The sequence below is a fragment of the Salipaludibacillus sp. CUR1 genome (assembly GCF_021028955.1).
GTDB lineage: Bacteria > Bacillota > Bacilli > Bacillales > Salisediminibacteriaceae > Salipaludibacillus.
Genome location: NZ_JAIWPE010000034.1, coordinates 1 through 42,222, shown reverse-complemented (window position 1 = coordinate 42,222; position 42,222 = coordinate 1). Strand labels below are relative to the sequence as shown.

38 protein-coding genes and 1 other RNA gene are annotated in these 42,222 nt (G+C 42.8%); 34 read left to right on the top strand and 5 right to left on the bottom strand.

The window, feature by feature from the left end; translation table 11 throughout:
- The first annotated feature begins 403 nt into the window (after positions 1–403).
- Entirely contained in the window at positions 404–535 is a 132-nt protein-coding gene (gene yhfH / locus K8O68_RS08040) for a protein YhfH (protein ID WP_230896393.1), read from the top strand.
- Between the two features lie 187 nt (positions 536–722).
- Positions 723–1,493, top strand: a complete 771-nt coding sequence (locus K8O68_RS08035; protein WP_230896392.1) for a DUF3891 family protein — start codon at positions 723–725, stop codon at positions 1,491–1,493.
- A gap of 54 nt (positions 1,494–1,547) precedes the next feature.
- Here the strand turns inward: K8O68_RS08035 and K8O68_RS08030 are convergent, their stop codons facing one another.
- Positions 1,548–3,842 carry a thiamine pyrophosphate-dependent enzyme gene (locus tag K8O68_RS08030; protein WP_230896391.1) on the bottom strand — a complete coding sequence of 765 codons (2,295 nt, stop codon included), beginning with the start codon at positions 3,840–3,842 and terminating at the stop codon, positions 1,548–1,550.
- On the bottom strand, positions 3,842–4,855 hold the full coding sequence (locus K8O68_RS08025; RefSeq protein ID WP_230896390.1) for a 2-oxoacid:acceptor oxidoreductase family protein: 1,014 nt from the start codon (positions 4,853–4,855) through the stop codon (positions 3,842–3,844). Before K8O68_RS08025 ends, K8O68_RS08030 begins: the two co-directional genes overlap by 1 nt.
- Positions 4,856–5,138: 283 nt before the next feature.
- Between K8O68_RS08025 and K8O68_RS08020 the strand changes: the two genes are divergently transcribed.
- The 3 genes from K8O68_RS08020 to K8O68_RS08010 all read left to right on the top strand — a co-directional run bounded on the left by K8O68_RS08020 (position 5,139) and on the right by K8O68_RS08010 (position 7,536).
- Entirely contained in the window at positions 5,139–5,780 is a 642-nt protein-coding gene (locus tag K8O68_RS08020) for an HD domain-containing protein (protein WP_230896389.1), read from the top strand.
- A 137-nt stretch (positions 5,781–5,917) separates the two neighbouring features.
- Positions 5,918–6,445: a type 1 glutamine amidotransferase domain-containing protein gene (locus K8O68_RS08015; protein ID WP_230896394.1), complete on the top strand. Its 528-nt coding sequence runs from the start codon at positions 5,918–5,920 to the stop codon at positions 6,443–6,445.
- Between the two features lie 152 nt (positions 6,446–6,597).
- Positions 6,598–7,536, top strand: a complete 939-nt coding sequence (locus K8O68_RS08010; RefSeq protein ID WP_230896388.1) for an alpha/beta hydrolase — start codon at positions 6,598–6,600, stop codon at positions 7,534–7,536.
- Here K8O68_RS08010 and K8O68_RS08005 read toward each other — a convergent pair.
- On the bottom strand, positions 7,522–8,673 hold the full coding sequence (locus K8O68_RS08005; RefSeq protein WP_230896387.1) for an MFS transporter: 1,152 nt from the start codon (positions 8,671–8,673) through the stop codon (positions 7,522–7,524). The two genes, K8O68_RS08010 and K8O68_RS08005, sit on opposite strands and share 15 nt — an antisense overlap.
- A 162-nt stretch (positions 8,674–8,835) precedes the next feature.
- Here K8O68_RS08005 and K8O68_RS08000 point away from each other — a divergent pair, with 162 nt between their 5' ends.
- From K8O68_RS08000 to moaA, 20 genes are all read left to right on the top strand, one after another.
- Complete coding sequence (locus K8O68_RS08000; protein ID WP_230896386.1) at positions 8,836–9,522, top strand: cobalamin B12-binding domain-containing protein; 687 nt, start codon at positions 8,836–8,838, stop codon at positions 9,520–9,522.
- Positions 9,491–10,246, top strand: coding sequence for an STAS domain-containing protein (locus K8O68_RS07995; protein ID WP_230896385.1), 756 nt, complete (start codon positions 9,491–9,493; stop codon positions 10,244–10,246). Before K8O68_RS08000 ends, K8O68_RS07995 begins: the two co-directional genes overlap by 32 nt.
- Before the next feature lie 455 nt (positions 10,247–10,701).
- Positions 10,702–10,884 carry a hypothetical protein gene (locus K8O68_RS07990; protein WP_230896384.1) on the top strand — a complete coding sequence of 61 codons (183 nt, stop codon included), beginning with the start codon at positions 10,702–10,704 and terminating at the stop codon, positions 10,882–10,884.
- A gap of 22 nt (positions 10,885–10,906) precedes the next feature.
- On the top strand, positions 10,907–11,191 hold the full coding sequence (locus K8O68_RS07985; protein WP_230896383.1) for a hypothetical protein: 285 nt from the start codon (positions 10,907–10,909) through the stop codon (positions 11,189–11,191).
- Between the two features lie 125 nt (positions 11,192–11,316).
- Positions 11,317–11,622, top strand: a complete 306-nt coding sequence (locus K8O68_RS07980; RefSeq protein WP_093054620.1) for a DUF4212 domain-containing protein — start codon at positions 11,317–11,319, stop codon at positions 11,620–11,622.
- A gap of 78 nt (positions 11,623–11,700) precedes the next feature.
- Positions 11,701–13,362, top strand: a complete 1,662-nt coding sequence (locus K8O68_RS07975; protein WP_230896382.1) for a sodium:solute symporter family protein — start codon at positions 11,701–11,703, stop codon at positions 13,360–13,362.
- Complete coding sequence (locus tag K8O68_RS07970) at positions 13,343–15,274, top strand: DUF294 nucleotidyltransferase-like domain-containing protein (RefSeq protein ID WP_230896381.1); 1,932 nt, start codon at positions 13,343–13,345, stop codon at positions 15,272–15,274. The genes K8O68_RS07975 and K8O68_RS07970 overlap by 20 nt, the downstream gene beginning before the upstream one ends.
- An 88-nt stretch (positions 15,275–15,362) precedes the next feature.
- Positions 15,363–16,022, top strand: a complete 660-nt coding sequence (locus K8O68_RS07965; protein ID WP_370640503.1) for a 3'-5' exonuclease — start codon at positions 15,363–15,365, stop codon at positions 16,020–16,022.
- A gap of 142 nt (positions 16,023–16,164) precedes the next feature.
- Positions 16,165–18,435, top strand: coding sequence for a DEAD/DEAH box helicase (locus K8O68_RS07960; protein ID WP_230896379.1), 2,271 nt, complete (start codon positions 16,165–16,167; stop codon positions 18,433–18,435).
- A gap of 221 nt (positions 18,436–18,656) precedes the next feature.
- Positions 18,657–19,922: a ribonuclease H-like domain-containing protein gene (locus K8O68_RS07955; protein WP_230896378.1), complete on the top strand. Its 1,266-nt coding sequence runs from the start codon at positions 18,657–18,659 to the stop codon at positions 19,920–19,922.
- Positions 19,923–19,935: 13 nt separating this feature from the next.
- Complete coding sequence (locus tag K8O68_RS07950; protein ID WP_230896377.1) at positions 19,936–21,846, top strand: DUF294 nucleotidyltransferase-like domain-containing protein; 1,911 nt, start codon at positions 19,936–19,938, stop codon at positions 21,844–21,846.
- Positions 21,847–21,967: 121 nt separating this feature from the next.
- Positions 21,968–22,582 carry a 3'-5' exonuclease gene (locus K8O68_RS07945; protein WP_230896376.1) on the top strand — a complete coding sequence of 205 codons (615 nt, stop codon included), beginning with the start codon at positions 21,968–21,970 and terminating at the stop codon, positions 22,580–22,582.
- Between the two features lie 423 nt (positions 22,583–23,005).
- Complete coding sequence (locus K8O68_RS07940; protein ID WP_230896375.1) at positions 23,006–23,344, top strand: CotD family spore coat protein; 339 nt, start codon at positions 23,006–23,008, stop codon at positions 23,342–23,344.
- A gap of 86 nt (positions 23,345–23,430) precedes the next feature.
- The gene (locus K8O68_RS07935; RefSeq protein ID WP_230896374.1) at positions 23,431–23,994 is read left to right on the top strand and encodes an SLOG family protein; all 564 of its coding nucleotides are present in this window, start codon (positions 23,431–23,433) and stop codon (positions 23,992–23,994) included.
- Positions 23,995–24,055: 61 nt separating this feature from the next.
- Positions 24,056–24,373 carry a cell division regulator GpsB gene (gene gpsB / locus K8O68_RS07930; RefSeq protein WP_093054638.1) on the top strand — a complete coding sequence of 106 codons (318 nt, stop codon included), beginning with the start codon at positions 24,056–24,058 and terminating at the stop codon, positions 24,371–24,373.
- Positions 24,374–24,396: 23 nt separating this feature from the next.
- Positions 24,397–24,804: a reverse transcriptase-like protein gene (locus K8O68_RS07925; RefSeq protein WP_230896373.1), complete on the top strand. Its 408-nt coding sequence runs from the start codon at positions 24,397–24,399 to the stop codon at positions 24,802–24,804.
- A gap of 55 nt (positions 24,805–24,859) precedes the next feature.
- Positions 24,860–25,245: RNase P RNA component class B (rnpB, locus tag K8O68_RS07920), an RNA gene on the top strand.
- Positions 25,246–25,387: 142 nt separating this feature from the next.
- Complete coding sequence (locus tag K8O68_RS07915) at positions 25,388–26,524, top strand: THUMP domain-containing class I SAM-dependent RNA methyltransferase (protein WP_230896372.1); 1,137 nt, start codon at positions 25,388–25,390, stop codon at positions 26,522–26,524.
- Positions 26,525–26,616: 92 nt separating this feature from the next.
- Positions 26,617–26,859 carry a DUF2564 family protein gene (locus K8O68_RS07910; protein WP_230896371.1) on the top strand — a complete coding sequence of 81 codons (243 nt, stop codon included), beginning with the start codon at positions 26,617–26,619 and terminating at the stop codon, positions 26,857–26,859.
- Positions 26,860–26,975: 116 nt separating this feature from the next.
- Entirely contained in the window at positions 26,976–27,995 is a 1,020-nt protein-coding gene (gene moaA / locus K8O68_RS07905) for a GTP 3',8-cyclase MoaA (RefSeq protein ID WP_230896370.1), read from the top strand.
- Between the two features lie 31 nt (positions 27,996–28,026).
- Here moaA and K8O68_RS07900 read toward each other — a convergent pair whose 3' ends face one another.
- On the bottom strand, positions 28,027–28,329 hold the full coding sequence (locus K8O68_RS07900; RefSeq protein ID WP_230896369.1) for an iron-sulfur cluster biosynthesis family protein: 303 nt from the start codon (positions 28,327–28,329) through the stop codon (positions 28,027–28,029).
- A gap of 180 nt (positions 28,330–28,509) precedes the next feature.
- Between K8O68_RS07900 and K8O68_RS07895 the strand changes: the two genes are divergently transcribed.
- From K8O68_RS07895 to parC, 7 genes are all read left to right on the top strand, one after another.
- Positions 28,510–30,033, top strand: a complete 1,524-nt coding sequence (locus K8O68_RS07895) for a carboxypeptidase M32 (protein WP_230896368.1) — start codon at positions 28,510–28,512, stop codon at positions 30,031–30,033.
- A 163-nt stretch (positions 30,034–30,196) separates the two neighbouring features.
- A complete protein-coding gene (locus K8O68_RS07890) occupies positions 30,197–31,168 on the top strand; it encodes an ABC transporter ATP-binding protein (protein ID WP_230896367.1) in 972 nt (323 codons plus the stop codon).
- The gene (locus tag K8O68_RS07885; protein WP_230896366.1) at positions 31,165–32,718 is read left to right on the top strand and encodes an ABC transporter permease/substrate-binding protein; all 1,554 of its coding nucleotides are present in this window, start codon (positions 31,165–31,167) and stop codon (positions 32,716–32,718) included. The genes K8O68_RS07890 and K8O68_RS07885 overlap by 4 nt, the downstream gene beginning before the upstream one ends.
- A gap of 105 nt (positions 32,719–32,823) precedes the next feature.
- Positions 32,824–33,246 (top strand): universal stress protein, encoded by a 423-nt coding sequence (locus K8O68_RS07880; protein WP_230896365.1) that lies wholly within the window; start codon positions 32,824–32,826, stop codon positions 33,244–33,246.
- Between the two features lie 18 nt (positions 33,247–33,264).
- Complete coding sequence (locus K8O68_RS07875) at positions 33,265–33,675, top strand: CoA-binding protein (protein WP_230896364.1); 411 nt, start codon at positions 33,265–33,267, stop codon at positions 33,673–33,675.
- A 344-nt stretch (positions 33,676–34,019) separates the two neighbouring features.
- Positions 34,020–35,996 (top strand): DNA topoisomerase IV subunit B, encoded by a 1,977-nt coding sequence (gene parE / locus K8O68_RS07870; RefSeq protein WP_230896363.1) that lies wholly within the window; start codon positions 34,020–34,022, stop codon positions 35,994–35,996.
- Positions 35,997–35,999: 3 nt separating this feature from the next.
- On the top strand, positions 36,000–38,441 hold the full coding sequence (gene parC / locus K8O68_RS07865) for a DNA topoisomerase IV subunit A (protein ID WP_230896362.1): 2,442 nt from the start codon (positions 36,000–36,002) through the stop codon (positions 38,439–38,441).
- A gap of 944 nt (positions 38,442–39,385) precedes the next feature.
- Here parC and K8O68_RS07860 read toward each other — a convergent pair.
- Positions 39,386–39,751, bottom strand: coding sequence for a replication termination protein (locus K8O68_RS07860; protein ID WP_230896361.1), 366 nt, complete (start codon positions 39,749–39,751; stop codon positions 39,386–39,388).
- Positions 39,752–40,280: 529 nt separating this feature from the next.
- On the opposite strand from K8O68_RS07860, the gene K8O68_RS07855 reads away from it, so the two are divergent.
- Both K8O68_RS07855 and K8O68_RS07850 read left to right on the top strand, forming a co-directional pair.
- On the top strand, positions 40,281–41,114 hold the full coding sequence (locus tag K8O68_RS07855; RefSeq protein ID WP_230896360.1) for an alpha/beta hydrolase: 834 nt from the start codon (positions 40,281–40,283) through the stop codon (positions 41,112–41,114).
- 250 nt (positions 41,115–41,364) lie between these two features.
- The gene (locus K8O68_RS07850) at positions 41,365–41,451 is read left to right on the top strand and encodes a YjcZ family sporulation protein (RefSeq protein ID WP_093054666.1); all 87 of its coding nucleotides are present in this window, start codon (positions 41,365–41,367) and stop codon (positions 41,449–41,451) included.
- Positions 41,452–42,222: the final 771 nt, after the last annotated feature.

Genomic DNA, 42,222 nt, shown 5'->3' with positions numbered 1-42,222 from the left:
GGGTGAAAGCTAAATAGGAAAAAAAAGGGAACAAGGTCGTTATATGCCTCGTCCGCCTTTTTTTAAAATTAACCCAAAATATTGTTTACATATATTAACATTAGTGTATTTATTTTACTTGCGTGCAATCGTTATGGGTCAGACCCCCCCATTTACTGGAAACGTCTGTTATATAATATAGAGCGTGAAATCTGCACGAATTGTAACACCTCTGAATAAAATAAAATAAAAATAGTAAATTAAAGCCTCTTCACAACAGTATATTCACCATTTTACAATAAAAAAATAAAATTGTTTTAAAACAGGGTATTGTATTATTATTATTGTTATAGTACAATGAATTTACTCAAATTTAATAAAAAGAATCGTTGTTTAATAATAATGTGAAAGGGAGGAACCTGTTATGTTAATGCAAAGTACTGAATTTTTTAGAAATCTGCCTCCGAAAGAGTGTGCAAAATGCGGGGATAAGATTGAAGAAATGCATGAAAGTTATTCAAATGAATGTACCCAATGTGAATCAAAAATTTACTAAAAATGATAACCGGCGGCCGCTTTCTTAAAAGAAAGCGGTTTTTTTGTGCCTGTATCCCTTCCGGATCCTGTTTGTCCAATAGTATGCTAAGTGCATGGGCATGGAACAGTGACATAAAATATGAGTAGAAGATAAGGTTTAATGACATTTTATTAAAGGTAAATTTAAAACGAAAGGAGCGAGGCTGATGATCATACGGGAAAATAATGATGAGGCTATATTAATCGAACAACACGAACACGCGCTGATTTCGGGTCAGTTTGTTTACCATTGGAACAGAAATGCTTTCCTGAGGCCTGATTTAAAGTCTTCCGTTGAATATGCTGTCACAAACCATGACCGAAGCTGGATTCCTTTAGACCGCAAACCGGTGTTTCTGAAAGAAAATGACCTTGCTTCATTCATCAATTATCCCCTGAGAAAAAAACTTAAGGCTTACAAAGATGGAGTCAGTCAATTAGTTGAAGAAGATATATATGCCGGTTACCTGATCAGCCGGCACTATGCCAGTTTTTTTAAAGGAAAAAAGGATATACTGGGTAATGAATTTATGGAAGAAGAGAAAGAGAGACAGGAAAAGTTAAAACAGGCAGCCGCCTTTCGTGAATTAAACTTGTCAGAGGAAGAAGAGGAGTTTCACTTTGATCTTTTGCAGCTATGTGATAATTTATCTCTTTATGTATGTATGAATGAGTGGGGAGCAGGTAAAGAGAAAGAGGTGCAGTGGTTCCGCGATGGTTTTCCGCAAAAACTTACTCCCTTTAATAGCAGACGATTTTATGCCCGGTGGGTCTCAGAAACAGAAGTTAAACTTGATCCTTATCCTTTCACCGCGGAACGGGTGTATATGTCTATCCCTTATAAACGGCTGAATATCAAAGACATCAGAAACGATAATCTTCAGCAGCTCTATAGAGAAACTCCTTATGCCTATCATCCTGTCTCATTTACATTATAACTAAAATCCGCACCCCGGTCTCAATGACGAACCGGAAGTGCGGATTTAAAAATATTATACATATGGGGTGTCGTGTTTCGCTTTGAGAGTCATCCACCGGCGTTCCACTTCATTCTCGAACTCCTGCAGCATCCCTTTGTTTTCTTCTTTAAGCATGTGTTTCGTCTTGCCCATATATCTGAGCCACTCAGAAAGTTCAATGCGCTTCTTTTTTGCTTCTGGGTTATACGTAATAGCGGTTTCACCGCGTTCCACTTCATAGAGAGGGAAGAAACATGATTCCACGGCTGCTTTCATTATTTTCTCGCCGTCACGGTCTGCAGATTTCCAGTTTAGCGGGCAGGTAATAAGAATTTTACCGTAGGCCATTCCTTCATTCTGTGCGTACCATTGAGCTTTCGCCGCCTTCTTAATAAGGTCTTGCGGGTAAGCTTCCGTTCCGGTAAACACATAAGGTATATTTGTCGAAGCCATAATCTGCGCGGTATCTTTGTGGTGGAAGGCTTTTCCCTGTTTTTCCTTGCCGACGGAAGTGGTACTGGTCATATGGCCTAAAGGCGTCGAATAGGACATTTGCGAACCGGTATTCATATAGCCTTCGTTATCATATTCTAAAATGATCATTTTATGGTTTCTAAGAGCCGTCCCGATGGCAGAGCCCATACCAATGTCCATGCCGCCGTCGCCGGTAACCATGACAAAGGTAAAATCATCGTCTATATCGATTTCTCCCCGTTCTTTCATTTCAAAGAACGCTTCTACTGTACCCGACAGAGTAGCAGGGCCGTTCTGGAACAAGTTATGAAGAAACGGCTGCTTATGGGAACTGTAAGGATAAGCGGTAGTTACGACGTATCCGCAACCGGTATGAAATAAAATGACAGCATCCCCTTCAATCCCTTTAAAGAAAAGTTCCAGACCAGGGAAGATGCCGCAGCCGGGACAGGCGCCGTGGCCTGATGCAAACCTCTTAGGCTTTGCTGTCAGCTGGCGGAGTGGAGGAATTCTGACTTTTAATTTATTCGTTTCTTCATCTTCAGTCACCTTAATTAAACCGGTTTTATACGTGTCACCTGTCATCGGTTCGATCACTTGTTCGAGCTTCTTTTCCGGCTCACCCGGCTGGATGCCGTAATAATCAAATGGTTCAGCAATTACTCCGGACTCTGCCGCCTCAATCGCCATATCAAACAATGCTTCCGCGTCATCCGCGTAAAAGTCTTTTCCGCCCAATCCGAATACTCTGCTCAATACCAGAGTACGATTATCAGGGTCTTCCTGAAGAGCGGATTTTAATTCGTGCGTGAGATTAGCACCTTTAGCGCCGTAGGAATCTGCCCGTTCACCAACAAGGACAGCTTTAACATTTTTTAATGATTTTCGTATCTCTTTTGCAGGGAACGGCCTGATAATATTAGGGCTGATCACGCCCGCTTTTATTCCTTTAGCCCGTAACCGGTCCACTACGTCTTTAGAGGATTCAGCAGCGGAGTTTAAAAGGAATAAGGCAACTTCAGCATCTTCCATTCCGTAATTATCAAGGATATCGTATTTTCTTCCGGAAAGTGCTTCATATTCTGCAGCAATATCTTTATAAACATCATAAGCTTTATAGAGTGCTTTAGACTGCTGGTAATGGTTATTCATTAAGTCGTCACCATTCATATGCGCTCCGATAGTGACAGGGTTTTCTTTGTCTATCGCATTCGGATAACCGGAAGGTACCTCTCCAATGAATTCCTGTACCGTTTCCCTGTCTCTGAACAGATCGACTTTCCGCTTCTGGTGTGACGTATAGAAGCCATCGTATGCTACAAGAACAGGCAGCCTGACGTCTTTATGCTCTGAAAGTTTAAGAGCCATAATATTCATATCGTAAACGGCCTGAGGCGTGCGGGCAGTCAGAATAACCCATCCAGTGTTTAAGCCGTAATATAAATCAGAGTGATCGCCGCGGATGTCGAGAGGTCCGCTTACCGCTCTGGTCACAAGATTCATAACCATTGGAAAACGGAGTCCGGACTGGACAGGCAATTGTTCAATCATGTATAAAAAGCCGTTGGCGCTTGTGGCATTAAACACCCGGGCCCCTGCAGCGGCAGCACCGAAACAGATTCCCGCAGAGCCGTGTTCTCCATCAGCGGCAATTAGCTCGATATCATGCATGCCTTTCGATTTCATCATATCTAAATACTGGGCAACTTCTGTTGAAGGTGTAATAGGGAAATAGCCCATTATGTGATAATTAATTTGCGCGGCAGCCATTGCAGCCATTTCATTGCCTGATTCAAACGTTGAAATTTGCACAGCGTCTGACTGTTTCTGAATATTTTTCTCTGTCATCGCCATTATTTAACCCCTCCTGTTACAAGCGGGAAGTTTTGACTGACCCGGTGAGCTTCGGCATATCCCTTTACTTCTTCCATATCAGCGAGAGCATCTGTCGGGCAGGCATCTACGCATTTCAGACATCCTTTACAGTATTGGTAGTCAATCCCTTTAAGGAACATTTGCGGACGGCCGCGTTTATCTTCTCCCTGCTCCCATACAAAACAATAGTCGGGGCAGACAGTATCGCAGGCTGCACAATGGATACAGCTGTCTGACTTATATTCTGGCAGGAATCCAATGCGTGAACCGCTTAAATCTTTCTGGATACTGTTGGCCTGAGCTGCAATCACACCGCCGATTTCCTGGGTTTCGTAACCGAGGCGGGGCTGGATTCTGGAAAATTCTTTACTTTTAGCATCGTCAGGCACCTCATATGTTTTAAACTGAACTTCCTCATAACCGCGGTTAAATGTCCGGATGTTCGGTTCCACAAGGTGAGGGTATTTTTTTTCAAATGTTTTTTTAATCACATTTCTCATATGGTCTGCATCTAAAAAATCAAGAATACGGAATAGAGCACCGAGCATGGCTGTGTTAACTTTTGTTTTTTCCTCATGGGCAATTTTTAAAGCATCCACAGCAGCCAGCGTACCATATTCCAGATTTAAATCGTTTTTAATAACGTCAAAATCACTTTTAGTATTTACGAGGACAACGCCGCCGGCATTCAAACCGCTTACAACATCAACCATTTTATAAAGGGCTTCATGAAAAACCCCAATGACATGCGGCTGTTCGATAGGTGAGTGGTCTCTGATTTCAACTTCAGGATCACAAAACCGGACAAACGATTTAACAGGAGACCCCTTTTTTTCAGAACCGTAAGATGAGAAGTTTGAGCCGTTAAGCCCTAACCCGTCTACCCCAGCTTCAGCTAACATCTTCCCCGCGAGGTTAGCACCAAGTCCGCCGATAGATTCCAGGCGAATTTCAAAAAAGCCAAGGTCATTCTTTTGCGGTAAAACAGACATAATTTATTCCCCTTTCAAAGATATTGACTAACTCCCTTAGTGACAGTATAGAAAACATACGCATATAAAGATATGATCTAAGTCACACTTTCACAGAATGTTTAAATTTATAAAATAGAACACTTTTAATATAATTAGAAAATCCCTTTATTGTTCTGTGTTTCACATAGGTTATTTTTGTATAACAGATAATTACCTTAATTAGTACAGATTGATACAGAGAATTTGGTAGAATAAATAATTATGGCAAATTATGAATATTCACTTTGCAGGGAGGCCGCGCATGAAAGAAGTCATTTTAAACGCAGAAGCATGGGTAAAACAATTATTCTCGGAAGATTCCACAGGGCACGACTGGTACCATACAGATCGTGTAAGGCATTTGGCAAAAGTGATTGCTGAGAAGGAAGGGGCCGACAGCCAGTTTTGTGAACTCGCTGCGCTGCTGCATGATGCAGGCGATGATAAATTCCACTCTGATGAAGAGTCGGGCAGGCTATTTGTAGAACAATGGCTAAAGGGCCAAAACGTGCAAAAAACGGATAGAGAAGAAATAATGGGTGTTATTGACACCGTGTCTTTTAAAGGAGGGAATAACAAAGCCCCGGAAACGCTTGAAGGGGAAGTGGTTCAGGATGCAGACCGCCTCGATGCATTAGGCGCTATAGGAATCGCGCGCTGCTTTATGTTTGCAGGCAACAGAGGGGATGCGATGCATATCCCTGGCGAACGGGCGCGTGATCAAATGACTAAAGAAGAATACCGGGACGAGCGCTCTACTGCCGTTAATCATTTTTATGAAAAGCTGTTAAAGCTTTCTTCTCAGATGAAAACTGACACAGGAAAAGAATTGGCTAAAGCCAGGCATCTGTATATGGAAGACTTTTTAAACCAGTTTTATTCTGAGTGGGAAGGAAAAAAATAACGTTCCTTTCAGATTTGTTTTTCATTGAATCAGGCTCCTGCAGGTGGGAACCGTAAGACTTATAAAAGAAAGATTGAAACAAAATAAAAAGGGGAACGTGACGAGTGTATCCAGACTTAAAGAAAGAAGGTGTCTTAATGAAATTAAAAGGGATGAAAGTACTGACAGTGGTGGAAGATGAATTCGAAGATTCTGAGTTGCTCTATCCTCATTACCGGCTGCAGGAAGAAGGAGTAATCGCTCATATAGCAGGTAAAGAAGGAGGAGCCACGTATACAGGAAAAAACGGGGTTCCTGTGACAGCCGATTACTCTTTTGAAAACATTACTATTGAGGAATACTCGGCTATTCTCGTTCCTGGCGGATGGGCCCCTGATAAATTAAGAAGATATGATGAAGTCCTAGATATGGTAACCTATATGAACCAGCATAAAAAAGTCATTGGCCAAATCTGCCATGCCGGCTGGGTGCTTATTTCAGCAGATATTCTCAAAGGAAAAAATGTAACAAGTACGCCGGGGATTAAGGATGATATGGTAAATGCAGGCGCTGAGTGGCATAATGAGGAAGTCGTGGTTGACGGCCATCTCGTTTCAAGCCGCCGTCCACCTGATCTGCCTGCTTACGGAAGAGCTCTTGTGGAAGCACTGGAGAAACAGGCTTAAAAGGAAAGTATCATCAATTATTATTTCGGCGTTTTGCAGAAAGAAGACAGGCGGATGGCTGTCTTCTTTTGTATTTATTTTTACATCCTGCTGTTAAAGGTTAAAATAAAAGGGATCAAAAGCTGTAATTTACTGAAAGGGGGATGTGGCATATGCAGGAAAACGTGTCTTGGGTAAAGGATATGGAAAAGGAAGAACTGGATTTTCAAGTTAATAACCCTCACCTGTCGAGCCCTGCTCTCCAGAAATATTTAGCCTATTACTCCTTTGATCTTCCTTCCTTTAATACATACCGATGCGGGACATTTAAAGCTGGGGATAAAAAAATATTTATTCAGGCTTTTTTAAAAAAAGAATCCAAAGGAACGGTCTATTTTGTACATGGCTACCTCGATCACACCGGAGGGATGAGCAGAACTGTTAATTATTTGCTGGCTCATGGTTATGAAGTGGTCACTTTGGATTTGCCGGGGCACGGATTTTCCCAGGGAGAATCAGGTACCGTGGCTTCCTTCGAAGAATACATACAAGCGGTAAGAGGCGGCTACGAGCTAATATCGACGACGCTTAAAAAGGAACGGATTATTGGACTTGGGCATAGTACCGGAGGAGCCATTTTATTTCACGCTGCCTCTGAAGAAAAGATCAGGCTTGAGAAACTGGTTTTAGTGGCTCCTCTGTATCACCCTTACCAGTGGAATCTGGTTAAAGGCTCACTCAAAATGATGGGGAGATTATTTCGTAAACAAAAGAGGCGTTTCAAGAAAAACTCTAATGACCATTTATATCAGTCTTTTATAAAGAATGATCCTCTCCAGGTTCAATGGCTGAAATCTGACTGGTTAACGGCAATGGAAAAATGGCAGCAAGAGATTGTAACCTGTCCTGTTCTTAACATCCCTGTGTATTTTCTCCAGGGGGAAAAAGATACGACCGTCGACTGGAAAGAGAATGTAGCGTTTTATTTTAAAAAATGTACCCGCATCCAGGTCGTTTACTTTCCTGGAGGCAGGCACCAGCTGTTAAATGAACGGGAGGGAATACGGAACCTTGTACACAAGAGAATCCTTTCCTTTTTAAGCAGGAGATGATTTCTTGGATTTTTTACTGGAAATAAAATATAAGACGGCTCCGGCTGAAAGCATTAAACCTGCACTTACAAGAAAAGGGAAACCTAATAGTTCAGCGACAGTTCCAGCGATAAACGACCCGGACACGACACCTAAAGAGAATGCAGCATAAAATATTCCATAAGCTTTTCCCCGGTCCTTCACAGTAGACATATCAGCTACCATACGGTTCATAGATGGGAAGGTGAATGAAAAACCTGCCCCGTAAACGACCATTGACAAAACTATAAGGCTTGTCAATTCAAGTAAACTTAACATTATAAGAGACACACTGATCAGTACAAGCCCGGTCAATATTAAATGAGCCGGCTCATAACGCTCGAATATTTTGTTTGCAGGAGTTAAAAAGACAAGGAGAGCCACCAGGCCAAAGGTGCTTAACAGCAAACCTGTAGCCGAGGCATCAAGATTTAATGACGCCACTTTTAAAGGAAGTGCAAAAGCAAGAGTACCATTGCTGACCATCAGGGCAAAAGCAGCTAAACTGGCTTGAATAAGTACAGGCTGCTTAATAAGCCGTATGAAATCGCTTATTAATATTTTTCCACGGTCCGGGCTTGAAAACGATTCGTTAACAAATTTAATGATAAGTAAAAACGTGATAATAAACAGGACAGATACAAGAATAAATACATATTCAACTGAGGCTCTGGCAGCTATAATACCCCCCAAAGCCGGACCGACAATCGCGGCGCTTCCTATACAGGCTCCCGTATAAGCCATTGTTTTTCCCCTGCGTCCTTCACTCGTCCGGTCTCCTATGTAAGCGAAAGCTGCAGGTATAAGAGCCCCGCCCGCTAAGCCGTGAAGCAGCCGTATGAAAAAGAGGTGGCTTCCTGTTTGGGCCAGGGGATAGAATAAAAGAATTAAGGCAGCTGAAGCCATCCCGGCCAGAAGGATTTTTTTACGGCCTACCCGGTCAATCCAATGGCCAGCGACTATGTTTCCAGCCATATTGGATAATGAATAAACTGCAATGATGGCGCCTGTCAGCATATGGGAAGCCCCGAGTTCCTGGGCGTATGGTGTAATGATAGGTAATTGAATAAAGGTATCCAGAAATGCTACAGCGATAATAATATATAAAAGTTTAGTCATGGTGCTCTCCTTCCTCACTTTCCCACCTTTACTATACAATGAGTGAAAAAGGTACGTAAAGTTTCCAGATAGGACAGAGGTTGGGAAGTGTGTTAAAATAAAGGTTATATTCCTCAGACCGGCAATTGTTAAACGGTCTTTTGCATAAAGGGTGAGCATAATTTGAAACTAACCATAAATAATTTTACAGATGCTTTGCTTCAAGGGGATCATGCAAAGTCGCTGAGCATTGTTAATAAGTGGCGGGATAATTACACAAGGTTCTATATATATAATAAACTGATCACCCCGGCGATGTACGAAATAGGTCGCAGATGGCAGGCGAATGAGATTTCAGTCGCCCAGGAGCATCTGGCAACGGCCGTCTGTGATTTCGTCCTCACGCAGACAGAACACGATCTGGTAAGGTATTCTCCTGCACCGGAAGCAACCCCGAAGGCCCTGTTCTTCACAGTGGAAGATGAACATCATTACCTTGGCATGAAAATGGTATCTATTTTATTCAGGGAAAAACAGTGGAACGTTAAATATTACCAGTCTAATTTGCCGGTTGACCATGTGATGAATGAAATAGTACAGTGGAAACCCGGCGTCATAGGGCTGTCGTTTTCTATCGTACACAGGGCAAACGGCCTGACTTCCTATTTAAAAAAATTCAGTGAACTGGACTACGAGCCTGAAATCCTGGTAGGCGGCCGATTAATGAACCAGTACGATTTTTCGTCGATCGGTCCCCCCAACACGACATTTATACAAAACCTGGAGGAACTGGATCACTGGTTTAATCAATATACTGAAAACAGGCGGGATGACTTGGATGGAGACAAAGATACCACTTCCATTATTTAAAATAGATAAAGAATTTAATATACTCGAGTTCACAGGAACAGCCGCTGACTTTTTTCCGGAAACTGAAAGCCTCTACCAGATTATTGACCGGGACAGCCATACTAAATTAAAAAACTGTCTTATAAACGGGGACGCAGCCCTCACCTTTGAAATTAACGCCAAAACAAAACAGGAGCCGTTGGAACTTTTTAAAGTGTTTGCCCAATGGAAGGGTTCGGAAGCGTTTTGCGTTTTTGTTCCGGCTAATCAGGACTACCATCTTGTCCATAAGCAGCTTGAAGACTTACAGAAGAGGCTCTCTGAAACAAATTTCGAACTCTATGAAAAGAAAGAACAGTTATCTTCTGCAATGGACCGAACAAACAGGCTTTCAGGGCCTTATATAGAATTGAGTGATACACTGGCTCTGTTGCCGATATTTGGAGATTTATCTGAAGAAAAGATTAAAGCCATACAGGATAATGCTATTCAAAAAGCTTACGATAATAAACCTGAAAGAGTGCTGGTGGATTTTACAGGAGTTGGAGTAGTGGAAGACAGCGGTGTCCTGCAATTAAAAGACATGGTGCTGGTATTTAAGCAGATGGGAATGGACGTTGTTGTAATTGGTCTTTCACCGGCTCAGGCAAGAGTACTCAAACCTTACCGTACTGAATTGGAACTTGATTTTGAGAGGAACGCTAAAGTGTCTATAAAAAAATGGCTTGTGAAGGAATACCTTTAAAAAAGGCTATCTAACAGATTTTGTATAAGACTCGGCTTAGTTAGTAAATAAATGAGGCTAAAGTGCTGAAAAAGACCCCGGCGGGTGCCGGGGTCTTTTTTACTGCCCTATAACAGCGGATTCCCGTTATGAAAATGAGCACATTTTCACTTAGGGTATATAGGGAAAAACTACAGGCTTACAAAAATATATTGACAATTTGTCTGAAAATTTGAAATAATGTGATAGCAAAACTTTCTGTTACATATGATTTCACACAGCTTAAACAGGCCATTTCGGTTGCTTAAAAGTTGAATGTCAGGGCGTTTTCAGATGGAGTTTACTGATTTTAAAAGTACTTCCTTGTGAAGGACCAAAAATATCAGTACTGTTCAATAACAGACAGCTATATAATATGTCAAAGTCCTTCCAGCACCGAAAGGGTAACAGGAAAAATGATACAAGGAGGAATTTGAATGGCCGCTCTCATTATTTTCTGGATATTTGCTGCAGCCACAATCGCGCTTACGATCAAATTTAGAAAACCGGCTTTACTAACCCTGCCTTTTCTTGCGATGGGGGTTTATTTAGTTATTCAGATAGCTATGGTTCCTATGCCTTTTATGGAAACCGTACGGTTCATTTTTGATTTAAGGTAGCTGTTTAAGGGAGGGATGTTAAATGTCTTCAGCTAAAGAAAAGAATCGCCGGACTCTCTTCTGTCCCTCCTGTAACAGCCCGAACATGATCGTTATTTCAAAAGCCAGGTATATGATTATGATGACAGTTCTGCCCGTTATCGTTTCAGCAGTGATTGCAGTTATGTTCCACCCGGTCTTTCTGCTGTTTATTCCCGGACTGATTTGGATGAACAAAATGATAGCTGACAGAAAAGCGCCGCTTATTATTTGCAGAGAATGCAAAGCACATTCACAGGGAAATCCCGCTGCCAACCGGGCGCACTGAACAAACGGGTAAAAATGAAAGCGTTTACTACGGTAAAGGAGGGTTCTAAGTGAAGAGATAAGAGAGAAAGTCATACAAACACTCAGCAGGATGCGAAAACTTATTGAAAAAGGAGGGTTTGGCACGTGAAAAAGGTCAAAAAGGAAGTAGCTGATAAGTATTTTAAAACACGGGTGACAATGATCGCCATTTTTTTATTCATTGGTTTTCTTGTATCCTTCGGAGTCGTATTTTTTGCGGAGCAAATAAACGAGAGCGGCGTCTATATAATGGGAATGCCGGCGCATTATTATATGGGAGCCCAGGGGGCTGTGGTAACGTTTATTGTTCTCCTCTTTTTAAATGCTGTTATAAACGACAGAGTAGACAAAAAGTTCGGAATCGACGAGTCACGAAACGAACAGATCAGCAAAACCGGGACAGACCATTAAAAAGTCAAGCCACTTAGGTTTTGCCAGAGAATAAAAAGGTGAACACGATGGTTGAATTTACAAGGGGGAACCTATTAGATGGATCAACAAGCCTTAGTTTCACTCACGCTGATAATTTTAACATTTGCTCTTTACATTGGTATTTCAATTTACCACCGTGCAAAAGCCACATCTGATTTTTACGTAGCAAGCCGGGGGGTTCCCGCTTTCTGGAATGGTATGGCCATAGGCGGCGACTGGATGAGTGCGGCTTCATTTATCGGGATGGCCGGTACGGTCATGCTGCTTGGGTATGACGGCCTGGCCTATATTATGGGCTGGACAGGAGGATATTTGCTGCTTACGTTTCTGTTAGCTCCGCAGCTCAGAAAATATGGGCGTTTTACCGTTCCTGAATTTATCGGGGACCGGTTTGACAGTAACTTTGCAAGGTTAATCGGTGCAATTGCGACGATTATCATCAGTTTCACTTACTTAATCGGACAGTTGTCCGGATCAGGTGTGGTTATTGGACGGCTGCTCAGCATTCCTTCATGGGTCGGGGTGTTAATCGGGGTAGCGATTATCGCCGTGTATGCGACCCTTGGCGGGATGAAAGGAGTAACCTGGACACAGGTTGCCCAATATCTTATTTTAATTACCGCCTATGTTATTCCTATTGTATTTATGTCCCTTCAGATAACCGGGAATCCGCTTCCCTGGCTGACTTACGGAAATGTGGTTGAAGAACTGGGGGCAATAGACAGGGAACTGGGTTTATCAGAGTATTTTGCACCGTTTGATGAAGGGAGCCGCGCCCAGTTTCTAGCTTTATTGTTTACATTAATGATCGGGACAGCCGCACTTCCTCATGTTATTGTCCGTTTCTATACGGTAGCTACCATGAAAGCTGCCCGGTGGAGCGGTGCCTGGGCCCTGTTTTTTATAGGAATTCTTTATTTATCAGCACCGGTATATGCAGCATTTTCAAGATTTGTCATTATGAACGATGTCGTGGGCCAGCCGCTTGATGATTTGCCTGCCTGGACTGAGCCGTGGCTCAATACGGGTTTGCTGGAAGTTACGGCCTCAGGGGAACAAGGAGTACTCATGTGGGAAGACCTTATCATTCACGCTGATATTGTAGTGATGGCGACCCCTGAGATTGCCAACCTTGGTACCTTTGTTATCGGAATGATCGCTGCCGGCGCGATGGCAGCGGCTTTATCGACAGCAGGCGGCCTTCTGATTACTGTTTCATCCTCATTTGCACACGATATTTACTACCGGCTTGTTAACCCGAATGCCACAGACAGTACACGCCTGAGAGCGGGCCGGATAGCTATCTTTGCTGCGACGATTGTAGCCGGTTTACTTGCGCTTGACCCGCCGGGAGTGATAACCCAGATCGTCGCGTGGGCATTCGCTATTGCCGGAGGAACGTTCTTCCCTGTTCTTTTTCTTGGCGTTTGGTGGACACGGATTAATGCCAAAGGGGCGATTGCCGGAATGCTTGGCGGATTAACGACTACGCTGACCTATATCTTCCTCGCTATGAACGGGTTTATACTTTTTGGAATCGGCGACACAGGTGCAGGCGTTTTCGGTGTCACTGTTAACTTTATTCTCGTAATAGTTGTTTCACTTATGACTGAACAGCCTTCTCAGCGTTTAAAAGATGAAGCCATTAATTTAAGGTATCCGGAGCAGATGTCTTATGAAGAAGGGCAGGTATGGCTCGATGACACTTCAGGAAAATAAAGAATTTATGAATATGATCGAGAACCATCCGATTTTCAGCGGCGCAAGTGCCGCTGAATTTCGGTCGTTACTGGACCGGTGTGACTTAAAAGCTTATCGGAAAAATGAGAAAGTGCTTTATTCGAAGTCGCCCCGGGAAGGGCTGCTGCTTATTCTGGAAGGGATTACGGAAGTATGTGTGCAGACAGGGACAAGCCGTGAAAACAGGGAAGTGCTCGAAGTGCTGGAGGCCGGTGAAATGGTCGGTTTTTCAAGTCTCGCTGATTTTCTGGGCGAACCAAATCCGCATGAAGACTCAGTGACTGTCGAGGTCCATTCCCTTGGCCCGTCGGTATGCCTCCATATTCCTTATGAGGTTCTTGAATCAAGGTGGCATGACGAAGACGTCAGAGAGTATGTCCTCCGCCAGGTAGCTGTCAGGCTCAGGGAGATTTATTCATCGCTTGCTGAACAAGTTAAACTGGCTAACCAGTGGGGGGAAAGCGACCCGTTCATCCGTCGCGCCCAGGATCTGATGAACGAGCCGGCATTAACCATTAATCAGGACACCCCGGTGGATGAAGTGGCACGGACGATGGTGGAAGCGGGAACGAGTTCAATTCTAGTAACAGGTAAAGAAGAAGAACTTCTTGGAATTATTACTGAAAAAGACCTTGTCCAGCGGGTCGTTTCTGCTGGCGCAGGCAAAACGAAAACAGCGGGAGAAACAGCGACACTCGAGCTTGTGACCATTCACCGGCATGCCTACTATTATGAGGCTATGTCCAGTTTTCTCACTCATCGCGTGAAACACTTGCCGGTAGTAGATGACAATAGGCGGCCAGTCGGTATGGTTACTTTGTCAGACCTTCTTAGAAAAAAGAATCGGGGACAGTTTAATATCATCCAGGAAATTGAATCATCAAACGCTGAAACCCTGCCTGATGTAAAACATGCGATTTACAGTGTACTTGGTAATCTCATACAAGATGGCATGCCTGCCTTTCACATTATGGAGGCGATAACGACGCTTTATGACAGACTTGTCTACCATTGTGTGGAAATGGCTGCAGAAGAAGTAAGGAAAGAACATGGAGAAGCCCCGGTCGCTTTTGCCTTTTTTCTAATGGGAAGCGCGGGACGCAGAGAGCAGTTTCTATTAACGGATCAGGACCACTTTCTCGTTTATGACGACCCGGAAGAAGGCGGAGAAGAGAAAGTTGACACTTATTTTAAAACATTGGGAGAAAAAATTACCTCCTGGATGGAACATGCCGGCTATAAGTTGTGTGATGGAGGAATGATGGCCAGTTTTCCAGCGTGGCGCGGTAATCTGTCGGCTTGGAAAAAACGCCTTCGGTCCTGGGGGCTGCGGGCAACTAATGAAAACATTCTGCTGGGGCACAATTTTTTATCATTCCGCTTTTTGTACGGGGATGAACGGCTCCATGACCGTTTCACCGGACTGGTTGCCGACCAGCTCGAAAAGTCGCGGATTTTTCTATACAGGGCAGCCGAAGAAGAAAAACAAAATCCTGTCCCCACGCTTGATCAGCCTATCCGCGCCTTATTCAGGATGAAGAAAGAGACGATTGATATAAAGTTGAATGTTCTATTTCCATTTCACCATTCCCTGCAAATCCTAAGTGCTAAATACGGGATGATTGAGGGGACGCCTAAACAGCAAATAGAGCGGTTAACCGAAGAAAAAGTGTTTAGTGAGAAGTTTGCCGATGAACTCCAGTTTGCTTATGAAGTCATTCTTCACATCCGTGTTTCCCAGGCATGGAAAGCCCATTTGCAAGGAGAGAAAGCGTCGAGTAAAATTTATTTCCGCAAAATGAAAACCCGTGATAAAGAAGAATTGATGCTGGCCTTAAAAACGATAAGGTCATTGCAAAATCAATTAGCTTCTTCATATGGAATGCCGTAAACCGAAGAGGAAACTTGAAAAGGCGGATACAGAATGCTATTCTGCCGCCAACATAATTTAGTCATGCAGAGGGAGAGACTCCGCTATGATGTTTTGGAAGAAAAAAAGCTTAGGTTACAAACTTGCCTGTGAACTTCCGCTTAATACACCTATCCGTGACCTGTCATTTACGGTCATGGATACCGAAGCGACCGGTTTTTCCGTAGGGGCCGGTGACCGGCTGATCGAGATCGGCGCCGTACACGTGGACGGCCTTTCAGTCACAGATCATATCTTCCAGACATACGTGAACCCGCAACGGGCCATTCCGGAAAAAATTACGGAACTTACCGGTATTCAAAAGGAAGACGTGGCAGACGCGCCTGCGGCAGTTGAAGCGATCGAAGCCTTCTGTCATTACGTTGAACAATGCGGCAGCAATGGCTGGGTCGGCCATTATTTAGCCTTTGATCTTCTTGTGTTAAAGAAAGAGCTCCAGCGGGAAAAATACAGTTTTAATGAACCGCCTGCTTTTGACACCCTTGATTTAATCGGATTTATCAGCCCCTCATGGGATATGAGGGACTTGGAACACTATGCCAGGAGTTTTGGCACTAATATTTATGAAAGACACAGCGCAGTTGGGGACGCTCTTACTACCGCTCACTTATTCGTCGAATTGCTGCGTCTTTTAGAAAGCCAAGGTAAAACAACACTTAACGATTTAATGGTTGTGACGAAAAAAGATGGAAGTTTTCTTTCCTTATAGACTGGATTGACCGGATGCCTGTTCTTATACGAACGGGCATTTTTTGCTGAGAACTTTGTTCCTGGCGCTCCTGGTTTATAAACTGAAGTATAGCTTCCAGAACGTATATTCGCTATAATGTTAATGAGCGGGAGGGAAAAATATGTTTGGAAAAAAGACACTGACAGAGCTTATAGGGGAGTTAAGAAACGATCCCCAGGTAACCCACTGGCATGAGGTGCCTGAAGAAGAAGCTAAGACCTCACCTATGCCGGAAGATATGCACGAGAAAATTAAAAAAGCTTTAAACGATCGTTTAATAAACGACCTATATACGCATCAGCGGAGTGCTTACGAGCATGTGATGCGCGGAGAGAATATTACTGCTGTGACACCGACTGCGTCCGGAAAAACATTATGCTATAACCTGCCGGTGCTGCAGCGGCACATGATTAATCCTTCAAGCAGAGCCTTGTATATTTTTCCGACTAAAGCGCTCGCCCAGGATCAGAAATCAGAGCTTAATGAATTTATAGATGAAATGGATGTCAATATTAACAGCTATACGTATGATGGGGACACACCGGCCAACATTCGCCAGGTCGTCAGAAAAGCTGGCCACGTCGTCATTACTAATCCGGATATGCTTCATTCAGCCATACTGCCTCATCACACTAAATGGATCTCCCTGTTTGAAAATCTGGAAACGATAGTTATAGATGAACTGCATACGTACCGGGGCGTCTTTGGCTCCCATGTGGCAAATGTGATCAGAAGACTTAAAAGGATCTGCCGTTACTACGGCAGCAACCCTTCTTTTATTTGCACTTCCGCAACGATCGCTAATCCTGAAGAACTTTCAGAAGAGCTGTTAGGGGAACCGGTGCGCCTTATTAATAACAATGGAGCGCCTAAAGGCAGGAAACATTTTGTATTTTACAATCCTCCTGTCGTCCATAAGCAATTAAATATTCGTAAAAACGGTACGAAAGTGGTTAATGATCTGGCTGCCCGTTTTCTGAAAGAAAAGATCCAGACGATCGTCTTTGCAAGAAGCCGGGTGAGAGTGGAAATAATCCTCAGTCATCTTCAGGAACTGGTAAAAAATGAAATAAACCGCCGGTCGATACGCGGTTACAGGGGCGGCTATTTACCTAACCAGCGGCGGGAGATTGAAAGGAATTTAAGAAGCGGAGAGACGATTGGCGTCGTAAGCACGAATGCTCTGGAGCTTGGGGTGGATATCGGCCAGCTTCAGGTATGTGTCATGAACGGCTATCCCGGATCAATCGCTTCGAGCTGGCAGCAGGCCGGACGAGCCGGGCGAAGACAGGATGAATCTGTCGTCATAATGGTTGCTAATTCAAGTCCACTCGATCAGTATTTATTCCAGCACCCTGAATATTTCTTTGAAGGGTCCCCGGAGACTGCCCGTATTAACAAAAATAATCTCATTATATTAGTTGATCATTTAAAATGTGCCGCTTATGAGCTTCCGTTTAACCGGGGGGATACGTTTGACGGGGAAGATGTGACGGAAATACTTGACTATTTAACAGAAGAGCGGGTGCTTCACGATACTCATACGCAGTGGTTCTGGATGAATGATGCCTTTCCTGCCCATAATATCAGTCTCCGCTCAGCGGCTCAGGAAAATGTGGTGATTATCGACCAGTCTGCAGTGGAAAATCACCGGGTAATCGGGGAAATGGATACATTCAGTGCGCTCACCCTGCTTCATGATGAAGCCATTTACCTTCATGAAGGGACCCAGTATCAGGTCGAGTATCTCGACTGGGATGAAAAGAAAGCGTACGTCCGGGAAGTTGACGTAGAGTATTTCACAGATGCCAATCTGGCGGTAAAGCTGAAAGTGCTCGAAATTGACAAAGAAAAACAGGCAGGAAATCATATGATCCAGTACGGAGACGTGATGGTCACGGCGATGGCTACCATTTTTAAAAAGATTAAACTGGAAACCTTTGAAAATATCGGTTCAGGCCCAATTCACTTACCTGAACAGGAACTTCATTCCAACGGCATTGCCTTGACTTTTGCAGAGGGGACCTTTAACGATGAACGGGAAGATGTCATCGAGCAGGTTCTGATGGGGATGGCTCATGTGCTTCAGCATGTTGCCTGCGTGCATGTGATGTGCGATAAAAATGACTTGCATCCGGTGCCTGAAGTGAAAGCCGTCCATTCCCAGAAGCCGACTGTGTTTCTCTATGACCGTTATCCGGGCGGCATTGGTTTGAGTGAAAGTGTCTATAACCAAATTAATCATATATTAAAAGAGTCGCTTGATTTTGTTTGGGAATGCCCGTGTGAAGGGGGCTGCCCGTCGTGTGTAGGCGTCGGCGGGACAGATTCTTCTTTACAGGTTAAAAAGTGGGTGCTGAAACTGGTGAGCCAGGCAGCAAGCTATGATTAATGGTGTGATAAGGCGGGAGTTTATTCTCCCGTCTTTTTTAACCTTTGGCTTCCTCGCCTATGTTCACCGGAAGAGTATTATAGGTGATGGTGCTGGGATTTTATTGCATAAAGGGGTGTTGAACAACAATCTACCACTAAACCAAGTTTTTCTTCCAGCGGGGCGGTTTATGATACGATAGGTTTATAGAATCAGAAACAACTGCAAGGCAGGTGAGTCGCATGAGTGTAAAATCAAAACTGCTGAGAATGAAAAATCATTTACAGCTGGAAAATAAAAATGAGCCGGCTGCTGATAAAATAGAAACGCCGCCTGCCCCAAAGCAGGATAAGATGGAAACGGCTTTTAAAGACATTGGATTTGAGCCTTTTTATTTTGACGGGGAGAGGTCTTACAGGAAACGAATCCTCTATCCTTATGCTACTGAACAAGATTATGACCTCTTAAAAGATATGGAGCGGATTAAACAGTTTTGGGGAGCAGAGCTCTCGGACCATCCGCTGTCTTTTAACGGAAAAGAGATCGACCGGCTGCTATTTTTTGATACGGAAACCACAGGCTTGTCTACAGGGGCAGGGAATGTGATCTTTTTAATCGGGTACGCCAAATTGAAAAGTGAAGGCATAGAAGTGACACAGCATTTACTGGAAAGCCCTTCAGATGAAGCTGCTTTCTTATCAGGTTTTCTGGAAGACTTCCGGGAAGATGACTACTTGATCAGTTACAACGGAAAATCTTTCGATTGGCCTCAGGTGAAATCCAGACACAGCTTTATTAGGAAAGAGCTTCCGAAGCTTCCCGAATTCGGCCATATCGACTTGCTTCACAGCGCGAGAAGGTTATGGAAACATGAACTGCCTTCCTGCAGGCTGTCTATAGTAGAAGAAAAGAAATTAAATATTCGCAGAACGAATGACATTCCCGGCAGTATGGCCCCTATATTATATTTTGATTATTTAAATGATAAAAATCCGTATGAGTTAAGAGGGGTCATTGAGCATAACGACCAGGACGTCCGTTCATTAGTTCATTTGTATAAAAACCTGGTAATGAAATTAATATGGGAGAACGACGTGCCTTCTTCCGGGATGGAACACTATTATATGGGCGAGTGGTTTGACAAACTTTCTATTTATGAATGGGCAGAGAAACATTATGAGCATGCTATTCATAAGACCACTACTCCTTTTCCCCAAGTGTATTACAAGCTTGGAGTGATGTATAAGAAAATGGGAGATAAGGAGAAAGCGGGTAAGTACCTGGAGCTTGCTCTTAAACAGGGGGCTTCTCCGCCCGTGGAAGCGTGGATCGAACGTTCGAAACTCGCGGAACATTATGAGAAAGATCCTGCTAAAGCCTATGATTATGCGAAACAGGGCTATCAGTATATTAAGAAAAACGGGCGGTTTAACGAGAAAAAGTATACGAGACAATTAGCTGATTTAAACAAACGTTTAAAACGGCTTGAAAAAAAGCAGGCATTTTAGAGGAGGAAAGCGTATGACCAGTTATGAGAGCTATAAAGATCTGATCCGCCGGCACTTTCCGTTTGACCTGCTGACAGATGATCAATTCAAGCGGTTAATTGACGAGTCGAAACGGCAATCCTTCTCCGAAAATGAATTTGTTTTTCATGAAGAAGATGAAGAGATAGAAGTTCATTTCCTGTTAAAAGGGCTGGCAAAAAATGTCCTTCACAGAGAAAACGGACAGCAGTTCTCTGTGCGTTTTTACTACCCCGGCGATTTAATCGGTTTAATGATCCTGCTTGCAGGGGGACAGTTGAATTTTTCAGTCCAGGCGCTGGAAAATTGCGAAACCGTCCAGTTTAAAAAAAGCATCCTTTTAAAAATTATGACTGAAAACGAAGCTTTTTCAAACGTTATTTTAAGCGGGATCGGCAACAGAATGAAATCCCTCTATGATGAAATTAAAAAAGAACGGCATGTGACGGATGCTGAGAATATCGGGCTCTTCCGGACAAGGGTACACTCGATCATGGAGCGCGCCAAGGCCATTCATCAGAAGCGCACTCTAAAAGAGGCAGCAAAGCTTATGACAGAAGAGCGTTTGGCCGGTCTCGTCGTCCTGGATGATAAGAAAGAATTAAAGGGGGTTATTACCCAGCAGCATGTGATCCGGGGGTTTCTCCATGGCCAAAGCAGTGAGACCGTCACTGAATGGATGGAAGACAAGCCCCATACGATACAGGAAGGCGCCTTCAGTTACGAAGTGCTTACCTTTTTTAAAGATGACTATATTGATCTGGTGCCTGTGATGAACGGCGAACGTGTCGTAGGTATTCTGATGGCTGAATCATTTCTTCAGTTACAGGATTCCAAATATTTGAATTTATCCTACCGTCTTCAGCATGCTGAAAAAGTAAAGGAACTGGCTCACCTTTCCCCGAAAAATAATGATGATTTCCTGTCGTTCACTGAAGCTTTATTAAATGAGCGGACGCATCCATCAGAAGTATGTGAGTTTATTTCGAATTACAATGACCAGATTCACAGGAAAGTCATTCAATTCGCTTTGCGGGACATGCTTAAGGAAGGGTACGGAAAACCCCCGGTTAATTATTGCTTTGTCGTCATGGGGAGTCAGGGAAGAAAAGAACAGGCGTTCAGTACGGACCAGGATAATGCCCTCATTCTGGATAACTATCAGCACCTTTCCTATAAAAGAGAGGTAGAAGAGTTCTTCCACCGTTTTGCAGCCAAAGTAAACGAGGCTCTCGCAAAATGCGGGTTTCCTGAATGTTCAGGAGGAATTATGGCCAAAGAGAGGAAATGGTGCAGAGAGATCAATGAATGGAAAAGCGAAGTAGTGAACTGGGTAAAAAAAGCAGACAGCCAGGAAATTCGCGATTTCACTATATTTATTGATTACAGACCAATCTACGGAGACTTCTCGTTAGCTGAGAAGCTGAGAGACGATATTATTGAGCCGGTTAAAAAAGGCAAAATTCTGCATGCGATGCTTATGAAAGATACGATCCGGTTTCGGGTCCCTATTAACGCGCTCGGAAGGATTTCAGTTAAAGGGAAGAAGAAGACGATTGATCTGAAGAAATCAGCGTTAATGCAAATCGTTAATGGGGTTCGTATCTTTGCTATCCGTTATGGAATTACTGAAGTGAGCACCGCTGCCAGGCTGGACAGGCTGGAGGAACTGGAAATATTCCATCCAAGAGATGTTAAGAATGCGAAGCTTGCGATGGATTATCTTCATTATTTCAGAATAATGGAAAATATATCCCAGTTGCGGAAAAATGACCCTCTCTCTAATATGATCTCGCCTTTAAAGCTGGATAAAGATGAAAAAAAGCAATTAAAAGATGCTCTGTTTATCGCTAAACGCCTTCAGCAAATGAGTGAATTAAGCTTTGCAAAGAATCGGGGAATTTAATATGGAAGCTTCAGTTCTGCAAATTTTTAAATATTTGCTTTTAGATTGGCACCGGTTTAACCACCATAAAAATTTATGGATTTTGCGTAATAGAAAGCAATTTTCCCAGGTGGCCGACAAAATGCTCAGAGCTGGTAAACAGACAGACCTGGAGAACGTCCCTTTTCATGATCTGTCTTTTACTGTTTTTGATCTGGAGACGACGGGTTTTTTTCCAAAGATCGGCGATGAAGTTATTTCAATCGGTGCAGTAAAAATAAATCTTAACCACATCAGCTTTCCTGAACAATTTTATGAAGTCGTCCGCCCTGTGAAAATGCCATCTAAGCAAATAAGGGAGCTGACCGGTCTGAGTGCAGCACAAATAAAATCTGGAAAACCGTTTCCTTCTGCTATGCTTAACTTTCTCGACTTCTCCCGCCACACGATCCTGGTGGCCCATCCTGCCAGTTTCGATGTTCACTTTCTGTATGAATTGGCAAAGAGGTGGGGACTGCCTCCTTACCTGCCAAGGGCGGTAGATTCATATGAACTGGCGAATTATATATTCCCAAAGGAAAAAAATTCGCTAGATCAGCTGATCTTTAAACTTGAAGTGGAAAATAAATTAAGACACCACGCCTTAAATGATGCGTTTATGACTGCTGAAATATTTTCCAAACTAATGGATGAATTGAAAAACAGGGGAATACATACATTAAAGGAATATAAAGAGGCGGGGGCGCATAAGAAATAAAGTCCAGCTTATTGCAACTGCCGGCTTCTTTAACAGGAAATATTCCCCCGGTGCCGGAAATTTAATACTCTATTTCCCGGGTAAGCGCAGAAAAACAGCTTTTTCGACCATCTTGGCCGCTGTTTCTTTAGAATTAGGAAAATAAGCGAACTTATTTGTTACATTATGACGAAATAAGAGAAACTTATTGATATTTTAGACAATATTCTTTATATTATTTTTTGGAGAACATTATATTTTTAACCAAGAATTGTTTGAACAGGGGAGAGAAAGTCATGGCTAAGTTGTTTGTATGTTTATTTTTTTTAGTGATCGGCAGCACTTTTATGCTTCTTCAGTAAAAAAATAGGTTAATCCACTAGTACATGTTGAAGGGCGCAGACATACGTTGATATTGAACCTAAAATTAAAGGAGGATATCAAATGTTTGGACGTAGACATTGTACTAAACCTCAAGTGTTAGGCACACAAGTTTGTCCGACTAAACAGCGAGTTCGCAATTTCCAGTGTGATTATATTGTCCCTGTCGTGCACCCTTCACACACGACTAATGTAGTAAATCACCGTTATAATTTCCAGCACAGTTATCCGCACACTGAATCAAGAGTTGACAGAATCCAGAACTTCCATACAATGGCAGGCCCTGGACCCGGCCAGGTAGCAGGTGCTGCTACAGGCCCGTTTGGACCAGGTATGGGACCAGGTATGGTAGCTGGAGCTCAAATGGGACCTTGGGGTCACCAAAAGAAATGCGGATGGTAAGGGACGTAAAGAATAAGCGGATCGGCCTCCGGCTGATTCGCTTTCTTTTTTAGAAGGACATAAGCCGCAGAAAGGATTGGTTAACCATGTATGACGTATTGGCCGTTACAGGATATAAGCCCCATGAAATAGGAATTTTTAATGAAAAGCACGACCAGCTGCCGTATTTAAAAAAAGCGCTGGCTAAAAAAATAGCCGGTTTAAAAGAAGAATATGATATTAAATGGGTCATTACGAGCGGACAACCGGGCGTCGAACTGTGGGCGGCAGAAGCTGTCATTGACATGAAAAGCATGTACCCGGATCTCAGGCTTGCTACGCTGGCTCCCTTCCATGAGCAGGAAGATCGTTTTCCTGAAGCAGTTAAAGCATTATATGACACTGTCTGGGAAAAGAGTGATTACAGAGATTATATTACGAAAAGGCCGTATGACAGCCCGGCTCAATTAAGGCTTAAAAATGACTTTATTGTCCAGAAAAGCCATGCCTCTCTTGTTTTATACGACGAGGAAACAGAAGGAACCCCTAAATTTTTTCTGTCTTACGCGTTAAAAAAGCAGCAGCAGGAAGATTACCCGATCATTTATTTAACTCCCGACGATATAGAAGAAATGATCAGGGAAGAGCTGGATGACAGAAGCTGGAATTGACAAGAACGCTTTATTCTGAAAAAATAAAGGGTAAATGATGGTACATATGAGGTGAACAACTGTGGATAATAAACAAGTTTCCAAGCTGACTAAAAATGAAATTTATGAAAAAGATTTTAAAACAAGCATGCGAGGATACAACCAGGATGAAGTCGACCAGTTTCTTGATGATATAATAAAAGATTACGAGGCTTTTGAAACCAGGATTCAGGAGCTGCAGCAGGAGAATGAGCGCTTGAAAAAAGAGACCGTGACTCTCAGCGAACAAACGAAAAAGCAGCCGCCGGCCCAGCCAGCCGCCGGCAACACCAATTATGATATTTTAAGAAGACTGTCCAACCTGGAGAAACATGTTTTTGGCAGTAAACTTTACGATTAAGGCGGCGAAAGGAGTTCATACGGTTGATCGAAGTTTATATTGATGGAGCCAGCGCCGGTGATCCGGGCCCTTCTGGAGCAGGAGTATTTATAAAAGGGAATGGCTATCTTATCCGTCAATCGTTTCCTCTTCCTGAAATGTCTAATCATGAAGCTGAATTTCATGCGTGCCTGAAAGCTTTAACTATTTGTAAAGATCACGGGTTTAAAATTATTTCCATACGGTCTGATTCACAAACAGTGGTTGAAGCGGTAGAAAAAGAATACGTAAAGAATATGTCTTTCAGACCTTTATTGGACAGCATCCTTCACGAGATGGCCCACTCGTTTGATTATGCCTTTATTAAGTGGATTCCAGGCAAATTAAACAAGGAGGCTGACCTGCTGGCTAAAAAAGGTGTACAGAAAGCGATGGAAAATAACAACAGTTGATTAATAAGCTTTACTGTGGTAACATATAAAATGTTGTTCTAAACGACATCCATTTGTGTTTGGGTAATCGCTGCACTGTTTCAGTGTAGAGGAAAGTCCATGCTCGCACAATCTGAGATGATTGTAGTGTTCGTGCCTGACGAAGTCATAAGTCAGGGTAGTCTGGTTGCAGGCTAACGGCAGGAGACTTACCTACGTTTAGTTTCTAAATATGGTAAGTGTGCCTTGAAAGTGCCACAGTGACGTAGTCTGTCTGGAAACGGACAGAGTGGAACGAGGTAAACCCCGCGAGCGAGAAACCCAAAATTTGGTAGGGGCACCCCTGAAAAGGAAATGAACGGATCAGGGGACAGATATGATTCTGTAGACAGATGATTACCACTTTTGTACGAGGGATGACGCCCGTTTGAAGTACGAAGGAACAGAACATGGCTTACTAAACACAAATGGCGTCTTCATACTGTTAAATTAACTCCACGATGCATCTTCATCGTGGAGTTTTTACTTTTTAAAAGAGCATCCTGTATACTAAGTGCGGATACAGTAAAACAAACACCGAGAAAAAGAAGGGAAGGATTTGACCTTGAATACCGTTACATTAATTGCCACCGCTGCCATGGGACTTGAAGCGATTGTGGCTAAAGAAGTTCGAGAATTAGGATATGAAAATGTCACTGTAGAAAATGGAAAAGTTATCTTCAAAGCTCATCCAAAAGCGGTTGCCCGGACAAATTTATGGCTCCGTACTGCAGACAGAGTAAAAATACTGGTGGGGGAATTTAAAGCAGAGAGCTTTGAGGAGCTGTTTGAAAACACTAAAGCTCTCCCATGGGCCGATTATCTGTCTGCAGACGCGGAATTCCCTGTCATTGGCAGATCAGTAAAATCAAAGCTTTTCAGTGTGCCTGACTGTCAGGCAATCGTAAAAAAAGCGGTTGTTGAAAGCCTGAAGCAAAGCTACAATATCCAGTGGTTTGAAGAAAAAGGCGCACTGAACCGGATTGAAATTTCACTTCATAAAGATACCGCCAGCTTAACAATCGACACAAGCGGCACCGGTCTCCATAAACGAGGCTACAGATACTTACACAACGAAGCACCATTGAAGGAAACGCTTGCCGCAGCTATGATCCAGTTAACTAACTGGCATGCAGACAAGCCGTTTTACGATCCATTCTGCGGCTCAGGGACGCTTCCAATTGAAGCGGCCATGATCGGACAGAATATTGCGCCGGGTGTTAACCGGTCGTTTTCTTTTGAAAACTGGCACTGGTATGACCAGAAATGGATGGATGATGCTCTTGAGGAAGCAGAGAACCTGGCTAAATACGATCAGCCGTTAAACATTCTCGGAGCAGATATCGACCATAAAATGATTGACCTGGCTAAAAACAATGCGATGGAGGCCGGCTTTCCTGATCAGATCACCTTTAAGCAAATGCAAGTTAAAGACTTTCATACAAAAGATGAATTTGGTGTCGTTGTCGGCAACCCTCCTTACGGTGAACGGATGAAAGAAAAGCCGTATGTCGAAAACCTTTACCGGGAATTAGGACGGGCACTGAGGCCGCATGACACCTGGTCTGTTTATATCATTACTTCTCACCCTTATTTCGAGAAGCTTTACGGAGCTAAAGCTACAAAAAAACGGAAACTGTATAACGGAAATATAAAAACGGACTTTTACCAGTTCTGGGGAAAACGCCCAGGTTCAAAATAACCTCGGTTACCACCTTTTCTCTCTTTTGGGCATATATTCAGCAGGGAGGCATATACTATAGAAAACTGCTGAAAAGGGAAAGGGTGAGGAGTATGACTGAGGAATACAGTAATATAGAGCAAGTTGAACTTGCTATCCAGGCGGCAGAGCGAATGGTAGGACAAGCCACGATGAGCATGGACCAGCAACAGCTGGAAAATGCCACACGCGCGTTGGCCGAGGCAAGGAGACAGCTGGAGCAGGCGAAGCTGATGAATTTAAATGACCATTTGCTGCAATACTCTTCTTCACGCATTAACCGGTTATCCCATCAGGTGGAAGAAGAACGGGATTAATAACAGATTGACAGGTAACTACTATCAGTTTGTTGCAAATTTAAGAAACTTGGTCTCATCCCCTTGTACTTGAAAAATAATACAACGTATAATGGTAGTAATAAGGGGATGGTCGAATGAATAAATTCATGACAGATAAATTAGGAAGACCATTAAGAGATCTGCGCATTTCCGTGACAGATCGCTGTAATTTCCGCTGCCGCTATTGTATGCCGCCGGAAATCTTCGATAAAAACTTTAAATTCCTTCCAAAAAAAGAGATCCTGACGTTCGAAGAAATAACCAGGGTTTCAAATATACTTGCTGAAAGAGCAGGAATCAAAAAACTCCGCATCACCGGCGGTGAGCCGATGATGCGCCATAACGTGTCGAGTCTGATCAGCATGCTGAACAACATCGACAATATTAATGACATCGCGATGACGACAAACGGGGCTCTTCTCCCCGGGCATACGGAAGAGTTAAAGCAGGCTGGCCTGAACCGGGTGACGATCAGCCTGGATTCACTCAATGATGAAAAATTCCGTTATATTAACGGGCGCGACATCAGTGTCTCAAAAGTGCTTGACGGCATAGAAGCGGCCGAGGACGCTGGCCTTCAGGTGAAAATTAATATGGTTGTCAAGCGGGGGATGAATGAAGAAGACATTCTTCCTATGGCGCGCCACTTTAAGGATTCCAATATCATTTTACGTTTCATTGAGTATATGGATGTTGGAAACGCCAATGGGTGGAAACTTGACCATGTTGTCAGCAAGAAAGAAATCTTCAGTATTATTAATAAAGAACTTCCTATTGAACCGGCTGACCCTAATTATACCGGAGAAGTCGCAGACCGGTTCGTATTTAAAGATAATGGCAATGAGATCGGCATTATCTCTTCTGTGACAGACGCTTTCTGTTCTACCTGTTCAAGGGCCCGGCTGTCTGCGGATGGCAAGCTGGTCACCTGCCTGTTTGCATCAGGAGGCCATGATCTGCGAGATATTCTCCGATCAGGTGCTGACGATGACGAAGTCGCTGAACACATCCGGTTGATCTGGGAAAAAAGAGACGACCAATATTCCGCAGAAAGACTCAAGCATACAGACAAAAAACAAATCAGAAAAATTGAGATGTCGCACATTGGCGGCTAGTCTAAACCGGGGTAATATCTTTTACCCCGGTTTATTTTGGGTTTATGACATCATCAATGCGCTCATTCATAAATGTCACTTCTCCAAAGTCGTGATGATAGTCAATGGTCATTCCGTCAAAATACCATTGGTCGTCTTCTGTTATGCAAAATAGCAAGCCGCCTTTTTCTAACGTAACATAAGCTTTTTCCGGGATACCTCTGTTAATACCTGCCGAAAAACCGCCTGATCCGACGCCTCCGACTCTGACATATAACGTTAACGAGTCCCCTTTTTTTAATTCCATTTCTTTTTTATAAAAATCAAGAGCCTCATCGGTAATCGTAAAATTCATACACACTTCTGTCCTTTCATATACAAGACTTTCAGTCCATTATAACAAACACGCCGATTATTGTGCGGGGATGAACAAAGATGAATTTTTCACTGGAAAAAGGTATGATAAAGGAGGGTGAAATCAGGAAGTGTTAACCACCCTTTACATAAAACGGGTACCGGAAGGAGAAGGACTTGTATGCAGACAGAATCACCTGCTATTGAAAAAGAATTCATGGAGTACGTTAAGAAAATCGGCCATTATAATGAAGCAGTAGGACTTATCGCGTGGGATTTACGAACAGGAGCACCGAGAAAAGGCGCCGCACAACGTTCGGAAGTATTAGGTTCCCTGTCGTCAGAAATATTCGCTATGTCCACTTCAAAGGACATGAAAAATTACTTAACTGATCTGCGCCAGGAGAGTAATTGGGAGCAATTGGACGAGGTAACGAAGAAAACGGCAGAAGAATGCGAAAAACAGTTAAAGAAATTTGAAAATATCCCTCCTGAAGAATTTAAAGACTATGTGGTCCTTACTTCAAATGCAGAGGTGGCCTGGGAAACTGCCAAAGAGAAAGCAGATTTCGACTCATTTAAGCCTTATTTAGAGAAAATTGTGGCTTATAACCGGAAATACACCGAATGGAAAGGCTATGAAGGCAATAAGTATAACGCACTGCTGGATGATTATGAGCCGGGTTTGACTGTTGATGTCATCGACGAAGTGTTCGGGAAATTAAAAGAGGCGCTCGTCCCTCTCGTAAAAGAAATAACGAATGCTAAGGATCAGCCTGAAACAGATTTTCTGTTTAAGCCATTTCCTGCAGAAAAACAGGAAGCTTTAAGCCGTGAGATACTGGAAAATATGAGTTATGACTTTGAGGCAGGCAGGCTTGATACGACGGTTCATCCGTTTGCTATTGGACTGAACCCCGGCGATGTCAGAGTGACAACGAAGTATGATGAGAATGACTTCAGAACTGCCGTATTCGGAACGATTCATGAAGGCGGGCACGCCCTGTACGAACAAAATGTAGATAAAAAGTATACCGGTACGCCTCTCTGTACAGGAACTTCCATGGGTATTCATGAATCCCAGTCTCTGTTCTGGGAAAATTTTGTCGGCCGGCATTATGCTTTCTGGGAGAAATATTACGACCTTTTGAAAAAATATGCCGAAGGGCAGTTTGATTCCGTCGGCCTGGAAGATTTTTACCGGGGCATTAATGTAGCCGGTCCATCTCTCATTAGAATAGAAGCAGATGAGATGACATATTCCCTCCATATTATCGTTCGTTACGAACTGGAAAAAGCGTTAATAAATGAAGAACTGGAAGTAGCAGACCTTCCTGAGGCGTGGAATAATAAAATGGAAGAACTTCTCGGGATCCGGCCGGAACATGACGGGGAAGGTGTGCTTCAGGATGTCCACTGGCCGAGCGGAGCTTTTGGCTATTTCCCTTCCTACGCCTTAGGTTACGTCTATGCTGCCCAGCTAAAGAAGGCCATGTTAAAAGACTTGCCTGATTTCGATAATTTGCTGAAAAAAGGAGATTTGGCTCCTGTAAAAGATTGGCTTACTGCTCATGTTCACCAGTTTGGCAAAAGCAAAAAGCCGCTCGATATATTGAAAGATGCCACAGGTGAAGAGATCAATCCGGATCATCTCATTGATTACTTGAGCACTAAATATCGACAAGTTTATGGACTGTCATTATAATAAAAATAAAGAAGCCGCTAAAGTGGCTTCTTTTCTCTTTTTTTAGCAGACGAGTTTAAAGCCTTACGAAAAAGTGAAATAGTAAGTAGGATTGTATGGCTTTTTTACCCACTTGCCCTGATCGTTCTATTAAAAACAGCAACAGAAGGAGTTGTCATTATGCATGATTGAATTTGATAACGTATCAAAAGTATTTAACGGTGGGACTAAAGCAGTAAACGACGTAAGCTTTAAAGTGAAAGAAGGAGAAATATTTGTACTCATCGGGCCGAGCGGCTGCGGAAAAACGACGACATTGAAAATGATTAACCGGCTGATTGATTCATCAGAGGGAACCATTCGCGTCCATAATAAAAATATACAGGACATGAATATTAAAAAGCTCCGTTGGAACATCGGCTATGTTCTCCAGCAAATTGCACTCTTTCCGCACATGACGATTAAAGAAAATATAGCCGTCGTCCCTGAACTTATTAAATGGCCACAGGAGAAGATCGACAAGAGGGTAGATGAACTGCTGGAGATGGTCGGTCTCGATCCGGGTACATACAGAGACCGAAAACCGGACGAACTTTCCGGAGGCCAGCAGCAGCGTATAGGAGTGGTTCGTGCTTTAGCGGGTGATCCGGATATTATCCTGATGGATGAGCCTTTTAGTGCGCTCGATCCGATCAGCAGAGAACAATTACAGGAAGATATAAAAAAACTGCAGGAAGAAATTAAAAAGACAGTCGTTTTCGTCACTCATGATATTGAGGAAGCTTTAAAGCTCGGACATCATATCTGTCTAATGAAAGACGGAAAAGTTGTTCAAATCGGCTCACCGGCGGAACTGCTTGAAAATCCGGCGGATGAGTTCGTAAAAGAGTTCCTGGGTGACAGAAAAGATCCGTGGGCAGAAAAAGTGTCCTCTTTACTTCCGGAAGAAGCACCGGCAGAAAACAACGATATACGCAGACCAAAAGTCTCTTATGAAGCTACTGTAAGAGAAGCCCTCGAGCAATTAAAGCATTCGTCTGAAAACTCGGTGGCAGTTTACGAAGGCGAAACCTATAAAGGGGATGTGGGCTACAAAGAGATCACTCTCTATATGGAGCGGAAACAGTCCACCTTGAAAGGGGGCTCCTCTTTATGATTGTGTCAGGCATTCAGCCCTTTTTTCAGCTTTTAGAGCAAAGACAGGACTTACTGATCACGGCTCTCTGGGAGCACGTCCAAATGTCACTTATCTCGCTGCTTTTTGCTGTGTTTATTGCTGTGCCATTAGGTATTCTGCTGGCCCATTACCGTAAGGGTGCGGAACCGGTCATCGGCACGACAGCCGTCTTGCAGACCATACCGAGTCTGGCTCTTCTCGGTTTCCTTATTCCTTTTCTCGGCATCGGCACCACGCCGGCAATTGTTGCTCTAACAGCTTACGCACTTATGCCTATTTTGAGAAACACTTATACAGGCCTAAAAGCAGTGGATCCCGCCTTAATGGAAGCTTCCAGGGGAATGGGCATGGGAACGCTGCAGCAATTGCATAAAATTCAGCTGCCTTTAGCCATGCCGACGATTATGGCAGGAATACGGACAGGGATGGTGCTTATTGTCGGTACAGCCACACTCGCAGCATTAATCGGAGCGGGCGGGCTCGGAGATTTAATTATGCTTGGCATTAACAGAAGCAATAATTATTATATACTGCTTGGAGCCATACCGGCTGCCGCTCTGGCTCTTCTCTTTGATGCGGTCCTCAGGGTAACGGAGAAAAAATCGCAAGGATCCACGCTTATGCCTGTCTTTGTGGTCATAGGGGCAACCTTGCTGCTTGTTGTTGTTCCTCCGGTTTTAAACGCGGTAGGTTCAGGAGATGACGAGGCTGAAGAGATTGTGATTGCCGGGAAATTAGGCGCCGAACCGGAAATTATTATTAACATGTACAAACTGCTGATTGAGCAGGATACGGATTTACAGGTCACTCTCGAACCTGGAATAGGAACGACCGATGTGGCTTTTCAGGCTGTGAGATCCGGAGATATCGACGGGTACTTTGAATTCACGGGTACAGCGATAGCCGACCTTCTAGGAGAGACAGTCGAAAGCAATGACGAAAGAGCAGCATTTGAACAGGCAAGAGACGGCATGTATGAGGAATTTAACCTCGTCTTCCTCGAGCCTTTAGGCTATCAGAACACGTATGCCATTGCTGTCACAGAAGATATGGCAGAGGAGTTGAATCTGGAGACAATATCTGACCTTCAGGAATATGAGAATGATTTGACCGCCGCCTTCACTGTGGAGTTTACAGATCGGGCAGACGGGTATCCTGGTATACAGGAAACTTATGGAATAGACTTTGCTGAAGTTCAGACTATGGATCCCGGCTTAAGACTTGGGGCCTTAGTGTCCGGTGATGCTGAAGTCATCGACGCCTACTCCACTGATGCTTATATGCGTGAGTACAACTTAGTCGCTCTCGAAGATGATGAAAATTTGTTCCCTCCATTTAACGGAGCTCCATTATTCAGGGAAGAAGTCATTGCTGACTACCCTGAGCTTGAAGAGATCCTGAATCAGCTGGCTGGTAAAATTACTGAAGAAGAAATGCAGGATATGAATTACCAGGTAGATGAAGAAGACGCCAATGCGTCAGATGTGGCAAGAGAGTATTTAACTGACGAAGGCCTTCTTACTGAATAAAACAACAGGATTGGAAAGGGTCTTTGCCTTTTCCTTTTCTGTTTTTTCAAATAATATTAAGGTATAATGGGAATTGATATATTTTCCAAGGAGGCGGTGGAGGGGATGTTTAAACGAATATTACTAGCAGGGGACGGCTCTGCCCATTCGTTGCGGGCTTGCGAAAAGGCGGTTTATTTAGCTAAACAGACTGAAGGGAGTTCAATTACGCTGATTCATGTGGTAGATGACATTCCATCCCGCTCAGACGTGATGGATGAGGAAATGAAGCTGAGGGACATTCCCGACCATCGTAAACAGCGTGTTTTTCCCCTTCAGGAGATGATTCATAAAGAGACGGTTCCTCTGACTGGTAAACACACGTTTGGGGACCCGGGCCCTACTATTGTAAGAGAAGCGAACGATGGAAATTATGATGTCGTCGTTATCGGAAGCAGGGGCCTCAATCAGTTTCAGCAAATGGTTTTAGGAAGCGTCAGCCATAAAGTAGCAAAGCGGGCGTCTTGTCCAGTTCTGCTTGTCAAATAATCAGACAGGAGTGATCGTATGCAAAACCCATCACAGGAAGAAATCAGAAAGATTTTAGAAGATGCGAAACGAATTGCTATTGTCGGACTGTCCGATAATCCAGCCCGGACATCCAATCAGATTGGCGAAGCACTTATGAAGGCTGGCTACGAGATTATTCCCGTTAATCCGACGGTGGATGAAGTGTTCGGCATTAAAGCTGTCTCATGCGTCACAGAAATTGAAGGAGATATTGACATCATTAATGTGTTCAGACGAAGTGAATTTCTCCCTGAAATAGCTGAAAAAGCAGTTCAGACAGATGCCAAAGTCTTCTGGGCCCAATTGGGACTGACGAATGAGAAGGCCTATGACATTTTAAGAGAAGCGGATAAAACGGTTATTATGGACCGGTGTATTAAAGTGGATCATGCCGTTTTAGTTAAATAATACACACCTGGCAGCTGAAACAGCTGCCTTTTTTTATTCCGGCAAAAATAAAAGATTTTTATTCTGGAGGTAAATTTGACAAATTCCTTAAAAAACATATATTTTAGTTAAGTGAAGGTCCAATACCTTCCAATGTCCCTGGTATGACTGGGATGAGAGATCATCACGGCGCTGTTCTTCCGTGATGATCTTCCTCTAAACAGTGATAAAGCTACACTATTCGCCAGACGCAGCCAAAGGTAAAACCACGCCTTATTAAAGGTTAGTTATCGAAACCTCGCCACAGTTGTGGTATCTTAGATAGTAGTCTGAGAACGGATCGTTACAGAAAGGGGAAAGAAGCATTGTCACCAAAACAAACATTTGATTATAACGATGATGCCATTCAGGTGCTCGAAGGCTTGGATGCTGTCCGAAAGCGCCCGGGAATGTATATAGGCAGTACCGATTACAGAGGCCTCCACCATTTGGTGTTTGAAATTGTAGATAATTCTGTAGATGAAATTCTTGCAGGGTACGGGAATACAATCACAGTCAAAATACATAAAGACGACAGTATCAGTGTAAAAGATGAAGGCAGAGGATACCCGACCGGCATGCACCAGACAGGAAAACCAACACCGGAAGTTATTCTCACGGTGTTACACGCGGGAGGGAAATTCGGCCAGGGCGGTTATAAAACGAGCGGCGGACTTCACGGAGTCGGAGCTTCAGTTGTGAACGCTCTTTCAGAATGGCTTGAAGTGACTATCCATAGAGACGGTTCTATTTACCGGCAGCGTTTTGAAAAAGGCGGCAGACCGGTTACAACACTTGAAGCGATCGGTAAAACGCGTAAAACAGGCACTACCGTCCATTTTAAACCTGACCCGACTATTTTCAGTACCACATCATATCACTATGATACGCTTGCAGAACGTCTTCGGGAAGCTGCTTTTCTTTTAAAAGGCGTCAAAATTGAGCTGATTGACGAACGGCCTGACCAGGAAGCCGATAAAGAAATTTTTCAATATGACACCGGACTTGAAGCCTTTGTTTCCTATTTGAATGAAGATAAAGAAAAACTTCACCCTGTGGTGTCTTTCCAGGGCGAACAAGCGGAAATAGAAGTTGATTTTGCTTTTCAGTACAATGACGGATTTACAGAGAACATGCTCTCATTTGTTAACAATGTGCGCACTAAAGATGGCGGCACGCATGAGCTAGGTGCAAAAGCAGCTATTACACGAGTTGTAAATGAGCATGCGAGGAAACTGCAGCTTCTTAAAGAGCGGGCTAAAAACCTTGACGGAAATGATATTCGTGAAGGCTTTACAGCGATTATTTCAGTCAGGGTACCGGAAGAAAAGCTTCAGTTTGAAGGACAGACAAAAGGAAAACTCGGGACGGCGGAAGCACGTTCTGCTGTTGACAGTGTGATTTCAGAAAAGCTGGCTTTCTTTTTAGAAGAAAATCCTGAAATCAGCAATAATTTGATCAGAAAAGCTATTAAAGCATCCCAGGCGCGGGAAGCAGCCCGTAAAGCAAGGGAAGAAGCAAGAAGCGGGAAGAAAAATAAACGGAAAGACGCTATGCTCAGCGGTAAACTTACGCCCGCCCAGTCAAAAAATCCCCAGAGAAACGAGTTATATTTAGTCGAAGGGGATTCCGCAGGAGGCTCAGCAAAACAGGGAAGAGACCGGAAGTTCCAGGCAGTTCTTCCTCTGCGCGGGAAAGTCATCAATACTGAAAAAGCGAAACTTGCTGATATTATGAAAAATGAAGAAATTCGGACAATTATTTATGCGATTGGCGGCGATGTAGGTCCTGATTTCGATATCTCTAATATTAATTATGACAAAATTGTTATTATGACAGACGCCGACACAGACGGCGCTCATATTCAGGTTCTTTTACTAACGTTCTTCTACCGTTATATGAGACCATTAATTGAAGCAGGCCGCGTCTATATCGCTCTGCCTCCTTTATATAAAGTCAGTAAAGGATCCGGCAAAAAAGAAAAAGTTGAATACGCCTGGGACGAAGGTGGTTTAAAAGAAGCCATTCAGAAAGTCGGTAAAGGGTATATTCTCCAGCGCTATAAGGGGTTAGGGGAAATGGATGCCACCCAGCTTTGGGAAACGACTATGGACCCGGAAACAAGAACTCTCGTAAGGGTCACAATTGATGATATTGCAAGGGCCGAGCGTCACGTCTCTACCTTGATGGGAGACAAAGTAGAACCGCGAAGAAAATGGATTGAACGTAATGTCGCCTTCGGACTAGATGAAGAAACAAATATACTTGAAAACGACAATTTATTAGTAGCAGAGGAGGAGTAATCCTTGGAAGAGAAAGAGAGATACCTGGACCTTCCTCTCGAAGATGTTCTTGGGGACAGGTTTGGAAGATACAGTAAATATATAATACAGGACCGGGCACTCCCTGATGCAAGAGACGGTTTAAAACCCGTCCAGCGGCGGATTCTTTACGCGATGCACATGGACAGGAATACAGCAGATAAGCCGTTCAGGAAGTCTGCAAAGACGGTCGGGAATGTTATCGGTAATTACCACCCACACGGAGATTCGTCTGTTTACGAGGCAATGATCAGGCAGAGCCAGGATTGGAAAATGAGGCACTTGCTTGTCCAGATGCACGGCAATAACGGGTCCATTGACGGGGACCCGCCGGCTGCGATGCGTTATACGGAGGCAAGACTGTCTAAAATAGCCTCTGAAATGCTCATGGATATCGAAAAAGATACCGTTGATTTTATGCCTAACTTTGATGATTCCCAAGAAGAACCGGTTGTTTTGCCAGCCAGTTACCCGAATCTGTTAGTCAACGGTTCCACTGGAATTTCCAGTGGGTACGCGACTGATATTCCGCCACATCAGCTTGGTGAAGTGATTGATGCAGCCATTCACCAAATGGAAAATCCGGATTGTACGATCGATCAGCTGATGACTTATATCCAGGGCCCTGATTTTCCGACGGGTGGTATTATTCAAGGTGTCGAAGGACTAAAAAAAGCGTACGAAACAGGTAAAGGGAAAATTATTCTCCGCGGGAAAGCTGAAGTGGAAACAGTCCGCGGCGGAAGAGAGCAGATTATTATAACTGAAATCCCTTATGAAGTGAATAAAGCTAATTTAGTCAAGAAAATGGATGAACTGCGTCTTGACCGGAAAGTCGACGGTATTGCTGAAGTACGCGATGACACAGACAGAACCGGTTTACGTATTGTCATCGAATTAAAGAAAGAAGCAAATGCAAAAGGAATTCTGCACTTTCTATACAAGAACACCGACCTGCAGATTTCATATAACTTGAACATGGTCGCTATTTTTAATAAAACGCCAAGGCTTCTGAGCTTAAAACAGATGCTGGACGCCTATATTAAGCATCAGAAAGAAGTTGTCACGAGACGAACGACGTACGACCTGAATAAAGCGAAAGACAGAGCACATATTGTGGAAGGTCTCATTAAGGCCATATCCGTTCTTGATGAGGTCATAAGTACGATCCGTGCATCAAAGGATAAGAAACATGCAAAAGAGCAGCTGCAGGAGAAATTCCAGTTCAGCGAGCCTCAGTCCGAAGCTATTGTAAATTTACAGCTTTACCGGTTAACGAATACCGACATAACCACTCTTGAAAAAGAAGCTGATGAACTGAAGAAAACAATAGAAAAATTAACGGCCATTTTATCAAGCGAAAAGAACCTAATTAAAGAGATTAAAAAAGAACTGCGGAAAATTAAAAAAACCTATGATGATCCCCGTAAGACAGTAATTGAAGAGGAAATTGAAGACTTAAAAATCAACCTTGAAGTTACGGTGCCTTCAGAAGATGTGAGAGTATCCGTAACAAAGGAAGGCTATGTTAAACGCTCAAGCCTTCGTTCTTATGCGGCATCCAACGGTGAACCACCCGGGATGAAAGAAACGGACAGGCTGCTTTATTCACTCGAATTGAATACGACTGATACACTTCTTATATTTACTAAGAAAGGTTCCTATTTGTATTTACCGGTCCATATACTGCCTGAAATCAGATGGAAAGACAGCGGCCAGCATGTAGCTAACCTTGTCACGATGGATCAGAATGATGAGATTACCCAAGTAGTCCCGGTCAGCCAATTCGATGAAGAGAAATACCTTCTTTTTGCAACTAAAAATGGGATGATTAAACGGTCGATTCTTAATGACTATAAAGCACAAAGGCATTCGAGAGCTTTAATGGCTATTAAGTTAAAGAAAGACGATGAACTCGTTTATGCAGCTTTAACAGACGGAAGCAAAGATATTTTCCTGGCAAGTCAATTAGGTTACGGTTTATGGTACAGTGAGGAAGAAGTCAGCATTACCGGGCAAAGAACAGCAGGTGTAAAGGCGATAAATTTAAAACCGGATGACCAGGTCATGAGCTGCCAGGCATTCGACCCTTCAAATGAGCCATGGATATTCCTGGTGACACAGCGTGCTGCGGTTAAAAAAATGAGCTTAAAATCATTTGAAAAAACGTCGAGAGCAAAACGCGGCGTGATTATGCTGAAAGAATTGAAAAGACAGCCGCATCGCGTGGCATATGTGCATATGACAGCCTCTTTTGATACGGTGTATGTCCAGGCAACCGACGGCTCTATAGAATCAGCAACTATTAAGGATTTAAGAACTAATGACAGGTATACAAACGGATCGTTCCTTTTTGACACCTCACTTAAAGGAGAAGTTTACGACTCCTGGATAGTAAAAGGAGATCCTCCAAAGACAGGTGATTAAGTGGAAAAAGGTCTCTCATAATAATTTTTCTGAGGGCAAAGCACAAAAGACCGCCTATACAACAATAGTTGTGAAGGCGGTCTTTTATTAGGTACTGGCAAACAGGTAATATAGGCAGTAATAATATTATGTAAACTAGTTTGCTGTAAAATCAGCAGGGGGTCAGCCCCCCAGTAATTGGAAACGCAACTGGATAGCAGAGCTTTTTTTGGGGGGGTGGTTCCAAGCTGTATAGTTTTAAGGGCGCTTCAGATTATAATTATTTAAACTTACTGATAGAAAGTCCAAAATCGCCGATTGAATTTAATTTTCGCTGATAGAAAACGATTATCGCTGATTGAAATGATTTTTCGCCGATAGAACTCACAAATTCGCTGATAGAACTGATATACAAGTGCGAATTAGTAATTAAAGACAAATAATACGAGAAAAATTAACTATATTATTTAAAATGAACTGAAACATTCATTTAAATTAGTTAAATAAGTTCAAAATGCAGATTTATAATCCAGCCAGAGCTAAAATGATTGCAGCGATCGATTAACAGGTGTTGAAACATATACAAAATTAAAAGCGTAGCAGATAATAGCCAGAAGATAAAACTGCTGACGAGTTTCATAAAATTTTTATTCTGTCTCAAAACACAAAGAATACTTACTAAATGAGACCAAAATTCTATTTCATTTATTGGTTCCTATAATTTATATTATGTAAACTAGAAATAAAAATAAAAAAGACCGGGTATTAGTCTCCGGCCCCTTTCCTTATTTAAACCTTCAATATATCTTTTCTGGAACCTCGAATCTCTTTTCATCAAATAATTTAACTTTAATCAGCAACTGAACTCTACTTTACTATTTGCTCCAGTCGTTTTCCGGCTGTATGATTTTTTACTGGCCTTACACGGAATACTCTTCAGACTGACATGCGTTTACATCCAGCAATCAACTGTAGTTATCTTTAATAGCTTTTTGCAGCAGCCCGACACACCGGTCAAGCTCAACTTTAAGTTGTTTCTTATACCGCTGGGCTTCCTCATAATCTTTAAATCGGTAATAAACTACTTCCTGAAGTTTCATTCCTTCTTTAGGCTTCTTATATCTCTCCAGGATCCCGTCATCCATTAATTCATGCAGTGATTTATAAATCTCAGAATGATTAGGTTTGTAGCCGTAAATCTTGAAATCATTTCTCAGCAAATCAAGAATCCGCAGACCATACAACCTTTCCTGTTCAGTTAATGTAATTAAATAAAGTTTCAAAAAAGCTCTCTGCCTTAACAAAAAAGTACTGACATTTTTCTTTGCCATTCCCTATACCTCCTTTATTTTCTAAAACAATGTTCCAAATTTTCAGTCACTTCCATACTTCTCCATCTATTCCTCTTTTTCCTGCAAATCCTTAACTACTTTTTCTATTTATGGTAAAAGCGGGCACCTAAACCGTCAAGAAATTGTCTTTACAAGGAGCGTGGGAAAAGTTTTTGATTTTAATGATAATTTGGAACATAGTTATATTAGAACATTTAAATTTCTTGATGGCCCTGGTTTTATCGGTATATAATAATAGCTTGAGATGTTTTAAGGGAAGCTTTTTACGTCTCCAGATCGTTTTTATGAGATTGATAATTTAAGATCCCTGGCTTCCCTATTGGTTCGAACACTTAACTGCCTTTTTAATTATGCTTAAAACGTTTCACTACTTTGATTTTATATACCCCTTTATATGGAGCGAGGATTACTGATTTTATTAGTGTGATAATTTGGAACATGATTATTTTTGAACATTAAACTTAATGATTAAAGCTTCTACGCTGCTGACATACTGGAGGTGTGCTTTTTGACTGTAGTTATGAATAAATGGCTTCTCACCCCCCTTATTTTGCTGGCTATAATTGGTCTAATATTTATTCTGTTATATTTTTTTCAAGCCAGGTTAATCTTTTTCCCGCAGTCCATTACGCAGCATGAAGCCGAACAGATTACCGGCCATTATGAACGTGCTGAGGAAATTTCTTTTCATGCTGACGAAGGTAATCAACTGCATGGGTGGCTTCTTCACCCTGAACAGGAAACTGGAAAGAACCGCCTTCTTATTTATTACGGCGGCAATGCTGAAGAACTATCTGCACAGATCCCTATGATGACAGAACACCTGGATGACTGGTCGGTGCTTCTGGTCAATTACAGAGGCTATGGGAAAAGTGAAGGGCGCCCGGAGGAAGAAAACCTTTATAACGATGCTTTATTAATTTATGATGCGATACAAGATAAATTTGACAACGGGCTGGATTCTACAGTTCTTATGGGAAGAAGCATCGGTACAGGCATCGCAACTAAAGTAGCAGCCGAGCGTCATGCAGATGGTTTAGTTCTCGTTTCACCATTTGACAGCCTTGAAGAAGTCGCCAGCAGGCATTATTCTTTTCTTCCGGTTTCATTACTGTTGCGCTTTTCCTTTGACTCTGCCTCAAGAATTAATGACATTTCGGGTCCTTTGCTTGTTATAGCCGGCGATGAGGATGAAATAGTACCTGAAAGCCATACTGAGGCTTTGTTAAAAGACTTTACAGGCTCCCTTCAATACGAGCAGTTACAAGGAAGAGGCCATAATGACCTTCATCTCGATCCGGAATTCTGGAATGCACTGCGTGAGTTCTTACACAGCAAATAGGCGGTATTTACTGAGGCCTTTTGACCTTTAAAATTTCTCGTTTTGTCTTGAAACAATGATAATTTGGAACATAGTTATTTTTGAACATTTTAAAAATATAGATCTTACTTTTTTGGGCAGGTTTGCCCTAAATCACCCATTTGCAGAAAAAATATTTAAAAGTATATAAATGTCTAATCAATTTCTCTCCTTCTTGAATACCGTAAACTAGTGGTAATTGCCACAATAATTCAGGAGGAGGGAAACTATTATGTCTTACGGATACAAAAACAGCTTTGCGTTGATTGTTGTATTGTTTATCCTTTTAGTTATTGTAGGTGCAGCTTACTGCTACTAAGACTAAAAAAAATAGCCTGAATAGTTAGCAATTTAAGATGGCGAGACAAAAGAATAGTGACCTCAATTAAATCCGGACAATATATTCCACTTTTGTCCGGATATTTTTGATATTGATTTCACACTGTACCGAAGACGAGAACCCAGCTAGGTAAAATACCTTCTGGAGCAGCCCGCCACTTGAGGATTTCACTTAATTTGTCCCCTGATTAGCCCTCCCTGCTTATGTCACCACTCATACGAACATTTGCTCCCCCGTCTTCTTTTTCTCTTTATAAGCTCTAATTAAACCTCATATTTTCACAAAAATAGATCTGGACAGCGACAGGATGAGGTTACTTTTTTCTTTTATGCTGCCCGCCCGGTATAACTGCAAATGTGAAAAGCATCTGATCAATTTTAACCTCTTTTACACGGATAAATACCCATATTATAAACTGTCTTCTTTTAATTTACCGGATAAACCGATAATTCTTCAGTTTAACTATTTAGATATGGCAATTATGCTTAAATATGACCGTCTCTCCACCAGCGTTTTTTTAATGGAAGCAACGCTAAAAGTTTAACAATCAAACTCTGCGGAAATAGACCTGAGAGTCAGTTTACAGCTTACATCTGCGAAAAAATAATTTAGATCAATTTTTGAATCATACTTAAGTCCTGCGGTGGTATGTCAATTGACAATTAATCAGGTATTAAATTATTAAGTCCCATTTTTCCTGAAAAAGGCCGTAAGAAACTAGCCTAGTAATTAAATGGAAATTACTAGGAG

Excerpts from the sequence above, each read along its gene's own strand:
- yhfH (WP_230896393.1), top strand. The coding sequence starts at position 404 with ATGTTAATGCAAAGTACTGAATTTTTTAGAAATCTGCCTCCGAAAGAG.
- K8O68_RS08035 (WP_230896392.1), top strand. The coding sequence starts at position 723 with ATGATCATACGGGAAAATAATGATGAGGCTATATTAATCGAACAACAC.
- K8O68_RS08030 (WP_230896391.1), bottom strand. The coding sequence starts at position 3,842 with ATGGCGATGACAGAGAAAAATATTCAGAAACAGTCAGACGCTGTGCAA.
- K8O68_RS08025 (WP_230896390.1), bottom strand. The coding sequence starts at position 4,855 with ATGTCTGTTTTACCGCAAAAGAATGACCTTGGCTTTTTTGAAATTCGC.
- K8O68_RS08020 (WP_230896389.1), top strand. The coding sequence starts at position 5,139 with ATGAAAGAAGTCATTTTAAACGCAGAAGCATGGGTAAAACAATTATTC.
- K8O68_RS08015 (WP_230896394.1), top strand. The coding sequence starts at position 5,918 with ATGAAATTAAAAGGGATGAAAGTACTGACAGTGGTGGAAGATGAATTC.
- K8O68_RS08010 (WP_230896388.1), top strand. The coding sequence starts at position 6,598 with ATGCAGGAAAACGTGTCTTGGGTAAAGGATATGGAAAAGGAAGAACTG.
- K8O68_RS08005 (WP_230896387.1), bottom strand. The coding sequence starts at position 8,673 with ATGACTAAACTTTTATATATTATTATCGCTGTAGCATTTCTGGATACC.
- K8O68_RS07995 (WP_230896385.1), top strand. The coding sequence starts at position 9,491 with ATGGAGACAAAGATACCACTTCCATTATTTAAAATAGATAAAGAATTT.
- K8O68_RS07990 (WP_230896384.1), top strand. The coding sequence starts at position 10,702 with ATGGCCGCTCTCATTATTTTCTGGATATTTGCTGCAGCCACAATCGCG.
- K8O68_RS07985 (WP_230896383.1), top strand. The coding sequence starts at position 10,907 with ATGTCTTCAGCTAAAGAAAAGAATCGCCGGACTCTCTTCTGTCCCTCC.
- K8O68_RS07975 (WP_230896382.1), top strand. The coding sequence starts at position 11,701 with ATGGATCAACAAGCCTTAGTTTCACTCACGCTGATAATTTTAACATTT.
- K8O68_RS07970 (WP_230896381.1), top strand. The coding sequence starts at position 13,343 with ATGACACTTCAGGAAAATAAAGAATTTATGAATATGATCGAGAACCAT.
- K8O68_RS07965 (WP_370640503.1), top strand. The coding sequence starts at position 15,363 with ATGTTTTGGAAGAAAAAAAGCTTAGGTTACAAACTTGCCTGTGAACTT.
- K8O68_RS07960 (WP_230896379.1), top strand. The coding sequence starts at position 16,165 with ATGTTTGGAAAAAAGACACTGACAGAGCTTATAGGGGAGTTAAGAAAC.
- K8O68_RS07955 (WP_230896378.1), top strand. The coding sequence starts at position 18,657 with ATGAGTGTAAAATCAAAACTGCTGAGAATGAAAAATCATTTACAGCTG.
- K8O68_RS07950 (WP_230896377.1), top strand. The coding sequence starts at position 19,936 with ATGACCAGTTATGAGAGCTATAAAGATCTGATCCGCCGGCACTTTCCG.
- K8O68_RS07945 (WP_230896376.1), top strand. The coding sequence starts at position 21,968 with ATGCTCAGAGCTGGTAAACAGACAGACCTGGAGAACGTCCCTTTTCAT.
- K8O68_RS07940 (WP_230896375.1), top strand. The coding sequence starts at position 23,006 with ATGTTTGGACGTAGACATTGTACTAAACCTCAAGTGTTAGGCACACAA.
- K8O68_RS07935 (WP_230896374.1), top strand. The coding sequence starts at position 23,431 with ATGTATGACGTATTGGCCGTTACAGGATATAAGCCCCATGAAATAGGA.
- K8O68_RS07910 (WP_230896371.1), top strand. The coding sequence starts at position 26,617 with ATGACTGAGGAATACAGTAATATAGAGCAAGTTGAACTTGCTATCCAG.
- moaA (WP_230896370.1), top strand. The coding sequence starts at position 26,976 with ATGAATAAATTCATGACAGATAAATTAGGAAGACCATTAAGAGATCTG.
- K8O68_RS07900 (WP_230896369.1), bottom strand. The coding sequence starts at position 28,329 with ATGAATTTTACGATTACCGATGAGGCTCTTGATTTTTATAAAAAAGAA.
- K8O68_RS07895 (WP_230896368.1), top strand. The coding sequence starts at position 28,510 with ATGCAGACAGAATCACCTGCTATTGAAAAAGAATTCATGGAGTACGTT.
- K8O68_RS07890 (WP_230896367.1), top strand. The coding sequence starts at position 30,197 with ATGATTGAATTTGATAACGTATCAAAAGTATTTAACGGTGGGACTAAA.
- K8O68_RS07885 (WP_230896366.1), top strand. The coding sequence starts at position 31,165 with ATGATTGTGTCAGGCATTCAGCCCTTTTTTCAGCTTTTAGAGCAAAGA.
- K8O68_RS07880 (WP_230896365.1), top strand. The coding sequence starts at position 32,824 with ATGTTTAAACGAATATTACTAGCAGGGGACGGCTCTGCCCATTCGTTG.
- K8O68_RS07875 (WP_230896364.1), top strand. The coding sequence starts at position 33,265 with ATGCAAAACCCATCACAGGAAGAAATCAGAAAGATTTTAGAAGATGCG.
- K8O68_RS07860 (WP_230896361.1), bottom strand. The coding sequence starts at position 39,751 with ATGGCAAAGAAAAATGTCAGTACTTTTTTGTTAAGGCAGAGAGCTTTT.
- K8O68_RS07850 (WP_093054666.1), top strand. The coding sequence starts at position 41,365 with ATGTCTTACGGATACAAAAACAGCTTTGCGTTGATTGTTGTATTGTTT.